The sequence below is a fragment of the Roseibium sp. TrichSKD4 genome (assembly GCF_000148725.1).
In the GTDB taxonomy this organism is placed as follows: Bacteria; Pseudomonadota; Alphaproteobacteria; order Rhizobiales; family Stappiaceae; genus Roseibium.
Genome location: NZ_GL476322.1, coordinates 48,910 through 95,181 on the forward strand (window position 1 = coordinate 48,910; position 46,272 = coordinate 95,181).

Consider the following 46,272-nt stretch of genomic DNA (forward strand, 5'->3'; position numbering starts at 1 on the left):
CGCGTTCAGCCTTTGGCATTCCAGATAGCTCCAACCCGAAGCCGACATTTTCGGCAACGGTCCGCCAAGGAAGGAGCGCAAATTGCTGGAACACCATGCCAATGCGGTGGCGACGCAGGTGCCGCAGGGCCTCCGGGGAACATGTTTCCGGGTTCACCCAATTCTCGCCGTCGCGCACTTCCACGCTTCCGCGAATAACGGGATTGAGACCATTCACGGCCCGCAGCAAAGTGGACTTTCCAGAACCGGAAAGCCCCATCAACACGACCACTTCGCCTTCAGTGATGTCAAAATTTGCGCCGGTAACACCCAGAGTTTGGCCAGTTTCACGCAGAATATTTTCGCGGCTCTCGCCAGCGTCGATCATAGGCAGGGCAGTCTCAGGCCTGCCACCAAAGACAATGTCGACGTTCTTGAAGGAGACGATGGGATCACTCATTTCCGGCCTCCTTCTATGGCTTCGTTGCGGAAGAACCGGTCCAGAACGATCGCAATCAGAACGATCGCCACACCGACTTCAAAGCCCTTGGCGATGTTCACTGTGTTCAGCGCACGTAAGGTTGGAACACCAAGGCCATCTGCACCAACAAGAGCTGCAATCACGACCATGGAGAGCGACAACATGATGGTCTGTGTGAGTCCCGCCATAATCTGCGGCAAGGCGTAAGGGAGTTCAATTTTCCAGAGAAGCTGGCTCTTGGTTGCGCCAAAGGCTTCGCCTGCTTCCAGCAACTGTTTGGGTGTCGAAGACACACCCAGCTGCGTCAACCGGATTGGTGCGGGAATAGCAAAAATAACGGTCGCGATCAGGCCGGGCACCATGCCCAAGCCGAACAGGATCAAAGCCGGGATTAGATAAACAAAGGTCGGAATGGTTTGCATCAAGTCGAGAATTGGGCGAAGCACTGAAAAGAGTTTCGGACGATGGGCCGCTGCAACACCAATGGGAACGCCGACAGCCATACAGACCACGGACGCTCCGATCACCAGCGCCAATGTTTCCGTGGTTTCTTCCCAGTAGCCCTGATTGATGATCAACAGCAACGCAGCGCCGACGAACACGGTGAAGCCAATCCGGCGATGAATGGCATATGCAAGCGCGGTCGTTGCAACAACGATCACGAGTGGATGCGGGGTCTGCAGCATCCAGAGGATCGCATCGATCATGCGCTCCAGACCATAGGCGATGGCATCGAAAAACCAGTAGGCGTTGTCCGTCAACCAATCAACAAAGTGCTTTGCCCACTGCCCAATAGGCAGCTTGTGCTCGGTGAGCCAGTCCACGAGCGCCTCCGATTTCGTCTTGTACCTGAAAGAGAAAAACCGGAGAGCGAGGCTCCCCGGTTCATAAGATCAGCTGGTCAGAGACCAAGCTTGCCTTTGACCGCTGCTACAGCGTCGCCGCCATCAACGGTGGTCACACCGGTAAGCCAGGCTTCAAACGCGGCCGGGTTGTTTTTCAGCCATGCGCTGGCAGCCTTATTCGGCTCTTCGCCGTCATTCAGAATCGCGCCCATGATCTCATTTTCCATGGCAAGCGAGAATTCAAGGTTCTCGAGCAGTTTGCCAACGTTGGCGCACTCACTCGTATAGCCAGCTCGCACGTTGGTGTAGACGGTGGCTCCACCATAGTTCGGGCCAAAGATGTCGTCACCGCCATCAAGATACGCCATCTCAAAATTCGCATTCATCGGATGCGGTTCCCAGCCGAGGAAGACAATATCCTTCTCACGTTTTTCGGACCGGGCAACCTGAGCCAGCATGCCTTGTTCGGACGATTCCACCACTTCAAAACCGTCAAGACCAAAGGTGTTGGCTTCGATCATATCGATGATAAGGCGATTGCCGTCATTGCCCGGCTCGATGCCGTAGATCTTGCCATCCAGATCGTCCTTGAATTTGGCGATATCGGCGAAGCTCTTAAGGCCCTTGTCATAGGTGTATTTCGGCACAGCCAGAGTGTATTTGGCACCTTGCAGGTTTGCGCGGACGGTCTCGACAGAGCCGTCTTCACGGTAGGCGGCGATGTCGCCTTCCATGGTCGGCATCCAGTTGCCGAGGAACACGTCAATGTCTTTGTTTTTCAGGGATGCGTATGTGACCGGAACAGACAGGATTTTGACTTCTGTGGTGTAACCCAGCGCTTCCAGCACCGTGCTTGTTGCCGCAGTCGTCGCTGTGATGTCCGTCCAGCCTACATCAGAAAAACGCACGGTTTTGCAGCTTTCGGGCTCTGCTGCAGAGGCTGCGGTGGTCAATGCCGCGCCAATGGCGAGCGTTCCGAAAATTTTCGTAATCGTTGTCATAGAATAGTCCCTCCGTTTGGGTGACAGCGCGCTAGGTTTAACAGCTGTTCATTATGAGGCAACAGCACGACAAGAAGCTGACCTTTCGTCGCCCTGTTGGTGTCCCCTGATTTTTATTTAAACAAACACCATCCAAGAAATTTTGCAAGTTTTCATTGATTGGTTACTCAATTAAAAATAAGAATGACGTCTTCGGAGGTTTATGAATGCCCAAGATTGGTATGGAAGCAGAACGTCGGCGCTCACTGATTTCAGCAACAGTGGATGCCATTCACGAATGCGGCTATTGCGACATCACCATGGCGCAAATTGCGCGGCGCGCAGGTGTGTCTGGCGGGCTGGTCCATCACTATTTCGGCTCAAAAGACCAGCTGCTGGCGGCCACCATGCGCCATCTTCTCAAAGACCTGGGCGACGGCATTCGAGAACGTCTTTCAGCTGCCGAGACCCCGCGCGAACGAATCTCAGCCATTATTAAAGGCAATTTTGGTGGCGGGCAGTTCCAGCCCGCTGTTATTGCTGCGTGGCTTGCTTTTTATGTTCAATCACGCACCACACAGAGCAACGCTCGTTTGCTGCAGATTTATTCAGCACGTCTGACCTCCAACCTCACTTACAATTTACGCCACTTTCTGAAGCAGAATGATGCCTCCCGCGTCGCAGAAGGCATTGCATCGATGATTGACGGCGTTTGGATCCGTCAAGCTCTGCGCGGCAAAAAGGTCAACCGCGACGATGCCGTTGCCATGGTCGAAGACTATGTCGACGCCCAAATCTCACACCTAACCAGCACGCCCCCATCAGCTCTTGAACAGGACAAAAGATCCAAATGAGCGACCAATTTGACTTCATCATCATCGGCGCAGGCTCGGCTGGCTGTGCCTTGGCCTACCGGTTGTCAGAAGATCCGCGCAACCGGGTTTTGGTGCTTGAATATGGCGGCACCGATGCCGGCCCTTTCATTCAGATGCCAGCAGCCCTCTCCTATCCGATGAATATGTCCCATTATGATTGGGGCTATGAAAGTGAACCGGAACCGCACCTTGGCGGAAGACGTCTTGCCACTCCGCGCGGAAAGGTCATTGGCGGCTCTTCTTCCATCAATGGCATGGTCTACGTGCGTGGACATGCCTGTGATTTTGACACCTGGGAAGACATGGGGGCCAAGGGCTGGGGTTATCGCCACGTGCTTCCCTATTATCAGCGCATGGAAACGAGCCACGGTGGACAGATCGGCTGGCGCGGTACAAACGGCCCGTTGCATGTGACCCGCGGCACAAAATGGAATCCGCTATTCAGTGCATTTCAGCAAGCCGGAGAACAAGCTGGGTACGGTGTGACAGACGACTATAACGGCGAGCGTCAGGAAGGCTTCGCCGATATGGAGATGACCGTTCACAAGGGTAAGCGTTGGTCTGCTGCCAATGCCTATCTGAAACCAGCGCTCAAGCGCCCAAATGTCGAATTGATCAAGGGGGCAATGGTTCGCAAGATCCTGTTTGAAGAACAACTAGCTGTTGGTGTTGCCTATGAGGTTGGCGGGGAAATCAAGCATGCTCTCGCCGGTGGCGAAGTGGTTTTAGCCGCTTCTTCCATCAACTCTCCAAAGATCCTCATGCAGTCCGGCATCGGACCCGCAGAACATCTGGCAGAACACGGCGTTTCCATCATTGCCGACCGGAGCGGTGTAGGCTCAAACCTACAGGACCACCTGGAGCTCTACATACAGCAAACCTGCACACAGCCCATTACGCTTTACAAACACTGGAACCTCTTCTCAAAGGCCCTGATTGGTGCCCAGTGGCTGTTTACGGGGACTGGACTTGGCGCTTCGAACCATTTTGAAGCCTGCGCGTTCATCCGCTCTCGGGCGGGGATCAAATATCCTGATATTCAGTACCACTTCCTGCCCTTTGCTGTGCGTTATGACGGCAAGGCAGCCGCTGAGGGGCACGGGTTTCAAGCCCACGTGGGACCGATGCGCTCCAAATCGCGCGGACATGTACGTCTGACATCCAGTGACCCACACGCCAAACCCTCTATCTTCTTCAACTACATGGCTCATGGAGATGACTGGATGGAGTTTCGCACTGCCATTCGCCTCACTCGCGAAATCTTCGGCCAAGAGGCCTTTGCGCCCTATCGGGGAAAAGAAATCCAGCCGGGGGCAGCGGTGCAAAGTGATGATGAGCTGGACGCCTTCATCCGTGACCACGCTGAAAGCGCCTATCACCCATGCGGAACATGCCGGATGGGTAATCATGATGATCCGATGGCAGTTGTTGATCCAGAATGCCGGGTTATTGGCGTTGACGGCCTTCGGGTTGCCGACAGTTCCATTTTTCCTCAGATTACCAATGGAAACCTCAACGGGCCTTCGATAATGGTGGGTGAGAAAGCTGCCGATCACATCCTTGGCAAAGACCCACTTGCGGCTTCCAACGCGGAACCCTGGATCCATCCGAACTGGCAAACCACCCAGCGCTAACACTTAGAGACCCAAATCTGGAGACCGCCACATGCGTGCCCAACCTAAAGCTTCTCATTATGTCGGTGGACGCTACCTTGAAAGCGATACCGGCTCGGAGCTGGTGTCCACATTCCCGGCGACCGGTGAGGTCATCGCGAAACTGACGACCGCAGATGATGCGCTTTTGGAGACGGCCATTGAAGCCGCCAAGGCGGGGCAGAAAGTCTGGGCAGCAACACCTCCCGTTGAGCGAGGCCGTGTGTTGAGAAAGGCTGCGGAAATCCTTCGCGCCAACAACCGTGAGCTTTCCGTTCTGGAAACGCTGGATACAGGCAAGCCTTTGCAGGAAACACTGGTTGCAGATGCGGCTTCAGGCGCAGACTGTCTGGAGTATTTCGGAGGCTTGGCTCCAACACTTGTCGGCGAGCATATCGATCTTGGTGGGTCCTTTGCTTACACAAAGCGCGAACCGCTCGGCATTTGTGTCGGGGTCGGCGCGTGGAATTATCCCATCCAGATTGCTTGCTGGAAAGCAGCCCCTGCCCTTGCCTGCGGCAATGCAATGATCTTCAAGCCCTCCGAGGTGACACCACTGACCGCCCTTAAATTGGCAGAAGCGCTTACCGAAGCCGGATTGCCTGATGGGGTTTTCAACGTGGTGCAAGGCTTTGGGGATGTTGGTGCCAAGCTGATTGCCCATCCTGATATAGCCAAGGTTTCTCTGACGGGTTCTGTTCCCACCGGCTCCAAGGTGGCGGCGCTTTCCGGCGAACATCTGAAAAAGGTCACACTGGAACTGGGTGGTAAATCACCGCTGATCATTTTCGAAGACGCGAACGTTGAAAACGCGGTTTCTGCCGCAATCAACGCCAACTTTTATTCGACCGGCCAAATTTGCTCAAATGGCACACGGGTCTTTGTGCATTCCGCGATCAAGGAAAAGTTTCTTGCGCGCCTTGCTGAGCGCACTGCAACGGCAAAGCTGGGCGATCCCCTGGATGAAGACACCAATATCGGTCCGCTCGTCTCCAAACCGCAGCTCGACAAGGTGCTTTCCTACATGGGCATTGGACGGGAAGAAGGGGCGCGATTGGTTGTGGGTGGCAACGCTGCCCAAATTTCTGACATGCCTGATGGATTGTTCGTCGAGCCAACAGTCTTTGCCGCCGTGACCGACACGATGCGGATTGCCCGCGAAGAAATCTTCGGGCCGGTTATGTGTGTTCTGGACTTCGATGATGAAAACGAGGTCATCGCCCGTGCAAACGATACGGACTTTGGTCTGGCTGCCGGTGTCTTTACAAAAGACATTCAGCGCGCCCACCGCGTGATCGACCAGCTGCAAGCTGGTACTTGCTGGATCAACACCTATAACCTGACTCCGATTGAAATGCCCTTTGGTGGATACAAGAAATCCGGTATAGGGCGGGAGAACGGTCACGCGGCGATCGAGCATTACAGCCAGATCAAAAGCATTTATGTCGAGATGGCCGATGTTGAAGCCCCGTTCTGAGCGGGAACAATCGGGTAGACTGTGTGAAACAGGTTGACGTTCTCATCCTCGGAGCCGGTGCGGCTGGCCTCATGTGCGGCATCGAAGCGGCCAAGCGGGGGCGTTCGGTCGTTGTCCTTGATCATGCGAAAAAGCCTGCGGAAAAAATCCGGATTTCCGGTGGTGGACGGTGCAACTTCACCAATTTGCATTGCTCGCCTGCCAACTTCCTGTCCCAGAACCCAAGGTTTTGTGTATCTGCGCTCAAGCGTTACACGCAGCAGGATTTTCTCGCACTTGTCGACAGGCATCGGATCAGCTGGCACGAGAAAACTCTCGGCCAACTTTTCTGCGATGACAGCGCGAATGACATTATTCAGATGTTGCTCCGCGAGCTGGACGCTGCAAGTGGCACATTGCATTTGGAAACCAAAATCTCGGATATTTCCAAACCGGATGACCGCTTTGCCATTGAAACCTCAAAAGGACGTTACAGCGCCCAGTCTGTGGTGGTGGCAACCGGTGGGTTGTCGATCCCGAAGCTCGGAGCAACCGGATTTGGGTATGACATTGCGCGCAAGTTCGGCCTGCCGATATTGGAGACACGGGCTGGTCTCGTTCCCCTCACCTTCTCAGATGCGAATCGGGAACTTTGCAAAAAACTGGCAGGCGTTTCCGTTGACGCGGTTGTTGCCTTTGCCAAGACACGATTTCAGGAAGGCTTGCTCTTCACGCACCGGGGGCTTTCCGGGCCATCCATTCTTCAGATCTCTTCTTTCTGGCAGGAGGGCAGACCGGTTGCCGTCAATCTTTGTCCGTCTGAGGATATCTTCGAGCGTTTAATAGGCGCTCGCAAGGAAAGCCCGCGGCAGGATCTAAAAACAGCCCTCGCCCACCTGTTGCCAAAACGGCTTGCGGAAGAAATCAGCATGGAGGGAAAATTCGTCGGCAGATTGGCCGATCAGTCTGACAAGGTGCTGCGCAAACTTGCTGAACGGGTCAATCGCTGGCAGATCACTCCTGTGGGCACGGAAGGCTATCGGACCGCTGAAGTCACGTTAGGCGGTGTCGACACCAAGGCGCTTTCTTCCAAGACCATGGAAGCGACCGAGGTTCCTGGTCTTTTCTTCATCGGTGAAGTGGTTGATGTGACCGGGCATTTGGGTGGATTTAACTTCCAGTGGGCCTGGTCCTCCGGCCATGCCGCAGGTCAGTTTGCCTAAGATTTATGGACAATGTGACGAAAAGCTGCGTCCTACATTCACATATTATCGTTGACGTGGCGGATGTTCCGCCGCATATCTAGCTTATGCGCCTGACACAACAAACCAACTACGCGGTCCGCGCACTGATGTATTGCGCGGTCAATCCAGACAAACCAAGCCGAGTGGCAGATATTGCCGCTAGCTTTGACATGTCCGAAACACACCTCTTCAAGATCATGAAGGTTTTGGTCGATGCAAATTTGATCAAGACCATCCGAGGCCGAAATGGCGGCGTGATGCTCGCCAAACCGGCAGAAACAATTTCGGTCGGTGAGGTGGTGCGTGCTGCTGAAGAGAGCTTCCTTTTGGCCGAGTGCTTTGATTCTGGTCGCAAGGATTGCCCGTTGATCATGTCTTGCGGGTTCAACGGCCTTTTGCATGAAGCACTTGAAGCCTTCATGGAGGTGCTGGACACAAAGTCCATCGCGGACCTTTCTGAAGACCGATTCGGAATGCGCGAACTGCTGAAGATCGATCCGCCGGCAGCCGTTGTAGCAAACGCTTAAGGCCCAAAGGCCACTCAAGCGCTGTTCTTAGCATTGATGCCGTAAAATTTGGAAACCGAAGTTCTCGGTTTCCCTACACCTTCGTATCTCAGCGCATATACAACGTCATTTGGAAACACGTTTGTTTTCAGGTCTTTGACAATCGATTTGGCCTGCCCAAACGGTGCGATGAAGTCTGTGACAAAAACCGTTGAGCCGGACGTCCATTCATCAATCGAAAGAATGTCCTTGCAGCCCAAAAACTTGTCTCGTGCCTGATCCGAGAAATAGCCCCAGTATACAAGTGCAATGGCTGCCCCAAATTCGTTTTTGTAGAGGCGATACTGCCCCTTCAAGACCGGAGGAAGGATCAGATCGGTTACATCCGATACAGGAAAGTGGCGATGCATGGGCGAATGGGAAAGAAGCGAAACAATCTGGCCAACTGTCTCGTAGATGGCCGAATTCACTTCGGTTGTGGTGGCACCCAGGGCCGGATCAATCTTTTGCACAGCGGTCATCAGCTTACACCTCGGCTCAAAGCAGACATCATCATCGCCGCACTCAGGAATGATGCCCCACCCCCGTTGCCAGTCATATTACCTTCAAATCTGACTGCTTCGATGCCGTTTAATTCGATTTCCTGCACAATGATCGGCTGACCGTTTTTGTCGCATTCGATCTGACCATTGTCCGCCACCTTCATGCGCACAAGGACAGCTTCACCTTTGTCATTGGTCTTGAGGGCATATTCGCGAGAAGAGCCGGATACCTGAAGCGTGTCGAAACCTTCACCACCATCCAACTTTTCATTCCCGGTACGCGAAATCAAAACGTCGTTGCCTTTCCCTCCGTTAAGCGCAACGTTTTTGCCACGCCCGGATGATTCAACGATGTCCATGCCTTCACCACCGAACGCTGTGTTATTTTTACCGTGACCGGACGTGACATGATCGTTCCCCGCTCCGCCATCGGCAGTCGTGAACCAACCATCACCGCCAATGACGTGATCTCTTCCCTCTCCGCCATATGCACCGCTATGAATGAGTGAGCTTCCTCCGATCACAGTGTCATTTCCGCTTCCCCCGTGTGCACCGGAATGAAACAGTCCAAAACCACCCTTTACATAGTCGTGCCCGTCGCCGCCGATCGCGGCGCTGACAATCAAGCTGTTCCCGCCGATGACCGTATCGTTGCCTTTTCCGCCGTTAGAAACCGATGCCAGAAGACCGATCCCCCCAAGGACGCGATCATCGCCGTCACCCCCGTCAGCGACACCAATAAGGGATGTACCACCGCCGACTAGGTCGTTGCCATTCCCTCCAAAGACAAGGTTGAACAGGCTAGCCCCGCCGCCCCAAACGGTATCGTTGCCGTCACCACCAAATAGAATGTTGCCGACACCGTTCGCTCCGGTAACACGATCATTACCGGCCCCGCCATGCGCAATCAGCGCGCCAAAGCTTCCCTCAATTGTGTCATTGCCTCCTCCACCAAATGCAACGCTTAACAGCGAAGACGCAGATATGACGTCGTTGCCATTTGAGCCTATGAAAGCACCAATGGCCGGTGTTGCAACTTGCCCTGCGCCGCGGTTCGTAGCGAAGTTGACCCAACTGCTGAGAGTGGTCATAGGGTCAATTGTGAACATGCCGCCTTTGGCTATATTCATGAGTTGCGAGGGCAGAGTTTCCGCGGCTTGAAAGACATTCGATCCAGCAGTCAACAACGTTCCGGCGAGTGCTGAAACCAGACTGCTTTGCCCAGCCATCTGTGCGTTTTGAGCGAGATGAACAGACGGTCCTCCCAACCCGGCAAAAGCGTTGTTAGCCGGAGCGTTAAACGTTCTCTGCTCGCGGCTCTGCATCTGCCCCAAGGCTTGGTTGAACGACTACTGGGTGGCAGCTCTGTTGCCGACATACTGGCCGTGGCCTGTCCCACAAAAATCCGCAAACCGGTTTGAATATCCGAACGTGTTGGACATTTCGCATCCTCTTTCACTTAAACGCAAACTGCCGTCTTTTTGGAGAAAGTGATATTCGCGCGCGCTACCCCACCCGCTACGTAGTGCGGAGCCACAACTCTATGACCGACAAGAAAAAAGGCTCGCCTTTCAGCGAGCCTTTCTGATTGAAACATCTTTAAAAATGGACCGTTGGCACGGTATTTCAAAGACTTGGCCAAATCTGATTGCCTGGCTGGCTGACCGCTGAGGGAGAGGAGAGGGCGGTTGGCTTGCACGGCAATTTTCGCTTTTGACCCAAGCGTACCTTGTAACAGGGGACCAGAGGACGCGATTTCCGGTGCCCCGTTGATCAGGCATTGCTTTGATACAAAAACTTGAGTATCAGTGTCAAGTATTGTTGAGCAAAAAACTCAACTTTAGAGACATTCCAGTTTTCCCAACGCACGGTGTGTGAACATGCGCTCAAATATCCGCCAGGACCGGCTCTCCCTATCCTCCGCACTTGGTGTTTCAGCCAATAGCACGAAACTTCGTCGTCCGGCCTCACAACCGGTCCAGCTGGAAACAAAATCCCTCTTCAAGGGCCAGCGCGAACTCCATATCAATCACAACGACGAAACGTATCGTTTGAGCATCACGAAACTGGGCAAGCTGATCTTAACAAAGTGAACGCTCGGTGCGGCCTGCCTCTGAGGCTGTACCGACATCCTCGCCTGCCCTCACCCTTGCCGGGTAGAGGCGCAAGCGTAGACCGGAATTTCCCGTGAGACCCCACGCAAGTGGAACTCACCCATCAAGTCCAATTTCGCCTTCGTGGACGCGGTCAGATTTTCGTAAACTGGTTCCGTCAGCAGCAAGGGGCGTTTCAGCTCCTTGCACAGGGCTTCTACCCGGCTTGTTTCATTGACAGCACGACCAATCACGGTGAAATCGAGCCGAGATGCACCGCCAATGTTGCCAAAGAAAACCTCGCCCTCATGCAAGGCCACGCCGACTTTCAGCGGATGCCAACCTGTGATCTGCTTCAGTTCTTCAGGCGGCTTTTCATTAACGGTATCCAGCTCCTGAAGCGCATCTTGTGCCGCCAACAACGCACGCTCTGCGGCATTGGCTTCTGCGTCTCCTCCTTTTGGAAAGACGGCCAGAACACCATCCCCGATGAATTTCAGGATATCCCCGCCATGCTCCAGAACGGCCTTTGACACAACTTCAAAGTAAGTGTTCAGGACAGTGGAAACCTCTGGGCCTTCAAGTTTATCGGACAAGGTTGTGAAGCCGCGGAGATCCGACATCCAGACCACAGCGTCAATGGCCTCGCCATCACCGCGTTTTATCTCTCCATTCAGGACACGTTCACCGGCTATTGGTCCAAGGTATGTATCCACCACATTCCGCGCAATTCTCTGCAGAATATGCCGCTCAACATGCAGCGCAAAAATGTCCATGATTGTTTTGGTGTCTTCACGGATAGCGTCTGGAAAGCCATCAGGGTGTTTTGAAGCGAAAGTGATGGCATTCTTGCGCTCAGTCGCTGTGTAAAGCGGCATGATAGCGTATTCGGTATACCCTTCGTCTGCCAGTTCCAGCATGAGTGGAAAGGCGTTTCTATCTTCCTCGCGCCGCAAATCTAGTTGCATCATAGGGCCGCCACCCATCACCCGCGCGAGCGGGTTCTTCGTGAAGGCTGGAATTTCCATCGCCCGTGCGTCGGCTGTTACTTCATCGCAAATCTCGTCTGTCGAATTCCAGACCCACGAAAACCCTATGATGCGTGGATGAAGTGTTCCGACATGCAGCGATGATCGATCGACAGGAATGCCAGCAGCCCGGCAGCGCCACAAAAACTCTTCATACATGAACATCAGGTTGTCGATTTTGACCGCCTCAAACAGCAGCCATTCAGTAATGTCTGAAAGTGTCTGGGTTTTTGGGGCGCATTCAGCCCCTCTCTTCGTACGATCCATCAAATAAACAAATTGCGCATAGCTGCGAGGGGATGGGTCTATGCTTTTTTGATGCATCGTTATTCGCCTGAGCCAAGGATGGAAAGAGACCCAAAAGTGGGGATGCACGATGACATTGCAAGCCAGCGATAAAGAAAACTCAAGACGGGTTTAAGCGAAGGTGTTCTTTTGAGTAGCACGACCTTGAAATGCCCGGCTTTTAAACGCGCATAAACTGAACTTACAATCATACATTGATTCACCCCTGTTGAACCAACAATCGCCATTTTCGCATCCGTTGGGTTGACAGCTAACAAAGCGACTATCTCCCCGGTAGGGTCTGGCCATCTTTATTCATTCCAAGGGCCAATTATTATGAGCAGGGATGCCTCAAGCCAGATCTTTTCAAAATATTGCGGCCTTATGGAAGACGAAGGTTATTGCGTCGAATTGGTCATTAGCCGTGGAACCAAGGATGAAGACTGGACGCTTGAAGTCATCAACACGGCGGGAAAATCGTTTCTTTGGGATGAGACGTTTCCAAGCGAAGATGCGGCCTTCAGCGCTTTTTCAGAAACCGTGCAGAAAAAGGGAATGTGCCACTTCCACACCTTCGACCTGCCAACCTTCCATGTGTTTGAAAATCACACGATCCACTAAGACCACCCAAAAAAAATACGGCGCCCTGAAGGACGCCGCATCCAAATCAAACCAATTCAGCTTGATTATTTCATTTCGGTGATGACTTCAAAGCCTTCGCCGCCGACCTTGAACAGGGCGTAGGTGCCCGGAACGTCGCCGTTTTCATCGAAGTTATGGTCGCCAGCAGCGCCCTTGTAGTCAATGGCAGTGCCAGCAGCGATCAGCTCCTTGGCCTTCTTCCATTCACCCGGACGGATTGGCTCACCTTCACCGTTGGAAATGGCGCGCAGGGCAGTTGGAACTGCAGCCTTGTCGCCGCCTGCTTTTTCAAGAGCAAGCGCCAGCATGAAAGCTGCGTCATAGGATGTGGTTGCGAAGATCGCATCCGGGTCCCCGCCAACAGCCTTGAATGCTTCGTTGAACATATCCAGCGAGTCAGATTTTTCACCAACCGGAGAAGATGCCACGAAGGTTGTCAGGTTCTCAGCACCGAGCTCCTTGATTGGCGCATCGGACTTCATGCCGTCGCCGCCGACAAACTTCTCAAAGAAGCCGTTTTCCAGAGCCTGACGGAGCACGGTGAGACCTGTGCCATCGCCGTAGTCAAAGATCACGAGCGTGTCAGCACCACCAGAGGCCAAATCCGCCAGGTTCGAACGGTATGAGGCCTTGCCGTCTTCATGAGCTGCGAAACCTGCGATTTCGCCGCCCTTGTCTTCGAACTCAGCCTTGAATGCGTTGGCAAGTCCGGTGCCGTAGTCATTGTTGATGTAAGCAACAGCGACTTTGCCATAGCCTTGCTCAATCAGCGTCCGAGCCAGAGCACGGCCCTGATAGTCGTCAGACGGCACTGTGCGGAAAACGGTGTCGTTGTCTGCAATGCCGGTGATTTCCGGGGAGGTGCCAGACGGGGTGACCAGAGTGATGCCGGCCGGAACAGTGACTGATGCAGATGCTGCCAGAACAGCGCCAGAGCAATGCGGACCAACGACGGCGGAAACGCCCTCGATGTTGACCGCCTTGGTTGCAGCATCGGTGCCACCTTGCGGGTTACAGGCACTGTCGCCCACAACGCCTTCCAGCTTTTCGCCGCCCATCAGGCCGCCTTGCTCGTTGACTTGAGAAATGGCGAGCTGAGCCGAATCGATCATGGCAGGTGCCATGGCCGCGATCGGGCCGGATACGCCGCCGATCAGGCCGATTTTGACGTCAGCTTTTGCCGGAGCGCTGGCGAGTGCTGTTGCAGTCAAAAGACCCGCAGCCAATGCCAAAAACTTGGTTTTCATCAAATTACCTCCACTCTATTTTCCCTGCGATGCCGCAGGTATTTGCTTAGCCAGTCCTTTTGATCAGGACTTCGCTGAACTTTGTTGTCCTGTCTCGGCCTGGTGTTGTTCACCGCGCAGCGGCTCCGGAAGCAAGCCCTCCGATCGGAACCGCAGAACCAATTGCAACAACAGACCAATCAGGAACAGACGAATGTATTTCGCCTTGACCGCATATTCGTGCGGAAGTTGATCAGTTGCAATCTCTGATACTGACCAAATGATCCAAACTACCGCGGCTCCGAGGATTGCCCCCTTGTTATTGCCCGATCCGCCGAGGATCAGCATGATCCAGACGAGGAACGTGGCAACCATCGGGTCAATCGCTTCTGGTGTGATGGAGCGATTGAAGTGCGCAAACATTGCACCGGCCAATCCCATGATCGCTGCACCAAAGATAAAGGCTTCGAGGCGGCGATACTCGATGTCCTTGCCCATGGCGCGTGCGGCCAGTTCATTGTCACGAATAGCCCGCATCATGCGGCCCCATGGCGAATTGAACTGACGCTGCACAAGGAAGTAGATCAGTGCAAGCACCAAAATGACAATAGCAAGATAAGCTGCCTGCGATTCAACATAAGGCAGGTCGCCAAAGGGACGCGGGAGACCCGTAATCCCGCGAGCACTGTTGGTCAGCGTTTCCTCAGACTTGATCACCAAGCGAATGATCTCCGCCACACCAATCGTTGCAATCGCCAAATAATCAGACCGAAACCGTAGGCAGATCTTGCCAATCGGCCAGGCGATGGCACCTGCCGCGATCATGGCTGCAACCCATCCAAAGATGAAAGGCAGATCGAAGCCGCCAATTCTTCCATCAGCAGCTGCGGATGTCAGAATGGCTGAGGTGTATGCTCCAACTGCGAAGAAACCTGCAATGCCTGCGTTGAACAGGCCGGCAAAGCCCCACTGCACATTCAGGCCCAGCGCGAGAAGCGCGTAAATGCCGATAAAGATGCCCATGAAGAGGGCGTAGTTGACAAGACCGATGAGTTCCATGTCGCTCCCCTCCCCTTTAAAGCACTTTACCGCGCAGCAACCCGGTCGGGCGCACCAGCAACATAATCAGCAGGATGACAAAAGCCATGGCTGCCTTGTATTCGCTTGGCAGCACAAGAACAGACAATTCTTCTGCAACACCAACAATCAGCCCGCCCAAAACGGCACCTTCGACCCGGCCAACTCCACCCAAAATGGCGGCTGCGAACATGGGGAGCAGCATGTGCCAGCCCATCATCGACTTCAGCTCGGTATTGATGCCGAGGAAGACACTAGCGGCGGCACAAAGACCACCGGCGATGACCCAAGTCAGCATTACAACCACCCGGTTATCAATACCGGACAGAAGGGCGAGATTCGGGTTGTCGGACATGGCGCGCATGGCCTTGCCCCACTTGGACTGCTTCAGGAACACATAAAGTGCGCCCACAAAAGCCAACATGGCAAGGACAGTGAAGATTTCACGATCACGAATGCGCAAGCCAAAATAGACGTCAGGCCGTGAAATGCCGCGAACATAACTCTCAGAATCAACGCCCCAGACAACCTGCACCACGGCCCGCACCATCAGCGCGATTCCGAGCGATGCGATCACCGTGATGATCTTGGGGCGCTCTCTCAGATGTTCATAAAACACCTTGTCTATGCCAACAGCGATGAACGCTGTTGCGACAACTGCCACTGGTAATGCCACATAAGGCGACACCCCGACCGCCGTTACAACCGCAAAGGCAATGAACGCCCCCAGAGTTGCCAGATCACCATGGGCCAAATGCGCATACCGCAGAATGGCAAACACCAGCGTGATGCCAACGGCGCCCAGCGCATAAATGGATCCGAGGACGATGCCCGGGATCACATAAAAATTCAAAAGTTCCAAAATCCCCATGACGCTCTCTTATCCGCCCAGGAACATTTCAGCGATTTCACGATCCGCCAGCAAATCGGCACCTGTTCCTTCATGCCGGTTCTGCCCTGCGGCCAATACGTAGCCGCGGTCCGCGAAGGCGAGCGCCTGCTTGGCATGCTGTTCCACAAGAAGGATGGCAACACCCGTGTCGCGCACATCGCGGCTGATCTGGAAGATCTGTTCCATATATTTCGGTGACAGGCCAGCGGTCGGCTCATCCAGAAGCAGAAGCTTCGGATCCAACATCAAGGCCCGACCCATGGCCACCATCTGGCGCTGCCCGCCGGACAAGCTGCCGGCCATTGTTTTCCGCCGTTCCTTGAGGTCTGGAAAGAGCTCGTAGACACGATCGTAGGCCGCAGACAGGTCACCTTTCTTCAGAAACGCTCCCATCTCGAGGTTCTCGTGGATCGACATCTCACGAAAGATGTTATCGACCTGCGGCACATAACAAATGCCGCGTTGCACGATCCGGTTCGGCGACCACCCCGTGATGTCATCACCGTCAAAAACCGTGCGTCCGCCGCGCACGTTCAAAAGTCCGAAGACAGCTTTCATCGCAGTGGATTTTCCCGCCCCGTTCGGGCCGACGATCACCACGATTTCCTTGTCCTCGACCGACATGGAAACCGAGTGCAGGATATCCGCATCTCCATATCCGCCGGTTACGTTTTCCATAGACAACAGTGCAGCCATCAATGCGCCTCCTCTGCACGTTCGCCCAAATAGGCTTCCAACACTTGCGGATTAGACCGAACTGCCTGGAAGTCCCCCTCGATCAACACTTGTCCTTCGGCCATGCAGACCACTGGGTCGCAGAGCTTTTCGATCATTTCCATGTCGTGTTCGATGAGGATGAACGTGTAGCCCCGCTCCTTGTTCAGGATCTGGATCTTTTCTTCCAGCTTTCTGAGAAGAGTGCGGTTCACGCCAGCAGCGGGCTCGTCCAACAGGACCAACTTGGCATCTGTCATCATGGTGCGGCCAAGTTCAAGCAGCTTTTTCTGCCCACCTGAGAGGTTACCAGCCCGCTGATGGGCCACATGGCTCAGCCCCAGAAACTCAAGTGTTTCAAGCGCTTTACGCTCTACATCCGCTTCCCGTTCCTTGACCTTGCCCCAAGTTAGCCAATTGGAAAACAGGGTTTCACCGGGCTGAGATGGAGGAACCATCATCAGATTTTCCATCGCAGTCAGGCGATGAAATTCGTGCGGGATCTGAAAGGTGCGTACAAGCCCCTTGTGAAAGAGGTCGTTGCTGGGAAGACCGGTAATGTCTTCTCCCAAAAACGTGATTTTCCCGCTGGTCGGTTTTAGCGCTCCGGCAATCAGATTGAACAGAGTGGTTTTACCTGCCCCGTTTGGCCCAATCAACGCTGTGATGGTTCCTTCCTTTACATTGAAGGAACAGCCATTGACTGCCCGAAACCCACTAAAATCCATCACAAGCTGGTCGAGTTCCAGCATGAAGGCTCCTTGCCGCCGTCCCCTGGCGATCATTCCAAAATTATACCAACCGGTCTTGAGCCGGCATTTTTAGACGAAATTGCCCTTCCTCAAGCAATTTCCAGTCGCTGACTTGTAGCCGGATGGCGCACGGGTTCAACAGAGAAACAACATTTTTTCGGGCCTGAGCCGGAATATTCTGCCCTTTTTTCTTATTGCATCGCACAGAGAAACCCAAGATGTGGAATTTTCGAACGAAAATTCTCCCGTTAGTAGAACATTCGAAAAGCTGGTGGTGAATTCAAGCGGGCCTGTTCCAGGAGATCAAAGAATTATAAGATAGCACAACCACTTCAATGCAATCGGTAATTGATTTTTATTGGAATTTAGGATTTTTCGGATTTAGTTTGCCTATACCCTTCTGGTGGGCCACAAGTCGAGAAACTCACAAAATGGCATTTGCCGCGCGGATGGGGGTAGACGAGCGCATTCCGCTCATCACACTGGAGTTGGAAGTTGAGGGAAAGAAGGACAGATAAACACCAGCAAGCTGACGCTTCGTCTCAAGCTTGCGGTGATGCGCCTACCGGTGCTGAAACAGCTCCCCAACCGGACCACCTCTTTTCAATTTTCGACAGACTCTCAACCGCTATTTGGATTTTTGATTTCGATTGCAAAAGGGTTCTATGGGCCAACGCGGCAGGTTTGGCGGCATGGAATGCCGAAAGCGTGGAAGACCTTTACGCAAGGGACCTTGCGCCTGATATGTCGGACACGGTCAAAAAACGCTTGGAGCAGTACAAAGCAGACTTCGCTCGTAAAGACGTTACGTTTTCCGAGATCTGGACCCTTTATCCCAAAGGCAAACCACAAACCATGAAACTGCAGATGCGCGGTTTTGTTTTGCCGGATGGCCGCATGTCACTGCTCTGTGAAGGGATGATAGATCACGAGCTTCATCCGGAAACCTTGAGAAGCACTGAAGCCCTGCTCCATACTCCGGTGATTATTACGCTGGTGACAGAAGATGGCACACCGCTGTACCGCAATCCTGCATCGCGAACCTCCTGCTTGACACTTGAGAGCAATTTTTTCGATCAATTTACCGACAACGATGAGCGTGAGAGTTTTCGGGAAAACCTGAAAACAGAAGATCATCTGCGATCCGTCGCACGCATTCTCACAAGTAGCGGCGAACGGTGGCACGAGATTACAGCGCGCAGCTGTCTGGATGCAGCAACGGGTGTTCCGGCTTATTTGATCAGCGAAATCGACGTGACCGAACTGCACGAGACCAAGGAACGTGCTCAACATCTTGCAACGCATGACAGCCTGACCGAGTTGCCCAACCGCACCTTTGTGAACGCAAAGCTGCCAGAACTACTCTCGGCCTCTCAGGTCAGTGGCGAGCAACTCCACCTCTTCCTGATTGACCTTGATGGCTTCAAATCCGTCAACGATACTCGTGGCCATACAGCAGGGGATGCGCTGCTGCAAGTTTTTGCAGATCACCTACGAGGCCTCTTGAATACCACACGCCGGTCAGAGGATTTCGCTGCTCGGTTGGGTGGAGACGAGTTCCTGATTTGCCTTCAGGATATGGGGTGCACGCGTGACCCAGATGCCATTGGACATCGCCTCCTATCCGCACTTGCAGAACCGGTCATGGTTGATGGCGAGCTGCAGAAAATTGATTTCAGCATCGGCCATATAAGTCTTCCGGTAGACGCGCTGAACCTTGATGAGGCGATGCGACATGCAGACCAAGCTCTCTACCGCGCCAAGGGGTCTGCAACGAATAAATGCGTTTCCTATCGCTCTATCAAAAATGGCTCGACCCTGAAGGCCCTGCCACTCTGATCTTGATCTAACGTCTCCTTGCGACATGATCCTTGCCTAATTCCGTCACCTTGAAAAGCACCGTGGTCAAGCGTTCGGTTGTGCTTGACAGGCAGCCGTTTAAGCGATGAATAATCCCGCGATATTCTTCATGGCAGGCAAGATCGAGATCGGCATTCCTCATGTTCATCAGCGTTTTTGACATCTTCAAAATCGGCATTGGACCGTCCAGCTCTCATACAGTTGGACCAATGGTAGCAGTTTCCCGCTATTTTGATCGCCTGCGTGAACTGCCAGACTTGGTTGGTCGAGCCCACAAGATCACCGTCACATTGCACGGCTCCCTGGCTTTTACCGGCAAAGGCCACGCGACGGATCAAGCAGTCTGCCTTGGCCTTCTTGGCGCCACACCGGACACTCTTGATCCGGATGCCGTTGACGGCCTGATCAATGACCTCAAAGCGTCAAAGGCAATAACACCTGATGGATTGCCAACTTTTGCATTTGACCCTGATGCCGATGTGATCTTCGACTATGGCCCTCCCCTTTCACTTCATGCCAATGGCATGACGTTCAAGGTGCTTGGAGAGACTGGCGAGCTGGTTGACGAGTTTGTCTACTATTCGATTGGCGGCGGATTTGTCGTGACAGAAGCGGAGCTTCGAAACACCCGGAACGAAGACGAAAACATTGAAGACCCCGGCGAGTTTCCATTCCCTTTTAAAAACGCCAAGCAAATGCTGGAGATGGGCCAGGCAACGCCTTGCAGCATTGCCGACATGAAGTTCAAGAACGAATGCCATGTTCAAGACGAAAGCAAGGTGCGCGACGGCCTTGATGGAATTTGGTCCGCGATGGATGCCTGTATCAACCGTGGCATTCGCCAACAGGGAATTTTGCCCGGTGGGCTCAAGGTCAAACGCCGCGCTGCCGACATTTATCAAAAGCTGATCCGCGAAGGACGGACAAACCGTCCATTTGAACACACAGTCGTTGACTGGCTTGGCGTTTATGCGATGGCCGTCAATGAAGAAAACGCGGCTGGTGGCCGGGTCGTGACGGCCCCGACAAATGGCGCTGCTGGCGTTATCCCTGCAGTCATGCGGTATTATCTCGATCACTGCCCGGATTCAAACAAGGACGGTATTCGGACCTTCCTTTTAACCGCGGCAGCAATCGGCGGCATTATCAAATCAAATGCGTCCATTTCCGGCGCTGAAGTCGGCTGTCAGGGCGAAGTTGGCTCTGCGTCCGCGATGGCGGCCGCCGGATTGTGTGCGGCCCTTGGTGGCACAAATGAGCAAATCGAAAATGCCGCTGAAATTGCCCTTGAACATCATTTGGGCATGACCTGCGACCCCATTGCCGGCCTCGTACAGGTTCCCTGCATCGAGCGAAATGCACTTGGCGCTGTGAAAGCCGTGACTGCCGCCTCCCTTGCTCTTCGGGGTGACGGAAACCACTTTGTTCCGTTGGATGGCTGCATCGAGACCATGCGCCAAACCGGCATGGACATGATGGATCAGTACAAGGAAACCTCTCAAGGCGGGCTCGCAGTTAACATTGTTGAATGCTAACCGAAAGGTTGTCTTGCAAGCCGTGCCATCCTGCTCTTAACTGATTTTATCCAATACCGTTCATGGGTTAAGGGAACAGGTTATGACCTTGAGTGTGATACCACTTTATGCAGGGCTGCTCGCTTTCATGTATGTGGGCTTGTCCGCCAGGGTCATTTTGATGCGCCGGAAAAGCGGCATTGTCCTTGGCGACAGCGGCGACATTACACTTACCCGGCGCCAAAGGGTCCATGCCAATTTCGCGGAATATGCGCCCTTGGCTCTTGTGCTTCTGCTGATGGCGGAACTTCAAGGCGCGCCGGTCTTTGTCCTCCACGGGCTTGGCATCTTGCTGATTGCCGGACGGGTGTTACACGCTTCCGGCGTTAGTCAGGAACAAGAAAGCGCTCCATTCCTTCACCGCGTCATGGGTATGGCCCTGACCTTTGGCGTGATCCTGATCGCTTCACTTATGAATATTGCATCCGTCTTCCCGGCTTTTTCCTAGAGCATACTCTGCTCCTCTGATCGGAGCCTAAATCTGCTGCAATCTGGATTTATGTGCATGGGAGATATGGAGTCGGGCCGCTTTGTCCGCTTCCTCGCTGTTGCCTGCCGCGATTGCGTCGACAATCGCAGCGTGCTCTTCCACGGCAGTTTCCCGGCGTTCTGGAGTGTCTAGAGTCGTGCCTGCCATCAAAATCAATGACAGCCGTAGATGGTCGATTTGGTCAACCAGATATCTGTTGTGGGAGGCAAGGCACAGGCGCCGGTGAAAGTCCCTGTTGGACCGGACCAGACTGTCCTGATCTTCCACCCGCTGCCGGTCGGCCTCTACCAGGTCTTGTAGAATCTCGACTTCCGGTTTCGAGGCATGCTTGGCAGCCAGGGCTGCTGCCGTGCCTTCCAAAACTTCCCGCATGAAATAGACTTCTGCGATCTGGCCGTGATCGAGTGTCGGAATGACCATGCCGCGATTGGGCTCATGAACGGCCAGCCCCTGAGCTTCCAGACGCTTCAGCCCTTCACGTATCGGGGTTCTGCTCACACCGAAACGTTCCGCCAAATCAGCTTCCCTCAACCGGTCACCGGGCTTGAGGTCTCGCTCTTCGATCAGGCTGATAAGCCTTTGATAGATTTCAGATCCATTCATGCTATCGGTGGTAGCGCGTTTTTTTGCGCTCGACTAGTGCAGCCTCACGCCCTGGCGTTTCAACTCACCTTGCAGCAACGCCATGTCCAGCCTGTCCAGATCGCAACTGTGTTTGACGGAGAGAGCTGCAGCAACGCCTGCCCCTTGTCCGGTGACCGTGCAGCACATCATGTTGCGTGTTGCTGCATGGCTGACCGGATCACCGCCCGTTGCACGGCCAGCGACCAGCAGATTTTGAATTCCCTTCGGCAAAAGCGTTCTGTAGGGAACTTGAAAATAGCGCCCTGTGGTGGGCAGAATCAGGATGCCGTACCCATCGATAAACTCCGGGAAGATGCCGATCGAATCTTCAAAGCGCCCCTGTTCGCGCACGTCCTGCCCGGTCATGTCATAGACCGCCTGAATTTTGCGGGTATCTCGAATGCCGATTGTCATGCCGAAATTTCTAAGTTTGGCTGACTCGCACCCCGGTTGAAAACGCTTCAGCGCCTCCACTGCCAACATGGCTTGCTTCCGACCTTCAATTTCGTTTTGCGTCATGGAATCCGGATCAGTTCCATCGCACTCCGGTAAATGAACGAGATTGAGATATGTCAGGTCACCAGAATCGTAGATTGCCCCCCAGGTTCCCGAAATTGTCGACAAATGCGCGGGAATGAGGCCGGCCTCAACGGCTTGTTTGAAGGGCTTGCGCAAAAACGGAGAGAACATGGCGTCCTCTTTTCCGGTGGTCTCGACCGTCCACTCGCCGCTTTCCCAGTCCTTGTAGGTCTGCGGGTCTTCTTGCACGGCCTTGGAAAAGGCACGCGGATCAACACCGGTCATTGAGAACATGACAGAGGCGGCCTGCATTTCTTCAACCGGCGTTTTGCAGGTTAGCGCACCCGCACGGTAAGCGACATCAGCGTCGCCCGTCGCATCAATGACCCGTTTGGCAAGAATTGCTTCGCGCCCCGCTTTGCTTTCCGTGATGATGACCCGGACTGCCCCATCTTCAACAATTGGCGCGGCAAATGCGCGATGAAGCATCGGGGTTATGCCCGCTTCCAAGACCATCTTGTCGGCGACAAGTTTAAACCGCTCCGCATCGAGCGCATTGCTGTCAGATTGCGGCTCGGGAGTTGTTGCCCCATCGGCCAATGCACGGACTTCAAACTCACGCCCAACCCCTTCTGTGTCGACGGTTTTCTCATGCCGGTACCATGCAAACCCCTCAACACCAACCGCCGTAATGTTCCCGCCAAAGCAGCCAAAGCGCTCCACAAGAGCCACACTTACGCCAGCTCTTGCCGCGCCAATGGCAGCCGCAAGACCGCCGGGTCCCGATCCGATCACCACGACATCGGTTTCATGGATCACGTCAATTCGACGTGCTGGTTCCGTTATCTGCATTTCAGCCAGCACCCATTGTTTCTTAGGTTCTCATCAGTCAAAGGCTCGCGGCTACCCTATCAAGAGCAGCTTCTGCGATATCAAACACGTCGTTGATCTGCTGCTCGGTGATGATCAGCGGCGGGCAGAAGGCCATGGCATCCAGCATGTTGCGCGAAATCAGTCCGCCCTCCAAAAACTCGGCATTGGCCTTACCGCCCAGCGCGCCGGGTGTGTTTGAAAAGGATTCATGAGACAGTTCTGCAGCACCAATCAACCCGATACCCCTCGTCTCCACCACAATTGGCCGCTCGGAAAGTCCTTTTAGCCGACGCTGAAACAGAGGGGAAACTGCTTTGACATTGCCGACAAGATCGCGCTCTTCAATGATCTTGAGGTTTTCCAATGCAACTGCTGATGCGACCGGGTGTCCACTGCCTGTATATCCATGGCCCAGAACCCCGATGGAATGGGATTCGTCAGCGATGGGTTGATACACCTTGTCATTGATCAACAGGGCCGAAATAGGCTGGTAGGATGAAGACAAAGCCTTCGACAAGGTCATGATGTCCGGCTGAAGATCATATGTCTGCGTCCCGAACATTTCCCCAGTCCGCCCAAATCCGCAGATCACTTCATCGGCCACAAACAAGATGTCATACTTTTTCAAGACGGGCTGCACGGCCTCCCAATAGCCATCCGGCGGCACAACGACGCCACCTGCGCCCATTACTGGCTCTGCAAAGAATGCAGCAATGGTTTCCGGACCTTCTTTCAGGATTAGGTCCTCCAAATCCTGCGCGCATCGTTTCGCGAAGGCAGCTTCGTCTTCACCTTCCTTTTGCATGGTGCGGTAATGCGGGCAGGTTGTATGAAGGATTTGCGGCAGGGGGAGATCAAAGGAACGATGGTTGTTCGGCAAACCGGTCAAACTTGCTGAGGCGACGGTTACACCATGATATCCACGAACGCGGGAGATGATTTTCTTGCGTTCCGGCTGGCCAAGCGCGTTGGAACGATACCAGATGAGTTTGATTGCAGTGTCGTTCGCCTCTGACCCCGAATTGGTGAAATAGACCTTGGACATGGGAACTGGCGCCATGGAGATCAGCTTTTCAGCCAATTCTACAGAGGGACCATGCGTCTTGTATGTGAACGTGTGGTAATAGGGCAGCTTCTCCATCTGACGGGTTGCAGCATCCACCAGGCGCTTTTCGCCAAAGCCGACGGCAACACTCCAGAGGCCTGCCATTCCTTCTATGTACCTTTTGCCGCTGGTGTCTTCGACATAAATGCCGTCACCTTTCTCGATCACAAGCGAGCCTTCACCTTCCTGCCGACGTGCATCGGCATAGGAGTGTAGTTGGAAGGCAATGTCACGTGCCTCAATGGAATTGGGAAGCTGGTTCATGGAAACTCACACAGACTGGATCATGGACGGACGGACCCGGGGTGTTGTACTCCCTGCCTGACCAAAGGTCATCTGATTGAGAATAAGGGCAGTTGTCAAAGGTTCTCTGTTGCAGGTGTGTGGATAGATGCCCAGGCGCGACCTGCAATAATTCCATTTGGTAGAACAGCTTACGTCACATGGATGTTTTCAATTTCTCGCTACGTTAGCTAGAGTTTCCGCCGTAGCCTGGAGACATACATGAAACTTCTTCACGTCCTCTCTGTCATTATCCCGGATTTCCCAAGTAGTCAGCTGATTTAGCTTCTTCTATCCTATTTTTCTCTTTATATTACAGCGTGTTACTTGATGACGGAGGGCTGAAAAATGGCACACCCAACGGGTGCGGGTTCTGAGAGCGATTTTCGGCTGGATTTTGACCCTCGGGTGCGGTTGGAATTCCACGGTTCAAAGATCAGTTCTGATGGCGGTCTTCTGCTTTACCGGGAGCTTGATGACGCCCTTGGCCTTTTCGGCAAAGCGGTTCGGTTCCTTCGGGATACCCGCAAAGGTAAGAATGGCGTTCACACCTTGATGGGCCTGCTGCGCCAATCGATATTTGGTCGCCTTGCGGGCTATGAAGATGTGAATGATGCCGTGCGTCTGTCGCGTGACCCGGTAATGCGCCAGATTATCGGGGGCCGTGCCGTTGACACTCAGGCGGCATCCTCCTCCCAGATGGGCCGCTTTGAGACTGAGGTGCTCGCGACTGCCGCCAACAGGGAAGCCTTGGCCGATATGCCCGGTCAATGGATTGATGCGGTGCATGGTCGCCAAGGACTGAACTACATCACCTTGGACATGGATAGCTCTGTCAGCCCCACCCATGGCGCTCAGGAGGGAACCGCATGGAACGGGCATTTCGGCTGCAACTGCTATCACCCATTGTTCATCTTCAATCAGTTTGGCCACTTGGAACGCTGTGCCCTGCGCAATGGCAGCGTCCACAGCGCGGATGACTGGAAGGCTCTTCTGATACCCGTCATTGCGCGCTATGCAGAGCGCGACATCATGCGCTTCTTTCGCGCTGATGCCGCCTTTGCCATTCCGGAACTTTACGAGACTTTAGAGGCTGAAGGGTACCGCTACGCCATCCGCCTCAAAAAGAACGCTGTGCTGGAAGAGAAGATCAGCCATCAGCTGACCCGCCCCGTGGGACGTCCCTCAAAGACAAAGATCAAGCGCTTCTATGAGGTTTTTGAGTATCAGGCTGCTTCATGGAGCAAGCCCCGTCAGGTGGTTGCCAAGATCGAATGGTATCCCGGTGATCTATTCCCTCGCGTGGGTTTTGTCGTCACCAACTTGCCGATGGAGCCGGAATGGATCATCCGCTTCTACAATCAGCGCGGCACAGCCGAACAGCACATCAAAGAAGGCAAGAACGCCATCACTTGGACCCGCCTGTCCTGCAAGCGGTTCTGTGACAATGAGGTCCGGCTTCAGCTTCACGCATTGGCGTATAACCTTGGTGTCTTCCTGCAAGGGCTAGACCTCCCGGAAGAGGTCGCCGACTGGTCGCTGACAAGTATCCAGAGCCGCCTCATCAAAATCGGGGCAAAGGTCGTACGCCATGCGCGCAAAATCACGTTCCAACTGGCAGAGGTGGCTGTATCAGGCTACGTCTTCGGACGAATCCTCGCCGCAATCCGCGCCCTCAAGCCCCCGCCGAGGCCTGCATGACGCTCCAAACAACGAAACCAACACAAATGCGGCTCCACAGCTGTGTCTTGTCGCAGCCCAAACGGGATAAAGTCCACGAAAAGCTCAAAAACCGCGCTTACGTAACCGTCAAAATCGATAATCGCCCCGACAACGCTGCCGTCAGAGTTGCAAACGTCCGTGAAAACGGTCAACCTCGTCGCAACACACAGTTACTTGGGAAATATCCGATTATAGTTGCCATTAGCAATTTACCTCTTCAGGCTTATGCTGAAGTTACCGATATCAGGTTAGGTTTACTCGGGGCCGGACCGGAAGTGTTCGCTTATGAAATCTCCGTCCTGAAACTGGCGCTTCATCACGCGGATGCAAAAAGCCAACTGACAATCGTCGACTTGGAAATGCCGCAAGAGCGTGCCCTCGTGGAGCTTGAGACCGGGCGCGCGGATTTTAATGTGTTTTTCACCGGGTTTTCAGCCAATCGCGAGAAGCGATTTCACCAAATCGACATACCGTTAAGCCGCGGCATTCTAGGCCACCGTATTTTTATTACCACCAAGGCATTTTTGGACGATCTGGCTGAAACGAGAACGCTAGGGAGTCTTAAGAAGTTTGCAGTGGTTGGCTCCGGCACTGGCTGGCCCGACACGGAGATATTCCAAGCCAATGGATTTCATGTTGTAGCATCAGACTACGAAAGCTTGTGGCGCATGTTGTCTGCTGGGCGCATCAACACATTTAATCGCGGTATTCACGAAGCCTTTGTAGAGCACCAACAACGCAGTCAGCAGGATCCGGAGCTTGTAGTGGACCCATCCTTCATGATCCGGTACCGGTTCGATTACCTGTTCTATGTGCGAAAGAATAACCAGCGCGTCGCCGAGATCATCGAAACAGGCCTTCGCAACGCCTATGAAAACGGTGCCTTTCTGGAGCACTTCAACTCACATCCGATGATCCAAAAGGCCATGATGTCAACGGCGGCTCATGAGCGCCTGATTTTTGATATCGATAATCCGCTTCTGACTAATCGCCAAAGAAACATCCCGGAAGCCTACTGGCACCAATACTAGGCTATGTGGCCGAGTGGCTCTTCCACTCTCCAACATTTCTTTGTCCACATAATGAGGTGTTCCAACGCCTCAACTCTGGAAACGTGGCGCATCTTCACCTAAATCTCGCGCAGCTGCCGAAATCGGCACACTTTCACAACCAGACACATATTCCGGAACAGCAAAGACCTCGAAGATGACCGAGACTAAACAGAAAGAAACCTACTCGTTTCAAACCGAAGTTGGCCGGCTTCTCCAGATCGTCACGGATTCCCTTTATTCCAACCGTGAAGTCTTTCTGCGCGAGCTGATTTCTAACGCGTCAGATGCTTGTGACAAGCTTCGCCATGCGGCCCTGACCACCCCTGCCCTGACCGACGGCGATGCCGATTTCCGGATCACACTATCGGCAGACAATGATGCGGGTACACTGAGCATTTCCGACAATGGCATCGGCATGAGCCATGATGATCTGTTGAGCACCCTTGGAACAATCGCCCAATCCGGCGTAAACGCGTTCCTTGAAAAGCTCGGTGACGAAGATAAGGACAACGTCAAACTCATCGGACAATTTGGTGTTGGTTTTTATTCAGCCTTCATGGTGGCAAACAAGGTTGATGTCGTTACCCGCAAGGCTGGCGAAAATCAGGCTTGGCTTTGGTCATCTGATGGCAAGGGAGAATTCTCCATCGAGCCCGCTGATCGGGATCAGCGTGGCACGACGATCACCTTGACCTTGAAAGATGATGCGAAGGAGTTTTCCGAAGACATCCGCCTGAAGACGGTTGTGAAAACCTACTCAGATCACATCAGCTTTCCGATCAAACTCGGCGATGAAACCCTGAACGAGGCTTCTGCGCTTTGGACCCGCCCAGCGCGCGACATTACACCTGAGCAGTACAAAGAATTTTATCACCACACCGCTCATGCCTTTGATGACCCGTGGCTGACCATTCACAATCAAGTGGAAGGCCTTATCAGTTACACCAATCTATTGTTCGTCCCGTCGACCCGCCCGTTCGACCTTTTCGATCCGGAGCGCAAGTCCCACGTCAAACTCTATGTGAATCGCGTTTTCATTACAGACGACACACAAGGACTTCTGCCACCTTATCTTCGCTTCTTGCGCGGTATCGTTGATTCAGAAGACCTGTCGCTCAATGTATCTCGCGAGATGCTGCAAACCGACCCCAAGCTGGCAAAAATCAAGAGCAGTCTGACTAAGAAGGTTCTTGGGGAACTCAAGAAAAAAGGCGAAGCCGACGCTGAGGCCTATGTCTCATTCTGGCGGGACTTTGGTGCTGTTCTCAAAGAAGGCCTCGTGGACGACTTTTCCATGCGAGACAAGCTGCTTGAGCTTTGCCGCTTCAAGAGCACGCATGGGTCAGAGCTCACCAGCCTCGCTGCGTACAAAGAGCGCATGAAGGAAGGTCAGGATGGTCTTTACTACATGGCTGGAACGGACGCTGAGAAAATGGCGCATTCGCCACAACTTGAGGGCTTTCGCGCGAAGGGCGTTGAGGTTCTTCTGTTTGAAGATGCCGTCGACGAGTTCTGGTTACGCCACATAAACGAGTTTGACGGCAAGCCTTTCAAGTCTGTCACCCAGGGCGATGCCAATCTGGATGACATCAAATCCGAGGACGCGGACAAAGAACAAAAAGATGAAAGCGAGAACGAACACATCACCCAACTGGTAGCCTCTTTCAAAGCTACCCTCGGTGACCTTGTAAAAGACGTACGTCCGTCAAAACGTCTGACCGACAGCCCCGTTTGCCTGATCGCTGATGACAGCGGAATGGACGTCAACCTTGAGCGGCTTTTGAAACAAACCGGCCAACTTCAAGCGCTTTCCGTCCGCATACTCGAGGTAAACCCTGATCACACCATGATCAGGAAATTGGCCGACCGGGCCTCAGGCGACGCTGCGAGCAACGACACCCTGCTCACAGATGCTGCGCATCTTCTGTTGGATCAAGCGCGGATTGCTGATGGCGAAGAGCCGGTGGATCCCGTCGCATTTGGCCGTCGGCTGTCGTCTGTCATGTCGGAAGCCCTCTAAAGCCGATCAAACGCGCCCCTGCTGACAGATTTGTTGGCAGGGGCAAATCAATGCAAAACTACTACGGATGGGGAAATTTCCCTCGGCCAGATTGATAAGGAGATTACAAGATTACTCATGACAATTTGCGCGGCCCCGAATGTGACGCAGGTGATTTCCCGTATTTTTTGGACAAATCTGCAATATAATTGACTATGCTGCCCTATATCTCAAAACTACAAATAATTGATTCTGCTATATATTTTTTCCACTCGAATATTAAATTAACGCATGATTCACTTAACTACTTACGTATTACGAAATAAGACCGTATTTTGCCTGCATTCCTTTTTGCTAACGTTCCATTAGGATTGGAAACTAACGAGATAAAACTCCCGATTCTATCGGGCTTTGGCACTTGGATAGTGACATGACAAAGATAATATCCGCTGGTATCCCCTCCGCGCTGAGTACCAGCAAAAACGAAAAGACAGACTTCTCTCAGCTGCTGAAGTCCGCTGCACAAGGACAGGTATCCAATGTAGCGAAAACTGCAGCAACCGGTCGCGCAACCACAACAGTTGTCACCCGCAAAGCATTTCTGCTGGATGAGCTGGTGTCGCACGCTCAAAATGGAAAGGGCCTCCCCAACCTCGACCTCGGTGACCTCCCTGAGCGCGCAAATGACAAATCCGATGCCATGGGCACGACCGCGCCAGAAGTGGTTTTGATAAATGGCGATGGCGCTGGAATGGATAACTTTGTTCACGAGCGCGTCGACAACCTGATCTTCATCCATGAAGACCTGTTCAACGATTGGGCAACAGGTCTGGACGCTGAACAGCTGCCGAGCATTATCGAGAACTTTCTTCTCGACTATACCAAAATGGAACACTGACGTATCGATTTGGCGGCATTGAGTAACCTTTGATTAACCCGCCAGATTACTTCCAAGTGTGATTTTATGGCCCGAACCTGGTTCGGGTCATTTTTTTTGCGCAAGCAAAATACAGAGTAAACAATATGTTATGCGTGATCACACTGGAGAGGCTGTCATCGGCAGACAGGAAGCTTTGACAGCGAACAGCTCAAGCCATTTTCAACCAATACACGTATTTCCTCCGAGTGGCGTCACTTGAGGATCTCACCCGAACTCTTCCGCTAAGTCACTTTCTATAAATGAGTTTTGAGGCCTCACGAAATATTTCGTTAGAATTCCAGCAGCAAACCCTACACCCTGAAAACACGCGAAAATTGCATTCGCGCTGAGTAAATAAAACGTTTCCACAATCAAATATGCCGCAGGGTTTTTGTAAAATTTTTCTAAATTATCTATACACAACTACATTCAAAACCAATAAAAAACCCCGTAGAGAAATACGTATTCACTCTTTATCTACGTAATTTTGGCACACTCAAAATCGGTTTTGGCATTTCTTTTGTACGTACCTCTGGGAAAGCTGAACCGCCTACAAAAAGTCTATGGCTGAAATGCGCATAAAAAGAACGCACGGCCCGGACGACAGGGAATTTGAGGCAACCATGATTGAAGAGCAAAGTAAAACAAGAGTGCTCATCGTCGACAGCCAACCGTTTGTTCGGCAGGGAATCAAAGCCTGCCTGAACGCTACCGACCATTGTGAAGTGGTGGGAGAAGCGGCTGACGGCTACGCAGCTATTCTTGCGGCAAAAACGTGTCGCCCCCAATTGGTGATCCTGGAGGCTACGATTACCGGGATGACGACGTATGAGACCGTCAAGCGGCTGCGCAAGCTTGATGAGAACATGCGTATTCTTATTTGCTTTAACAGCGAAGACCCGTTCGAGATACACGAACTGCTTCAGGCCGGAGCTGGCGGCGTTCTGCAAAAGAGTGCCGAACCAACCGAGCTCATCAACGCTGTTCGCGCAGTCGCGGGTGGTGGCAGCTACCTGACCGGCGACCTCGTCAACCGGGTCTTTTCTGCCTCCAGTCAGTCCAGCACTGGCGTCAACCTCTATGGCTTGACGACAAGAGAAACCGAAATCCTGCGGTTTGTAGCCGACGGCATGAGCAACAAGGAAACGGCAAATCGCCTGAACCTGAGCGTTCGCACCGTCGAAACCCACCGCCTCAACATCCGCCGGAAAACGAAGGCCTATACCTTGAGCGACCTTGTGCGTGTGGCACGACGGCTGCGCTTGGTCCCTTCGGCTGACCCGGCCTCATCACCTGATACCGACGACACCCGCTTTAGCGCGGTGCCGGAGTAAAGACATGACATCTACGACACACATCACCAACCACAAACGTACCAGCAAGGCTTTAACGTTCGGCTTATGTCTGAGCCTTGCCTTGTGCGGTGCGATCCCGGCTCTTGCCAACGAAGAAACCGCTGCACAGCAACCGTCGCCGGTAGAAGCGGGTGACGCGGTATATGTCGTAGATCAGGACCTTCGCTCACTCCTCAGCGAATTTGGAAAACGCATCGGCGCCAACCCCGTATTGTCAAAAGGCATCGAGGGCCGGGTGAAAAAAGCCTTCATCCCGACTGAGCGCCAGGCCTTTTTGGACGAGATGTCCCGCAGCTACGGCATTGAATGGTATTTTGAGGGAACGACCCTCCACCTTTCGAGCCGAGATGAAATAACGTCGAGGTTGATCGGGATCAAATCCTTGTCAGTGAAAACAATCAACTCTCAAATACAGAAAGTTGATCTGAATCCGGCTCGGTACCCGCTCCAGCCCGTGCCTGAGGCTAACGCTGCAATGTTGACGGCTCCACCGTCTTATATTGCCCGCGTAGAAATCATAACAGAATCAATACTTAAGGCAAAAAAAGAGAATGGAGAGGACACCATTCGCTTCATAAAATTCGGACGAAAAAGTATCGAATAGGACGTTGGGTTAACACTCTGTTTTTGATTAACGATTAAAACTTTCGGTCAACTACGTAAGCACTGAGCGCGAATAGAATTTCTGTTTGGAACATCTACATTGATGAGCGTCTACCCAAGTCAGGGTCGCGACGGAGTGACGATGGAAGCTAGCACACCAACGTCACCAACTGACAGAAACGCAAACTGGAGAAATACAATGAACAACGTTCAAGGCGCAGGCGCAGCAGGTGGCGCAAACGGTAACGAAGGCAACAGCACTCTGACCCAAGCATTCGACCATGCAATGCAACAGGCTCAGCGGACTCTTGCTACCACGACTATCAAGGGTGCTTCCCTGTACGCTCTGAAGCAGCGTCCGCAGTAATTTACCTTCGAAACACCCGGCGGGCCAAGTTCGCCGCCGGGTGTTTCGCGTTTAGTAGCCGAGCCGAACTAGTTATGAGTACCGCCGCGAGATAAAGCGTATGACGCAAACATCAGTCCAAGGTTCAGCCGTTTCCGACCGCCTCGATGGGTTTCCCAGCCGGGCGGTTCAGTACGTTCGTGACCTGTTTGGATTGAAGGTTCGGATTGTAGGTGGCTACCACGAGGGCGTTTCCAAAACGTCCAACCAACTCTCATTCACGATCGGCAGCGACGGTAATGATGATTTTTGCCTGTTTGCTGAAACGATCGAGCCTTCGCATCTGAAGATCGAGCGCAATCACGCGCTTGCCGGATCTGCCCGGATTACCGCTCAAAATGGGCCCGTCATTCTGGAGAATGGCTCACGGCTTGAAGCTGGCACATTCGCAGAAGTAGACCTGCCGACGACGGTGCGCGCAAATGGCACAACGATCGAATTCGAGAAGACTGGAAATGTCCTTGAAATCGTTCGCAACTTTATTCTTGTCCTGCTGATTTTTGTCGGCAGTTGGCTTGCTGCAGACCTCCTGCGGGTGACCTTCGACAAAAGCGTTCTTCAGCCGGCGAATGCTGCAGTTGATGCCTTGACCGAGAAAGTCGATGCAGCCTTGCCCGGGTTAACGGGACAAAAACCAACTCAACAACATGCTGAACTGCTTCAGACCCGCATTCGCGATGCCGGTCTGGCGCACAGGATCGTCGTGACAGAAGGTCGGGACAATGTTCTCGTTGCCTCAGGGTCCATCCCGGACGCAGAAGCGGCAAGCTGGCGGACGATCCTTAAGTGGTTCGATGAGCTGGGATCTCCGATGCGCCTGGTCAATAACGTTGTCAAAACCAAGAAAGACGCGTCCGTACCGGCGATCGCGAGCGTTTGGTTCGAGAACGGCAAGGCACAAGTTCTTCTTTCTGACGGGAATGTGGTCGGTGTTGGCGACACATATGGCGGCGGCTGGAAAGTTGAAGCCATCACCCGCGAGGGAATTGAAATCTCCCGTGGCGGAAAGAATGTGAAGCTAACCTTCTAACCAGAGGAGCATTTGGATGGCCAAAATTAATGGGGAATTCCAACCCCCGCGCTCCTCTGAGGCTTTCGGAGCAAGACCCGCTCAAAAGAGCTCGCGAACTGCACCTGTTCGTAAGCTTAAACCAGCTGTAGGGCCAGAGCATACAGCGCCGCAAAAACCGGCGGCTCCAGCTCTCAAGCGCCAACCGGCAAAACCGACGAATGTGGAATCGGTCCCTTCTCTGTCGGACGTATCACCAGCGGATGTGGTTGGCCTGTCCAACATGTCGCGCTCCCGCATGATGTACAGCCTCACGCGGATTGAAGCGGAGCTGGACCAAATGCTCGAGGAAGAAGCTGATCCGACCGCCCGCGCCGAGATCGAACTTGGCTTGCAGGTGGTAACCGAAAGTCTCCGCCGCCTGTCTCTGGTGCAGGGCGGAGCAGATGCTTTGATTTCGAAATAACCGGATTATTTTTTGAAGGTGATCGCGAATATGGCTGAAAAGCTGGCAGAAGAGAATGAAGTCTTTGTTTCCGAAGGAGCCGTCGCATCGACGCCTCTGACGGAAGAAGATTGTCGTGCCCTAAAGTCTCTTGCTGCCTATCAGCTTCGCTACGGTGAAACTGACGAAGCGATCGCCCTTCTATTGGTAAACCGCCGACTATGGCCGGAAGACATGGACACCTTGCGCCTTTTGGCTCAGGCCCTTTTGAAAACCGGGCATACGGACGCGGCCGAAACCATTCTCGATGAATTGGATGATCTGGATCCACGCGCTGCCAAGTCAGATAAGCCCCTGCTACTCCGCAGTGTGGTGTTGTTGCGCCGGATGAAGATGACGGAGGCCAGAAAGGCCTTCCTGCAATATCTGAACCGTCGCCGGTCGAAGGGAGGGATGCATGCTCGATAGCATTACCCGTAACCTTCGCAACAGACAGGATCTCGTTCTCGTCACCTTGATGATGATGACGATCGTCCTGATGATCCTGCCGATGCCGACGCTTCTTTTGGATGCGCTGATCGGTTTGAACATCAGCTTTACGGTATTGATCCTGACCGTCGCCATCTATCTGAAACGCCCGGACAGCTTTTCGACCTTTCCGGCTGTTATTCTGATCGCAACAGCGTTTCGTTTGGCAATTTCCATCTCGACCACTCGCCTGATCCTTAGTGAGGCAGATGCGGGCGCGATCATTGAAACTTTCGGCACCTTCGTGACTCAGGGCAACGTGATTGTGGGCCTTGTGATCTTCCTGATCATCACCACAGTCCAGTTTTTGGTGATCACAAAGGGTTCCGAGCGCGTTGCGGAAGTTTCTGCGCGTTTTGTTCTGGACGCCCTTCCGGGCCGTCAGATGAGCATCGATGCTGAAATGCGTGCCGGAGATATCACCGCAGAAGAAGCCAAAACCCGTCGTCGCCAACTGGATCGCGAGAACCAGTTCTATGGCGCGATGGACGGTGCGATGAAGTTCGTCAAAGGCGACGCCATTGCAGGTCTCATCATCATTGCCGTCAACCTGATTGGCGGTATTGGCGTTGGTATGCTGCAATACGGCCTGTCTGTCGGCGATGCAATCAACCTATTCTCGCGTCTAACTATTGGCGATGGCCTCGTTGCTCAAATCCCGGCGCTCTTTATGGCGCTGTGTGCTGGTACGGTTATCACGCGCGTAACCACTGATGATCAGTCTGACCTTGGGTCGGACATGTTCAAGCAGCTTATCGACAGCCCGCGGACCCTTTGGGTTTCTGCGGTTGTGGTCGGCGGTCTTGGACTGGTCCCGGGCTTCCCGAAAATCGTTTTCTTCTCCATCGCAGCTGGCCTTGTGCTTTTGGCCCTGTCGCTCACGCGCAAAGCACGTGAAGAAACAGAAGCAACCGATGCGTTGGTGGCACAAGCGAAAACCGAGGAAGCTGTTGCTGAGGCACCTGAAACAGAAGCTGCACAGGTTGATGATCTGGCGACAATCCGCGTCAGCCCTGCCCTGATGGCTTCGCTGGACCGGGATTACTTCGTCACCGAGCGAACCAACGCACAGCAGGCCTATACATTGAATGTCGGTCTGGAAGCCCCCCGGTTTGGCCTCTTGGAAGATTATGGTCTCGAGGAGCGCAGTTTCGAAATCGATCTGGATGGGGTGCCGGTGTTCTCCGGGTACTTCCCACGGGATTCAATTCTTATTGAAGCTGATGAGGAAGTAGCTGAACTTGCAGGAGTTAGCACATCACCGGTTGATGGGGCTTGGCCGTTCCGCTCACCGAAATGGGCTCCGGCCCACAGCCTGAGTAAAGTTCAGTCAGCAGGCATCTTGGCGCGGACAACCGAGCAATCTCTTGTTGCTCTAACCATGCATTATCTCAAAGAAAACATTGGACGGATGCTCGGCTTCCGGGATGTGCAGTCGGTCTTTGGGGAACTGCACGCCAACAGTCCCGAACTGGCAGAACATATCGGACAGTCTGTTACCCCTGCCCGCATGCTGGATATCATGCGGCGTTTGTTGGACGAAGGTGTCCCGCTCTCCTCACGACGTGTGCTGTTTGAGGCCATCGCAGAGCTCGCAGGTCAGGAACAGGACACAGCCCTTTTGGTTGAGCAGATCCGCCGCGCTATGCGCCGCCAGATCTGTAATGACATCGCTGATCGTAACCGCGTGATTTCCGCATATATCGTAGAACCGGACCTCGAACAGGCGTTGAGGTCGTCCCTGCGGCATACCGAAACAGGCAGCTACCTGATGCTGTCCAACACGGTTTCTGCTGCCTTGCTGCAGCAACTACAGAAAATAAAGACACCGGATCATAGCAACGTCACAGAACCGGTGATCGCCACTTCGACGGATTTGCGCAGGCATCTCCGTGGATACCTGGTGGAACATGGCCTGACATGTAAGGTGATTTCTTTCCAGGAAGTCTCGCCGGAGTTTTATCTCCAGCCAATAGGGACACTGACCGGCTCGGATGAGCCGTTCAAGATGTCCATGAGTTTTTCAAACTAAAAAAAACACAAAGTAGGAGAGTCAAATGGATCCGATTGGAGCAGCGCAACAAGCGCCGGGGGCACAAGCCCAAGCAGCAAATGGCAACCAGAACAATGGTGTCGAAGATCAGGCAAATGAAGCAGCTGAAAAGTTCATGACCCAGCTGTCCCTGATGGTTTTCAACGAAGTCTGGAAAGTCGGCCAGGAAAACGCGCAGTAAGCGATCAACGTGCAACTGAGGCTTGAGTAATGAGTATTGAAGCTATCGGTGCCGCTTCTGCGCAAGCACAGGCGGCCAATGCACAGCAACAACATGAAATCCCTGTTTCTGAAATGGGGCAGCAGAACTACTCTGCTGTCAACAAGGCAGAATTTGAAGCTGTGCTGACCAACATTCATGAGACGATTCAGGAGTTTGGCTCGAAAAGCCCTGCTTCACCGTCTTCAATAAACGACCCTGTTGAAGCGACGAAAGCAGAGTTGCTTCCTTCGCCTTATGAAATTCATCCAACTACTCAGGCAGAAAGTGACACATCAGTAACCAATCCAGCGCAAAATGACGGAACGGAAGTTTTGGTAAAGAGCTTCGACCACGCTATCTCGCTTGCGCTGCTGAACCAGGTTATCAGTGGAATTTCCAGCACGACGAGCAGTTTGATACGTCAGTCTTAAGGCGTTGAAACTTTAACGGTAATTGTGGGTTGGGGCCGACAAGGATGGATAGAAGAGCATGTACGTACTGTCCTCGATCAAGCGGTTCCTGCCCAACGGGCGATTCGTAGCGGCGATATTGGTTGCCGCTTTTCTGGCGGGTTGTCAGTCCGAGCTCTATAGCAAGCTGGACGAACGCGACGTCAACGAAATGGCGTTTGTTCTGGAGAGCAATGGTATTTCGGTGTCTCGAGAACGGGACAGCGAAGGCACCTACACGCTCTTTATTGAGCGTGGAGACACCGCGCGCGCTTATGGAATTCTGGCGCAAAACGGTCTGCCTCGCCAAAAGTTTGACGGATTGGGTGAGGTTTTCTCCAGCGACAAGCTGGTCTCGACCGCCTTTGAAGAAAAGGCGCGCTTTATCCATGCTGTGACTGAAGAGCTTTCCAAAAGCATATCCAGAATCGCAGGCGTGACCTCGGCAGAAGTCCACATCACCCTGCCGGAAAAAGCTCCATTGGAAGAGGAAACAGCCCCATCTCGCGCGGCTGTCTTCATCTATCACTCGCAAGGCACCGACCTGAATGCGCAAATTCCGGTAATCAAAAACCTCGTGGCGAGCAGTGTTGAACGCTTGAGCTATGAGGATGTCAGTGTTGGCCTATTCCCAGCCAACTCGCCGATGGTGCCCTCGTCGGTCACCTCACAGCTGCAATCTTTGCCAACGCTTCCCATCGCAGCCTTGATCGCGGTTATCTTGCTCTTCTTTGCCTACAACAAGACGAAATCGCGACCTAAAACGCAATCTCGCGGTCAGCGAATGGACTAAGGGGACATGATGAACACCTATTCCCCCTTGCCTGAAAACGAGCTCGTCTCAGTTGGTAGTATCCATCCAGATTGGATAGAGCAGCCTGGATCCAGCTTTGGTTCGGAAGCTGTGGTTGAAACCCTTTTGGCAAACCCGCGCATCAATAAGAAGGTTGTCGAGCAGGTTCTGCAGCAAAACAACCTACTCTACGATGATGTTCTGGACTGCAGCCCTGATGATGCCTTGGCGGCTCGCCTTGCTTTTCAGGACTTCAATCGCTTTACCCAACAGGTCGGTTTGGTGCTTTACGGCGATTATCTTGCCGGGTCAGTAGACCCGCAAAACCTGCACCAATTGACTGAGTTCTTTGACATCCAGGATCTTAGACGTGCCGTTCGTCTGCGGTCTCTTGCCTCCTATCAGGATGACATGCAGTTCGACTTTCTCAGTTCCCGGGGTTGTTGCCTCTACTGGAAAAATGTGTGTTTTGGCCTGGGCCAACACAGTTCCCTACACGCTGCAAGCGCGGGTTCGGCTGATGTTTTCCCAAAGCCAGATGGAAGGCCTTGAGTATTTCGTAAAGCGTTGTCAATCCGCCGATGGCGTGGTCCGTGCCGTTGCCCAAAATGTTGGCCTGCCAGCATCACTTGGCGGAGGTAGCTACCAATGAGCCGTCATTACACTGGACGCATTGTAAAACTTCAACCCGCTGGAGATCCCGGCGAAACGGATGCTGACGGTAATCCCGCAATTGGCACAGCCATTCCGACTGAGGACGCCGGACCGGTTCTGTCCCCGCAAGAGCAGGCAGAAGCCGAGGCTGCTCGCATCCTCGCTGAGGCAGAGGAAAAAGCAGCTGAGATCCTTCAAACAGCTGAAGAAGACGGTCTGGCACGCGGCAAGAAGGCTGCCTGCCTGAAATTTCTCGAACTCTCAGGCAAACTGGAAGCAGACGTTTATGCCTTGGAAGGGGAAGTTGCGACGATTGTCTCTGACAGTGTTGAGAAAATCCTGGCTGAGACGCCGAAATCCGAACAGCTTGCCGGAGTGGTCCGATCAGCCATTCGCGATTTCCGCAAACGGCGCTCTTTAGTGCTTCATGTTGCAGAGGAAGATCTGGAACAGGTCAAAGCAGTGGTCTCGCAATGCCAACGCGGAAAGAACCACCCGATTTCCGATATCCAGATTGGCCATCACCTGCCAGAGGGCGAATGCCATCTAACGGATGGGACAGCAGAGTTACGCATTGATGTTGAAACACAACTGGCCGCATTGCGGCACGCGCTTATGACGCCGGAACCTGAATCCGATCATCGCTTGGCAGGATAAGGGACTTTTAAAATGCCCTCCCCTCAAAGCGCAGTCATTCAAACTCTTGAACGGCGGCTCCACAAGGCGCAGCTCTATAAGTCTGTTGGCAAACTGACAGACATCTCACCGGTTCGTCTGACAGCTGATATCGAAGGTGTTGCCATCGGCGACATCTGCGAAATGATTGATCGGGAAACGGGTTACACCGGCTTTGCACGTGTTGTTTCAATCAATACCGGTACAGCTATTCTCGCGCCTTTGGGGGCGATTGAGGGTTTGTCTGCCGGTGCAGAAGTGATCCCGACCGGCGAAGACTTCACCTTTACCTGCGGCGATGGTTTGCTCGGAAGCATGTTGGACGGTCTTGGTCGCCCGCTCGAAACCGGGTTTTCGACATCCGGTTCTGATTGGGTTAAACGCCGAATATCTCCGACGCAAATCAACCCACTTTCCCGTCCTCCAATCGACACGGTTTTTGAAAGTGGCGTCAAGGCGATCGACGGATTGAACACGCTCGGCGAAGGCCAACGGATCGGGCTTTTCGGTGACCCGGGATCGGGTAAATCGACGCTGATGGGAAGCCTTGCCCGCAACTGTAATGCAGATGTGTGCGTTTTGGCCATGATCGGTGAACGTGGCCGCGAAGTTCGGGAGTTTATGGAGCGACAGCTGCCGCCGGCGTTTCGCAGCCGCAGCGTCGTGATTGCGTCAACTTCCGACAGCCCAGCGATGCAGCGGATCCTTGGCGGCTACATTGCAACCTCCATCGCGGAATATTTCCGCGATCAGGGTAAAAGCGTCCTTTTGCTTTTTGACAGCGTCACCCGATTTGCACGCGCTTTGCGCGAGGTTGGCCTTGCAGCGGGCGAAGCGGCGGTCCGTCGCGGTTTTACTCCGTCGGTTTACGCAGAACTGCCCCGGCTGATTGAGCGCTGCGGCAAAACGGACCGCGGCAGCATCACGGCGATTTACACCGTATTGACCGAAAATGAAGGCCTTGATGACCCAATTGCCGAGGAGGTGCGCAGCATCACGGACGGGCATATCATCCTGTCTTCGGAACTCGCTCACTCTGGCCGGTATCCGGCGATTGATGTCCTGCAAAGCCGCAGTCGTTTGATGAACGAAATTGTGACACCTGAGCATATTCAAGCCTCTTCAAAAGTTCGAATGCTTATGTCGAAATTTCTCGAGATCGAATTGCTGTTGCAAGTGGGCGAATACAAGGAAGGTGCTGACCCGGTCGCGGATGAAGCAATCGCCAAGCGAGAGCAAATTGCACAATTCCTGACCCAAAACTCCCATGATGGGGCGGCTTATCCTGAAATCCTGGAACAGCTGATTGCCTGTGCCGGAACTGAGTGATGCGTGATCTCAAGAAACTGCAATTTCTTGTCGAAAGCCGTGAACGTGCTGCGCGCGCGGAGATGGAAGCCGCCAAACGCCAACACCTGCAAGCCCTGCAAGCCGAACAGCGTCAAGGCGAAACTGTGAACGAATATCGGGAAAATGCCGAAAGCCGAAGGCGGCAGAGGAACCGGGAACTGCTCTCAGCACCTGCATCTACGTCACAATTAGCACTTAACTCGCTACAATTCGCACTGTCTAAAGAAGAAATTAACAACGAGATTGCAAAATTAACCACGATGACGCAAATCACCAGGGATTCGGAAATAGTCGTCGAAGAACGCGGCCTCGCACTCCGCCACCTGGTCATGAAGCAAAAGAAACTGGAAGAGCTGCAAAAGAAAATCGCCAAACTGCACCGACGGAAGGATTTGCATAAGTCCAACAGCGGGTAACAGGTGGTGATCACTTTGAAAGGGCACAATGACCAACCCGAGGACACTTCAGAATTTGGAAAAGGCGATTGCCCGGACCTCAAGACAGGCAGCTGACGCGCCGCTTGAGGATCATGTCGCTACTTCTGAAGTCTATGGTCAGAACGGACCGAAATACGCCGCGCCGACCCCCAATTCCCAAATGCCAAGACAACGGCCTCAAAAGCCGTCAAGAGCAGAAATGCCAATCGAGGCCGCTGCCTTGAGTGACCGCCAACCGGAAACTTTTCGCCAGCTCTGGATCGAGAGTTCAGCCGAAATGCCGTTTTATGATTTCGGCTTTGATGGCGAGTTGACACCTGCCGAAGAGTGGCTGGGAGATAGTTTCGCCCCCGCATTGCAGGTCTATGGCCAGTTGGGCAACGAAGAGTTCAACCTACTTCTGTCAGCAGACTTTGTTGAATACCTTGTCACACAATTGCCGGAACCAATCAGTTTCCAAGATGGTAGCCCACATGATCAGGCCCTGCTGACCGAACATTTTCTAACCCCGCTTATTGCGCCCTTTGAGCAGCATGTAGGCCGCGACCTTTCCTTTATCGGCGCTGATTTTGTTCAAGCCGGAACGGCTCCGGTTGATGTATATGGCATGCTCAACAGCGACGGTGGCGGCTTTCCAGTCGGGCTACATTCACCTAGCCATCGATTCTGGGCTCTTCTTCACAAACTCAATACCAAGCGTGTCGCCGGTTTGGTCAAACGTGACGTCCAGATCAGCTTCGGCTCGGTTCTCCTGATGCCTGAGGAGGTTGATCAACTGGCAAATGGGGACGTGATAGTCTTGGAAGAAGCACAAGGCCCGGAACTACAGGGGGACCTCCTGATCGAAGGCCAATCGGCATATCCGATTGTTGTGACACCAAGCAAGGCTACCATCGTCCCCCCGCCGGAAGAAGAGACTCCTCCAAATTCTGCTGGTGAGTTAATGCTCAGCTTTGTTCCGGCAAAACTGGCCATGACCGACAACGAGATCGTAGCCCTTAAGGTCGGCACTGAACTTCCTTTTCAGCGCCCTGAGAACGGTGCGGTTGAGATCCTCTGTAACGGCGAAAAAGCCGGTTCCGGGAACCTTGTTCTTCAGGACGGCTGCATGGGCATCAAAGTACAGGAAATCACTCGCTAATGCTCGACCTTGGAGAAAACTCGTTTGGGGTCATAGCGCTTGTCTTTTTCATGGCATTTCTGCCGATCATCGCTGTGACTGTAACTGCTTTTGCAAAAATTGCCGTCGTTCTGATGATTGTGCGGAATGCAACGGGCTTGCAGAACCTTCCACCCAACGTTGTGATGTATGGTCTTGCCATCATCTTGTCGGCCTACATCGCCTTCCCAGTGGTGGCTGATTCCTTCGAACGTGTTCAGCAAACCGTTCCCGAGCTGGAAACAGCGCAGGACTGGATAAAGGCCGGCCAAGAAGGCTCTGCCCCGCTGAAAGAGTTCTTGAAGAAACATGCGGATGAAAAACAAACGGCCTTTTTCCTCGCTTCCACCCGAAAAATCTGGGGTGATAAATACGCACAAGATGCGACACCGGAGGATCTAGCTATTCTCGTACCCAGCTTCCTCTTGTCGGAACTGACCAAGGCCTTTGAAATCGGCTTCCTCTTGTTTCTGCCGTTCATTGCCATTGATATCATCGTCACCACCGTCCTGATTGCGCTTGGCATGATGATGGTGCCACCGTCCACCATATCCATTCCCTTCAAACTGATGCTGTTCGTGTTCGTTGAAGGGTGGAGCAAGATCGTTCAGGGCTTGCTCCTGACCTACGCCTAGGAGGACTTATGGGAGACGCAGCATACGCAACTATCCTCTACGAGATCCTCTATGACGCCGTGATCTTCACTGGGCCGCCGCTTATTCTGGCAACCTTGATTGCGTTCCTGATCGGCCTGTTTCAGGCCGTCACGCAAATTCAGGAGCAGACCCTGCCGCAGACCCTGAAGATTGTGGTCATTACAATCATCCTGTTGTTTTTCGGCAATGTCCTTGCCGCACCCCTTTATGCCACGACGTTGAATATCTTCAACAATTTCGGAACGATTGTGAACTGACCATGTTTATGGAAGCCGCGGCGCAAGAGCTTCTGTTACAGGCTGTTTTCGACAACCTGAAGATCATGGTTTTGGCAACTGCGCGCCCGTTTGGGCTGGCCATGACTTTCGTCGCCTTTGGGTGGGCCCACCTGAATATCGGCGTCTTAAGAATGATCTTTGCAATCGCGATTGCCATGCCGGTCGCGATCCCGTTGTTTAGCCTTGAGCAAAGCACGATCCCGGAGCTTCCTTATCCGTATGTGCTGGTGCTCGTGAAGGAAATTTTTATCGGCGGTGTCTTTGGCTGGGTTGCGTCTTTACCCTTTACCATCGCAGCTTCAAGCGGTCACATCATTGATGGATATCGAGGCGGTGCTTCGGGAGACCCGGACCCGACAGGCGGGCAAGTTACGCCTTATGCGAAACTCTTCCTCGTAATTTCCTTGTTTCTGTTCGCGAACCTCAACGGCTTCTGGATCGTCACCGATACAATCTATTCCACCTATGAAGTCTGGCCGATGTTCGATGCACTTCCGCTCGAGCGCGGGGTTGAGCCGATTACCATTTTCAATGTGTTGGAAGGGTTGGTCAGCTCGGCGCTTGTAATTGCCACACCGCTCCTGCTTGTCATGTTTGTGGCTGATCTCATCTTCCTGCTCACGACAAAGTTCGGAAAACAGATCAACGTCAGCCATCTGGCCTTTTCAGTCAAAAACACAATCGGGATTATCCTTCTGCCGGTCATGTGCTTGATCCTCATTCGCATTTTCAAGAATGAACTTAGTCACATGTACGAGGTAGACACCCTGCTGAAAGGGGTTCTGCCATGAGTGGAGGTGATACTTCAGAGGAAAAAAACCTCCCCGCGACGGAACATACACTCCGAAAAGCGCGGGAAAAAGGACAAGTCGCCCAGAGCAAGGACTTCGTCACCATGCTCATCACGTTGGGCGGATTGTTCTTCGTGATTATGGCCTGGCCATCCTTTGTTCGGATGTTTTCAAACAGTCTAGACTTCGCCCTGCGGGGCTTTCAGATGGAACTGGAGGATTCCTATCGACCCATGTTTGTGGTGTCGATCCTTGAGACTCTCTACAGCCTGATCCCGCTTGTGGTCATTCTCGTACTCACTGCAATCTTGGCGAATATCTTGCACAAAAAGGGCATCCCCTTCTCTATGCATCCGATTGTGCCAGACTTCAAAAAAATCAATCCCGCCAGTGGCTTCAAGAAAATGTTTGGGGCTCGAGGGATGACAGAGTTTTCTGTCTCCCTTCTCAAGGTTCTGATTTGGTTTGTCGTTGCGGGCATGTTCATTTGGCTGGCTCTGCCCGCCATTCTCAACAGTCCCATCTGTGAGTTCCCCTGCACAACAGCCGTCACCAATGACTTGCTAATCAAGATTATACTGGCCGCCGCCATTCTTTTGGTAATCGGAGGTGTGCTTGATCTGCCTTTGCAGGAGGCCTTGTTCAAAAAAGAGAACAAGATGACCCGCACGCAGCTGAAAAAAGAGCTGAAGGAGACCATGGGCAATCCCGAGTACAAGAGTGCTCGCAAGGAAGCCCATAAGGAAATGACGCAGGTCAACACAACTGCGGGCAAGGACGCGACAGCGAACCTAATCGTCAGCGGCGCTGATATGGCGATTGCCCTTCGCTTTCATGCCGAAGACACACCGGTCCCCATCGTGGTGGCTAAGGGGCGCGGCGAACAAGGCGATGAAATTCTGGCAAGCGGCGGACAGATGAGTGTTCCAATTGAACATGAGCCGGAATTGGCCCAAGATCTGTTCCGGACGCTGTTGCCTGGTCAGCAAATTGAGGAACGCCAGTTCCAAAAAATTGCCCTGCTGATCATCAGAAACGGCCTGCTCTAGGGTCAGAGCCCATTAATTTGGATGAAATGGTAGGGAAGAATTTGTTCGGATACGAGGCGCAGAGCTGCAGGAAACCGTCTGGTTTTCAAAGATTTGCAACGACGTTGCCGGGCAAATTCACCCTATACCGAAGGGACGTAAAAACAGCTCCGACCTGCTTCGTCAAACCGCTCAACCGGGCAAGAAGTCCGCTCGTCGCGCTTTTCCTTGCAGCTCACTGCTGTTTGTTGCGTGAGCGTTCGGTATTCCCGCTCTGACGGGGAGCGCAGTGGGGTGATAATGTCCATTTTCGTTAATGGACATTGTGAGGCACATTTTGGGTACGAAGAAGGGCAGCAAGAAGCGGTTTTGGTCGGATGACGAGAAGCGGTCGATCTGTTTGCAGGCCAGAGTGCCGGGGGTTTCGGTTGCGCAGGTTGCGCGCCGCTCTGCGATGAATGCGAACCTGATCCACAACTGGCTGCGTGATGAGCGGTTTGCGCCAGAAGACAGCGATTGCGTCCTTGATGGAGCGGCGTTTCTACCAGTGGAGATAGAGGGCCCGCAGGCCGCACCAGGCCACCAGATCGCGGCGCTTGCCTCGGATATGCCGTTGTCGGCTCAGCGGGTTGATATCACGCTGTCGGACGGGCGGCGGGTATTGGTGGAAGGGACGACGGCGCTGCCGACGGTGCTGGCTTTGGTTGAAGGTCTAATGCCGTGATCCCCGTGCCGTCCAACGCGCGGGTTTGGCTGGCTGCCGGGGTGACGGACATGCGGCGCGGGTTCAACACTTTGGCGGCTCAGGCGGAGAAGGTTCTGGAGCTTGATCCCTATTCTGGACATCTGTTTGTGTTCCGGGGACGGCGCGGTGATCTGCTGAAGATCATCTGGTGGGATCGACAGGGCGCATGCCTGTTCAGCAAGCGCCTTGAGAAGGGCCGGTTTGTTTGGCCTGCTGCGAAGGACGGTAAGGTCAGCGTGACGCCCGCGCAATTGTCGATGTTGCTTGAAGGCATAGACTGGCGGATGCCGCAAAAAACATGGCGGCCCCTGAGCGTCGGATAGGCCAATATATTGGCGTTTGCGCGCCTCTCGGGATTCAACTTACGC

At 53.4% G+C, this 46,272-nt stretch carries 52 protein-coding genes; 35 read left to right on the forward strand and 17 right to left on the reverse strand.

Annotated elements, in window-relative coordinates:
* The 3 genes from TRICHSKD4_RS27475 to TRICHSKD4_RS27485 all read right to left on the reverse strand — a co-directional run.
* A partial coding sequence (locus tag TRICHSKD4_RS27475; RefSeq protein WP_040617694.1) for an ATP-binding cassette domain-containing protein occupies nucleotides 1–439 on the reverse strand: 439 nt, incomplete at its 3' end.
* Nucleotides 436–1,284 (reverse strand): choline ABC transporter permease subunit, encoded by an 849-nt coding sequence (gene choW / locus TRICHSKD4_RS27480; RefSeq protein WP_009469760.1) that lies wholly within the window; start codon nucleotides 1,282–1,284, stop codon nucleotides 436–438. The genes TRICHSKD4_RS27475 and choW, both read right to left, overlap by 4 nt.
* Nucleotides 1,285–1,361: 77 nt before the next feature.
* On the reverse strand, nucleotides 1,362–2,306 hold the full coding sequence (locus tag TRICHSKD4_RS27485) for a choline ABC transporter substrate-binding protein (RefSeq protein WP_009469761.1): 945 nt from the start codon (nucleotides 2,304–2,306) through the stop codon (nucleotides 1,362–1,364).
* Nucleotides 2,307–2,512: 206 nt separating this feature from the next.
* On the opposite strand from TRICHSKD4_RS27485, the gene betI reads away from it, so the two are divergent.
* The 5 genes from betI to TRICHSKD4_RS27510 all read left to right on the forward strand — a co-directional run bounded on the left by betI (nucleotide 2,513) and on the right by TRICHSKD4_RS27510 (nucleotide 8,039).
* On the forward strand, nucleotides 2,513–3,139 hold the full coding sequence (gene betI / locus TRICHSKD4_RS27490; protein WP_009469762.1) for a transcriptional regulator BetI: 627 nt from the start codon (nucleotides 2,513–2,515) through the stop codon (nucleotides 3,137–3,139).
* A complete protein-coding gene (gene betA / locus TRICHSKD4_RS27495) occupies nucleotides 3,136–4,794 on the forward strand; it encodes a choline dehydrogenase (protein WP_009469763.1) in 1,659 nt (552 codons plus the stop codon). The genes betI and betA overlap by 4 nt, the downstream gene beginning before the upstream one ends.
* Before the next feature lie 31 nt (nucleotides 4,795–4,825).
* The gene (betB, locus tag TRICHSKD4_RS27500) at nucleotides 4,826–6,289 is read left to right on the forward strand and encodes a betaine-aldehyde dehydrogenase (RefSeq protein WP_009469764.1); all 1,464 of its coding nucleotides are present in this window, start codon (nucleotides 4,826–4,828) and stop codon (nucleotides 6,287–6,289) included.
* A gap of 23 nt (nucleotides 6,290–6,312) precedes the next feature.
* The gene (locus TRICHSKD4_RS27505) at nucleotides 6,313–7,491 is read left to right on the forward strand and encodes an NAD(P)/FAD-dependent oxidoreductase (RefSeq protein WP_009469766.1); all 1,179 of its coding nucleotides are present in this window, start codon (nucleotides 6,313–6,315) and stop codon (nucleotides 7,489–7,491) included.
* Between the two features lie 86 nt (nucleotides 7,492–7,577).
* Nucleotides 7,578–8,039 carry an Rrf2 family transcriptional regulator gene (locus TRICHSKD4_RS27510; protein ID WP_009469767.1) on the forward strand — a complete coding sequence of 154 codons (462 nt, stop codon included), beginning with the start codon at nucleotides 7,578–7,580 and terminating at the stop codon, nucleotides 8,037–8,039.
* Nucleotides 8,040–8,053: 14 nt separating this feature from the next.
* Here the strand turns inward: TRICHSKD4_RS27510 and TRICHSKD4_RS27515 are convergent, their stop codons facing one another.
* Nucleotides 8,054–8,539 carry a toxin-activating lysine-acyltransferase gene (locus TRICHSKD4_RS27515; protein WP_040617695.1) on the reverse strand — a complete coding sequence of 162 codons (486 nt, stop codon included), beginning with the start codon at nucleotides 8,537–8,539 and terminating at the stop codon, nucleotides 8,054–8,056.
* Complete coding sequence (locus tag TRICHSKD4_RS27520) at nucleotides 8,539–9,885, reverse strand: calcium-binding protein (protein WP_040617696.1); 1,347 nt, start codon at nucleotides 9,883–9,885, stop codon at nucleotides 8,539–8,541. The genes TRICHSKD4_RS27515 and TRICHSKD4_RS27520 overlap by 1 nt, the downstream gene beginning before the upstream one ends.
* A gap of 555 nt (nucleotides 9,886–10,440) precedes the next feature.
* Between TRICHSKD4_RS27520 and hemP the strand changes: the two genes are divergently transcribed.
* Entirely contained in the window at nucleotides 10,441–10,653 is a 213-nt protein-coding gene (hemP, locus tag TRICHSKD4_RS27525; protein WP_009469771.1) for a hemin uptake protein HemP, read from the forward strand.
* Nucleotides 10,654–10,703: 50 nt separating this feature from the next.
* Here hemP and TRICHSKD4_RS27530 read toward each other — a convergent pair whose 3' ends face one another.
* Both TRICHSKD4_RS27530 and TRICHSKD4_RS31440 read right to left on the reverse strand, forming a co-directional pair.
* Nucleotides 10,704–12,005, reverse strand: coding sequence for an adenylate/guanylate cyclase domain-containing protein (locus TRICHSKD4_RS27530; RefSeq protein WP_009469772.1), 1,302 nt, complete (start codon nucleotides 12,003–12,005; stop codon nucleotides 10,704–10,706).
* 2 nt (nucleotides 12,006–12,007) lie between these two features.
* Nucleotides 12,008–12,214 (reverse strand): hypothetical protein, encoded by a 207-nt coding sequence (locus TRICHSKD4_RS31440; RefSeq protein WP_208993219.1) that lies wholly within the window; start codon nucleotides 12,212–12,214, stop codon nucleotides 12,008–12,010.
* Nucleotides 12,215–12,302: 88 nt separating this feature from the next.
* On the opposite strand from TRICHSKD4_RS31440, the gene TRICHSKD4_RS27535 reads away from it, so the two are divergent.
* On the forward strand, nucleotides 12,303–12,587 hold the full coding sequence (locus TRICHSKD4_RS27535; protein WP_040617697.1) for a hypothetical protein: 285 nt from the start codon (nucleotides 12,303–12,305) through the stop codon (nucleotides 12,585–12,587).
* Nucleotides 12,588–12,652: 65 nt separating this feature from the next.
* On the opposite strand, the gene TRICHSKD4_RS27540 is transcribed toward TRICHSKD4_RS27535, so the two are convergent.
* From TRICHSKD4_RS27540 to TRICHSKD4_RS27560, 5 genes are all read right to left on the reverse strand, one after another.
* The gene (locus TRICHSKD4_RS27540; RefSeq protein ID WP_009469775.1) at nucleotides 12,653–13,855 is read right to left on the reverse strand and encodes an ABC transporter substrate-binding protein; all 1,203 of its coding nucleotides are present in this window, start codon (nucleotides 13,853–13,855) and stop codon (nucleotides 12,653–12,655) included.
* Between the two features lie 63 nt (nucleotides 13,856–13,918).
* Nucleotides 13,919–14,893: a branched-chain amino acid ABC transporter permease gene (locus TRICHSKD4_RS27545; RefSeq protein WP_009469776.1), complete on the reverse strand. Its 975-nt coding sequence runs from the start codon at nucleotides 14,891–14,893 to the stop codon at nucleotides 13,919–13,921.
* Between the two features lie 16 nt (nucleotides 14,894–14,909).
* Entirely contained in the window at nucleotides 14,910–15,782 is an 873-nt protein-coding gene (locus tag TRICHSKD4_RS27550) for a branched-chain amino acid ABC transporter permease (RefSeq protein ID WP_009469777.1), read from the reverse strand.
* Between the two features lie 9 nt (nucleotides 15,783–15,791).
* The gene (locus TRICHSKD4_RS27555) at nucleotides 15,792–16,499 is read right to left on the reverse strand and encodes an ABC transporter ATP-binding protein (protein WP_009469778.1); all 708 of its coding nucleotides are present in this window, start codon (nucleotides 16,497–16,499) and stop codon (nucleotides 15,792–15,794) included.
* Nucleotides 16,499–17,269, reverse strand: a complete 771-nt coding sequence (locus tag TRICHSKD4_RS27560; RefSeq protein ID WP_009469779.1) for an ABC transporter ATP-binding protein — start codon at nucleotides 17,267–17,269, stop codon at nucleotides 16,499–16,501. The genes TRICHSKD4_RS27555 and TRICHSKD4_RS27560 overlap by 1 nt, the downstream gene beginning before the upstream one ends.
* 684 nt (nucleotides 17,270–17,953) lie before the next feature.
* Here TRICHSKD4_RS27560 and TRICHSKD4_RS27565 point away from each other — a divergent pair.
* Complete coding sequence (locus TRICHSKD4_RS27565; RefSeq protein ID WP_139052334.1) at nucleotides 17,954–19,108, forward strand: sensor domain-containing diguanylate cyclase; 1,155 nt, start codon at nucleotides 17,954–17,956, stop codon at nucleotides 19,106–19,108.
* Between the two features lie 7 nt (nucleotides 19,109–19,115).
* On the opposite strand, the gene TRICHSKD4_RS31065 is transcribed toward TRICHSKD4_RS27565, so the two are convergent.
* Nucleotides 19,116–19,307, reverse strand: a complete 192-nt coding sequence (locus TRICHSKD4_RS31065) for a hypothetical protein (protein WP_009469781.1) — start codon at nucleotides 19,305–19,307, stop codon at nucleotides 19,116–19,118.
* On the opposite strand from TRICHSKD4_RS31065, the gene TRICHSKD4_RS27570 reads away from it, so the two are divergent.
* Nucleotides 19,270–20,664 carry an L-serine ammonia-lyase gene (locus TRICHSKD4_RS27570; RefSeq protein ID WP_009469782.1) on the forward strand — a complete coding sequence of 465 codons (1,395 nt, stop codon included), beginning with the start codon at nucleotides 19,270–19,272 and terminating at the stop codon, nucleotides 20,662–20,664. The genes TRICHSKD4_RS31065 and TRICHSKD4_RS27570 overlap by 38 nt on opposite strands.
* 82 nt (nucleotides 20,665–20,746) lie before the next feature.
* On the forward strand, nucleotides 20,747–21,151 hold the full coding sequence (locus TRICHSKD4_RS27575; RefSeq protein ID WP_009469783.1) for an MAPEG family protein: 405 nt from the start codon (nucleotides 20,747–20,749) through the stop codon (nucleotides 21,149–21,151).
* A gap of 27 nt (nucleotides 21,152–21,178) precedes the next feature.
* On the opposite strand, the gene TRICHSKD4_RS27580 is transcribed toward TRICHSKD4_RS27575, so the two are convergent.
* Genes TRICHSKD4_RS27580 through TRICHSKD4_RS27590 form a run of 3 tightly spaced genes read right to left on the reverse strand, consistent with a single transcriptional unit; the run spans nucleotide 21,179 to nucleotide 24,578 of the window.
* Nucleotides 21,179–21,796, reverse strand: coding sequence for a GntR family transcriptional regulator (locus TRICHSKD4_RS27580; protein WP_009469784.1), 618 nt, complete (start codon nucleotides 21,794–21,796; stop codon nucleotides 21,179–21,181).
* A 33-nt stretch (nucleotides 21,797–21,829) separates the two neighbouring features.
* A complete protein-coding gene (locus tag TRICHSKD4_RS27585) occupies nucleotides 21,830–23,188 on the reverse strand; it encodes an FAD-dependent oxidoreductase (RefSeq protein ID WP_040617709.1) in 1,359 nt (452 codons plus the stop codon).
* Between the two features lie 37 nt (nucleotides 23,189–23,225).
* The gene (locus tag TRICHSKD4_RS27590; protein WP_009469786.1) at nucleotides 23,226–24,578 is read right to left on the reverse strand and encodes an aspartate aminotransferase family protein; all 1,353 of its coding nucleotides are present in this window, start codon (nucleotides 24,576–24,578) and stop codon (nucleotides 23,226–23,228) included.
* Between the two features lie 366 nt (nucleotides 24,579–24,944).
* Here TRICHSKD4_RS27590 and TRICHSKD4_RS27595 point away from each other — a divergent pair, with 366 nt between their 5' ends.
* The 23 genes from TRICHSKD4_RS27595 (at nucleotide 24,945) to TRICHSKD4_RS27700 (ending at nucleotide 45,180) form a co-directional block, all read left to right on the forward strand.
* The gene (locus TRICHSKD4_RS27595) at nucleotides 24,945–26,297 is read left to right on the forward strand and encodes an IS1380 family transposase (RefSeq protein WP_009466009.1); all 1,353 of its coding nucleotides are present in this window, start codon (nucleotides 24,945–24,947) and stop codon (nucleotides 26,295–26,297) included.
* Nucleotides 26,294–27,349: a hypothetical protein gene (locus tag TRICHSKD4_RS31445; RefSeq protein ID WP_009469787.1), complete on the forward strand. Its 1,056-nt coding sequence runs from the start codon at nucleotides 26,294–26,296 to the stop codon at nucleotides 27,347–27,349. The genes TRICHSKD4_RS27595 and TRICHSKD4_RS31445 overlap by 4 nt, the downstream gene beginning before the upstream one ends.
* Before the next feature lie 175 nt (nucleotides 27,350–27,524).
* The gene (gene htpG, locus TRICHSKD4_RS27605) at nucleotides 27,525–29,390 is read left to right on the forward strand and encodes a molecular chaperone HtpG (RefSeq protein ID WP_009469788.1); all 1,866 of its coding nucleotides are present in this window, start codon (nucleotides 27,525–27,527) and stop codon (nucleotides 29,388–29,390) included.
* A 409-nt stretch (nucleotides 29,391–29,799) separates the two neighbouring features.
* On the forward strand, nucleotides 29,800–30,267 hold the full coding sequence (locus TRICHSKD4_RS27610) for a hypothetical protein (protein ID WP_009469790.1): 468 nt from the start codon (nucleotides 29,800–29,802) through the stop codon (nucleotides 30,265–30,267).
* Nucleotides 30,268–30,911: 644 nt separating this feature from the next.
* Nucleotides 30,912–31,622 carry a response regulator transcription factor gene (locus TRICHSKD4_RS27615; RefSeq protein WP_009469791.1) on the forward strand — a complete coding sequence of 237 codons (711 nt, stop codon included), beginning with the start codon at nucleotides 30,912–30,914 and terminating at the stop codon, nucleotides 31,620–31,622.
* 4 nt (nucleotides 31,623–31,626) lie between these two features.
* Nucleotides 31,627–32,247 (forward strand): hypothetical protein, encoded by a 621-nt coding sequence (locus tag TRICHSKD4_RS27620; RefSeq protein WP_040617699.1) that lies wholly within the window; start codon nucleotides 31,627–31,629, stop codon nucleotides 32,245–32,247.
* A 198-nt stretch (nucleotides 32,248–32,445) separates the two neighbouring features.
* A complete protein-coding gene (locus tag TRICHSKD4_RS31070; protein WP_009469793.1) occupies nucleotides 32,446–32,613 on the forward strand; it encodes a hypothetical protein in 168 nt (55 codons plus the stop codon).
* 100 nt (nucleotides 32,614–32,713) lie between these two features.
* Nucleotides 32,714–33,682 carry a hypothetical protein gene (locus tag TRICHSKD4_RS27630; protein ID WP_009469794.1) on the forward strand — a complete coding sequence of 323 codons (969 nt, stop codon included), beginning with the start codon at nucleotides 32,714–32,716 and terminating at the stop codon, nucleotides 33,680–33,682.
* A 16-nt stretch (nucleotides 33,683–33,698) separates the two neighbouring features.
* Nucleotides 33,699–34,127: a hypothetical protein gene (locus tag TRICHSKD4_RS27635; RefSeq protein WP_040617701.1), complete on the forward strand. Its 429-nt coding sequence runs from the start codon at nucleotides 33,699–33,701 to the stop codon at nucleotides 34,125–34,127.
* Nucleotides 34,128–34,157: 30 nt separating this feature from the next.
* Entirely contained in the window at nucleotides 34,158–34,574 is a 417-nt protein-coding gene (locus TRICHSKD4_RS27640) for a tetratricopeptide repeat protein (RefSeq protein WP_009469797.1), read from the forward strand.
* Nucleotides 34,564–36,666, forward strand: coding sequence for a type III secretion system export apparatus subunit SctV (gene sctV, locus TRICHSKD4_RS27645; RefSeq protein WP_009469798.1), 2,103 nt, complete (start codon nucleotides 34,564–34,566; stop codon nucleotides 36,664–36,666). Before TRICHSKD4_RS27640 ends, sctV begins: the two co-directional genes overlap by 11 nt.
* 25 nt (nucleotides 36,667–36,691) lie before the next feature.
* On the forward strand, nucleotides 36,692–36,868 hold the full coding sequence (locus TRICHSKD4_RS31075) for a hypothetical protein (RefSeq protein WP_009469799.1): 177 nt from the start codon (nucleotides 36,692–36,694) through the stop codon (nucleotides 36,866–36,868).
* Nucleotides 36,869–36,897: 29 nt separating this feature from the next.
* On the forward strand, nucleotides 36,898–37,320 hold the full coding sequence (locus TRICHSKD4_RS27650; RefSeq protein WP_009469800.1) for a hypothetical protein: 423 nt from the start codon (nucleotides 36,898–36,900) through the stop codon (nucleotides 37,318–37,320).
* A gap of 58 nt (nucleotides 37,321–37,378) precedes the next feature.
* Nucleotides 37,379–38,131: a type III secretion system inner membrane ring lipoprotein SctJ gene (sctJ, locus tag TRICHSKD4_RS27655; protein WP_009469801.1), complete on the forward strand. Its 753-nt coding sequence runs from the start codon at nucleotides 37,379–37,381 to the stop codon at nucleotides 38,129–38,131.
* A gap of 6 nt (nucleotides 38,132–38,137) precedes the next feature.
* Complete coding sequence (locus tag TRICHSKD4_RS27660; RefSeq protein WP_009469802.1) at nucleotides 38,138–38,683, forward strand: hypothetical protein; 546 nt, start codon at nucleotides 38,138–38,140, stop codon at nucleotides 38,681–38,683.
* 96 nt (nucleotides 38,684–38,779) lie between these two features.
* A complete protein-coding gene (locus TRICHSKD4_RS27665; RefSeq protein WP_009469804.1) occupies nucleotides 38,780–39,442 on the forward strand; it encodes a FliH/SctL family protein in 663 nt (220 codons plus the stop codon).
* 12 nt (nucleotides 39,443–39,454) lie between these two features.
* The gene (locus tag TRICHSKD4_RS27670) at nucleotides 39,455–40,789 is read left to right on the forward strand and encodes a FliI/YscN family ATPase (RefSeq protein WP_009469805.1); all 1,335 of its coding nucleotides are present in this window, start codon (nucleotides 39,455–39,457) and stop codon (nucleotides 40,787–40,789) included.
* Nucleotides 40,789–41,226 carry a hypothetical protein gene (locus TRICHSKD4_RS27675; protein WP_009469806.1) on the forward strand — a complete coding sequence of 146 codons (438 nt, stop codon included), beginning with the start codon at nucleotides 40,789–40,791 and terminating at the stop codon, nucleotides 41,224–41,226. The genes TRICHSKD4_RS27670 and TRICHSKD4_RS27675 overlap by 1 nt, the downstream gene beginning before the upstream one ends.
* A 28-nt stretch (nucleotides 41,227–41,254) precedes the next feature.
* Nucleotides 41,255–42,388, forward strand: a complete 1,134-nt coding sequence (locus TRICHSKD4_RS27680) for a FliM/FliN family flagellar motor switch protein (protein WP_009469807.1) — start codon at nucleotides 41,255–41,257, stop codon at nucleotides 42,386–42,388.
* Nucleotides 42,388–43,041 (forward strand): type III secretion system export apparatus subunit SctR, encoded by a 654-nt coding sequence (gene sctR, locus TRICHSKD4_RS27685; protein WP_009469808.1) that lies wholly within the window; start codon nucleotides 42,388–42,390, stop codon nucleotides 43,039–43,041. The genes TRICHSKD4_RS27680 and sctR overlap by 1 nt, the downstream gene beginning before the upstream one ends.
* An 8-nt stretch (nucleotides 43,042–43,049) precedes the next feature.
* Nucleotides 43,050–43,319 carry an EscS/YscS/HrcS family type III secretion system export apparatus protein gene (locus tag TRICHSKD4_RS27690; RefSeq protein WP_009469809.1) on the forward strand — a complete coding sequence of 90 codons (270 nt, stop codon included), beginning with the start codon at nucleotides 43,050–43,052 and terminating at the stop codon, nucleotides 43,317–43,319.
* Between the two features lie 2 nt (nucleotides 43,320–43,321).
* A complete protein-coding gene (locus TRICHSKD4_RS27695; RefSeq protein ID WP_040617702.1) occupies nucleotides 43,322–44,131 on the forward strand; it encodes an EscT/YscT/HrcT family type III secretion system export apparatus protein in 810 nt (269 codons plus the stop codon).
* Nucleotides 44,128–45,180, forward strand: coding sequence for an EscU/YscU/HrcU family type III secretion system export apparatus switch protein (locus tag TRICHSKD4_RS27700; RefSeq protein WP_009469811.1), 1,053 nt, complete (start codon nucleotides 44,128–44,130; stop codon nucleotides 45,178–45,180). The genes TRICHSKD4_RS27695 and TRICHSKD4_RS27700 overlap by 4 nt, the downstream gene beginning before the upstream one ends.
* Nucleotides 45,181–45,351: 171 nt before the next feature.
* On the opposite strand, the gene TRICHSKD4_RS32525 is transcribed toward TRICHSKD4_RS27700, so the two are convergent.
* The gene (locus tag TRICHSKD4_RS32525) at nucleotides 45,352–45,636 is read right to left on the reverse strand and encodes a hypothetical protein (protein WP_009469812.1); all 285 of its coding nucleotides are present in this window, start codon (nucleotides 45,634–45,636) and stop codon (nucleotides 45,352–45,354) included.
* On the opposite strand from TRICHSKD4_RS32525, the gene TRICHSKD4_RS27705 reads away from it, so the two are divergent.
* A complete protein-coding gene (locus TRICHSKD4_RS27705; protein WP_009465502.1) occupies nucleotides 45,614–45,883 on the forward strand; it encodes a hypothetical protein in 270 nt (89 codons plus the stop codon). The two genes, TRICHSKD4_RS32525 and TRICHSKD4_RS27705, sit on opposite strands and share 23 nt — an antisense overlap.
* A complete protein-coding gene (tnpB, locus tag TRICHSKD4_RS27710) occupies nucleotides 45,880–46,227 on the forward strand; it encodes an IS66 family insertion sequence element accessory protein TnpB (protein WP_009465831.1) in 348 nt (115 codons plus the stop codon). The genes TRICHSKD4_RS27705 and tnpB overlap by 4 nt, the downstream gene beginning before the upstream one ends.
* Nucleotides 46,228–46,272 lie beyond the last annotated feature (45 nt).

Excerpts from the sequence above, each read along its gene's own strand:
- sctR (WP_009469808.1), top strand. The coding sequence starts at position 42,388 with ATGCTCGACCTTGGAGAAAACTCGTTTGGGGTCATAGCGCTTGTCTTT.
- sctV (WP_009469798.1), top strand. The coding sequence starts at position 34,564 with ATGCTCGATAGCATTACCCGTAACCTTCGCAACAGACAGGATCTCGTT.
- TRICHSKD4_RS27515 (WP_040617695.1), bottom strand. The coding sequence starts at position 8,539 with ATGACCGCTGTGCAAAAGATTGATCCGGCCCTGGGTGCCACCACAACC.
- TRICHSKD4_RS27560 (WP_009469779.1), bottom strand. The coding sequence starts at position 17,269 with ATGCTGGAACTCGACCAGCTTGTGATGGATTTTAGTGGGTTTCGGGCA.
- TRICHSKD4_RS27570 (WP_009469782.1), top strand. The coding sequence starts at position 19,270 with ATGTTCATCAGCGTTTTTGACATCTTCAAAATCGGCATTGGACCGTCC.
- betA (WP_009469763.1), top strand. The coding sequence starts at position 3,136 with ATGAGCGACCAATTTGACTTCATCATCATCGGCGCAGGCTCGGCTGGC.
- TRICHSKD4_RS27665 (WP_009469804.1), top strand. The coding sequence starts at position 38,780 with ATGAGCCGTCATTACACTGGACGCATTGTAAAACTTCAACCCGCTGGA.
- TRICHSKD4_RS27675 (WP_009469806.1), top strand. The coding sequence starts at position 40,789 with ATGCGTGATCTCAAGAAACTGCAATTTCTTGTCGAAAGCCGTGAACGT.
- TRICHSKD4_RS27660 (WP_009469802.1), top strand. The coding sequence starts at position 38,138 with ATGATGAACACCTATTCCCCCTTGCCTGAAAACGAGCTCGTCTCAGTT.
- TRICHSKD4_RS27695 (WP_040617702.1), top strand. The coding sequence starts at position 43,322 with ATGTTTATGGAAGCCGCGGCGCAAGAGCTTCTGTTACAGGCTGTTTTC.
- TRICHSKD4_RS27650 (WP_009469800.1), top strand. The coding sequence starts at position 36,898 with ATGAGTATTGAAGCTATCGGTGCCGCTTCTGCGCAAGCACAGGCGGCC.
- TRICHSKD4_RS27620 (WP_040617699.1), top strand. The coding sequence starts at position 31,627 with ATGACATCTACGACACACATCACCAACCACAAACGTACCAGCAAGGCT.
- TRICHSKD4_RS27670 (WP_009469805.1), top strand. The coding sequence starts at position 39,455 with ATGCCCTCCCCTCAAAGCGCAGTCATTCAAACTCTTGAACGGCGGCTC.
- TRICHSKD4_RS27555 (WP_009469778.1), bottom strand. The coding sequence starts at position 16,499 with ATGGCTGCACTGTTGTCTATGGAAAACGTAACCGGCGGATATGGAGAT.
- TRICHSKD4_RS27595 (WP_009466009.1), top strand. The coding sequence starts at position 24,945 with ATGGCACACCCAACGGGTGCGGGTTCTGAGAGCGATTTTCGGCTGGAT.
- TRICHSKD4_RS27635 (WP_040617701.1), top strand. The coding sequence starts at position 33,699 with ATGGCCAAAATTAATGGGGAATTCCAACCCCCGCGCTCCTCTGAGGCT.
- betI (WP_009469762.1), top strand. The coding sequence starts at position 2,513 with ATGCCCAAGATTGGTATGGAAGCAGAACGTCGGCGCTCACTGATTTCA.
- TRICHSKD4_RS27585 (WP_040617709.1), bottom strand. The coding sequence starts at position 23,188 with ATGCAGATAACGGAACCAGCACGTCGAATTGACGTGATCCATGAAACC.
- betB (WP_009469764.1), top strand. The coding sequence starts at position 4,826 with ATGCGTGCCCAACCTAAAGCTTCTCATTATGTCGGTGGACGCTACCTT.
- TRICHSKD4_RS31440 (WP_208993219.1), bottom strand. The coding sequence starts at position 12,214 with ATGGCGATTGTTGGTTCAACAGGGGTGAATCAATGTATGATTGTAAGT.
- TRICHSKD4_RS31445 (WP_009469787.1), top strand. The coding sequence starts at position 26,294 with ATGACGCTCCAAACAACGAAACCAACACAAATGCGGCTCCACAGCTGT.
- TRICHSKD4_RS27690 (WP_009469809.1), top strand. The coding sequence starts at position 43,050 with ATGGGAGACGCAGCATACGCAACTATCCTCTACGAGATCCTCTATGAC.
- TRICHSKD4_RS27575 (WP_009469783.1), top strand. The coding sequence starts at position 20,747 with ATGACCTTGAGTGTGATACCACTTTATGCAGGGCTGCTCGCTTTCATG.
- TRICHSKD4_RS27535 (WP_040617697.1), top strand. The coding sequence starts at position 12,303 with ATGAGCAGGGATGCCTCAAGCCAGATCTTTTCAAAATATTGCGGCCTT.
- sctJ (WP_009469801.1), top strand. The coding sequence starts at position 37,379 with ATGTACGTACTGTCCTCGATCAAGCGGTTCCTGCCCAACGGGCGATTC.
- TRICHSKD4_RS31065 (WP_009469781.1), bottom strand. The coding sequence starts at position 19,307 with ATGCCGATTTTGAAGATGTCAAAAACGCTGATGAACATGAGGAATGCC.
- TRICHSKD4_RS27550 (WP_009469777.1), bottom strand. The coding sequence starts at position 15,782 with ATGGGGATTTTGGAACTTTTGAATTTTTATGTGATCCCGGGCATCGTC.
- TRICHSKD4_RS27640 (WP_009469797.1), top strand. The coding sequence starts at position 34,158 with ATGGCTGAAAAGCTGGCAGAAGAGAATGAAGTCTTTGTTTCCGAAGGA.
- TRICHSKD4_RS27630 (WP_009469794.1), top strand. The coding sequence starts at position 32,714 with ATGACGCAAACATCAGTCCAAGGTTCAGCCGTTTCCGACCGCCTCGAT.
- TRICHSKD4_RS27580 (WP_009469784.1), bottom strand. The coding sequence starts at position 21,796 with ATGAATGGATCTGAAATCTATCAAAGGCTTATCAGCCTGATCGAAGAG.
- TRICHSKD4_RS31075 (WP_009469799.1), top strand. The coding sequence starts at position 36,692 with ATGGATCCGATTGGAGCAGCGCAACAAGCGCCGGGGGCACAAGCCCAA.
- TRICHSKD4_RS27680 (WP_009469807.1), top strand. The coding sequence starts at position 41,255 with ATGACCAACCCGAGGACACTTCAGAATTTGGAAAAGGCGATTGCCCGG.
- TRICHSKD4_RS27540 (WP_009469775.1), bottom strand. The coding sequence starts at position 13,855 with ATGAAAACCAAGTTTTTGGCATTGGCTGCGGGTCTTTTGACTGCAACA.
- TRICHSKD4_RS27615 (WP_009469791.1), top strand. The coding sequence starts at position 30,912 with ATGATTGAAGAGCAAAGTAAAACAAGAGTGCTCATCGTCGACAGCCAA.
- htpG (WP_009469788.1), top strand. The coding sequence starts at position 27,525 with ATGACCGAGACTAAACAGAAAGAAACCTACTCGTTTCAAACCGAAGTT.
- TRICHSKD4_RS27590 (WP_009469786.1), bottom strand. The coding sequence starts at position 24,578 with ATGAACCAGCTTCCCAATTCCATTGAGGCACGTGACATTGCCTTCCAA.
- TRICHSKD4_RS27485 (WP_009469761.1), bottom strand. The coding sequence starts at position 2,306 with ATGACAACGATTACGAAAATTTTCGGAACGCTCGCCATTGGCGCGGCA.
- TRICHSKD4_RS31070 (WP_009469793.1), top strand. The coding sequence starts at position 32,446 with ATGAACAACGTTCAAGGCGCAGGCGCAGCAGGTGGCGCAAACGGTAAC.
- TRICHSKD4_RS27610 (WP_009469790.1), top strand. The coding sequence starts at position 29,800 with ATGACAAAGATAATATCCGCTGGTATCCCCTCCGCGCTGAGTACCAGC.
- TRICHSKD4_RS27545 (WP_009469776.1), bottom strand. The coding sequence starts at position 14,893 with ATGGAACTCATCGGTCTTGTCAACTACGCCCTCTTCATGGGCATCTTT.
- TRICHSKD4_RS27530 (WP_009469772.1), bottom strand. The coding sequence starts at position 12,005 with ATGCATCAAAAAAGCATAGACCCATCCCCTCGCAGCTATGCGCAATTT.
- TRICHSKD4_RS27705 (WP_009465502.1), top strand. The coding sequence starts at position 45,614 with ATGAATGCGAACCTGATCCACAACTGGCTGCGTGATGAGCGGTTTGCG.
- TRICHSKD4_RS27520 (WP_040617696.1), bottom strand. The coding sequence starts at position 9,885 with ATGCAGAGCCGCGAGCAGAGAACGTTTAACGCTCCGGCTAACAACGCT.
- TRICHSKD4_RS27510 (WP_009469767.1), top strand. The coding sequence starts at position 7,578 with ATGCGCCTGACACAACAAACCAACTACGCGGTCCGCGCACTGATGTAT.
- hemP (WP_009469771.1), top strand. The coding sequence starts at position 10,441 with ATGCGCTCAAATATCCGCCAGGACCGGCTCTCCCTATCCTCCGCACTT.
- TRICHSKD4_RS27700 (WP_009469811.1), top strand. The coding sequence starts at position 44,128 with ATGAGTGGAGGTGATACTTCAGAGGAAAAAAACCTCCCCGCGACGGAA.